Raw genomic sequence first — 54,193 nt, 5'->3', positions numbered from 1 at the left:
CAGGAGCACTACGCCGCGTCCCTGACCGGCGCGCCACCCGGGTATGTCGGCAGCAAGGAAGGCACCACGCTATTTGATCGCCAAGCCATCGAAGGCGACTACGGACGACCCGGTATTGTGCTGTTTGACGAGCTGGAGAAAGCCAACGATCAGGTCATTCGTGCGCTGATGAACGTGCTCGACAACGGCCAACTGCGCCTCAGCGCCGGCAACACCACCCTGAATTTTCGCAACAGCCTGATCTTCATGACCTCCAACCTGGGCGCTGGCCAGCAGTCGTCCGGCGCGCGCTGGTTACCGGCACACTGGCGCGCAATACAACAAAAGCGCAGGCAGGAGGCCGCCCTCAGCGCACGGCTGGATCCCGAGTTCATCAACCGCATAGATCACCGCATTCACTATCAAAGCCTACCCGGCGACCAACTGGAGCAGCTGGTCGATCTAGCGCTGGAAAAACTCAATCAGCGTCTCGGGCGACATAAGGTGCAGCTGGTATTGGATCAGGCCGCACGCCAATGGCTGGCGCGACAAGGACACGATCCACGCTATGGCGCACGCGCCATGGCCCGCGCCTTCCGACGCCACCTGGAGCCCGCAGTTGCGCACTATCTACTAAACCCGGACGAGTGCCCGACAGGCAGCCAGCTACGCGCCAGCCTGGGCAAAGGCAATACAACATTACGCATCAGCCCTATAGCCCCTGACCACTAAGGCACAACAAATAGCAGACACAAAAAACCCCGCCGTAGCGGGGTTTTTTCACATCAACCGACTCAGATGCAGTCTTCGACTGACTTGAGCGGGTAATGCGCCGGGTAAGGCAGAGTCGCCACACCGGAGTCGATAGCCGCCTGAGCAACCGCAGCAGGCACCTTCTCGATCAAACGAACGTCCATCGGCTTGGGAATGATGTACTCACGACCAAATGACAGCTCGATTCCGCCGTAGGCTTCAGAGACGTATTCAGGCACTGGCTCTTTGGCCAGTTCACGGATAGCGTGAACGGCGGCAATCTTCATTTCTTCGTTGATACGGGTCGCACGAACGTCGAGCGCACCACGGAAGATGAAGGGGAAGCCCAGTACGTTGTTGACCTGGTTCGGGTAATCGGAACGGCCAGTCGCCATGATCACGTCAGGACGTGCGGCATGCGCCAGCTCAGGATCAATTTCCGGATCAGGGTTGGAGCAAGCAAACACGATGGGGTTTTCCGCCATCAGTTTCAGCTCGGCCGGTTGCAGCAGGTTCGGACCAGACAGGCCAACGAACACATCAGCACCTTTCATGGCATCAGCCAGGGTACGTTTTTCAGTCTCGGTCGCGAAGATGGCCTTGTACTCGTTCAGGTCATCACGGCCGGAGTGAATCACACCCTTACGGTCGAGCATGTAGATGTTTTCGGTCTTGGCGCCCATGCTGACCAGCAGCTTCATACAGGCAATAGCAGCAGCACCAGCACCCAGACAAACGATCTTGGCGTCTTCGATGGTCTTGTCAGCCAGCTCCAGCGCGTTGATCATCGCGGCAGCGGTAACGATCGCGGTGCCGTGCTGGTCATCATGGAATACCGGGATGTCGCACTGTTCGATCAGCGCGCGCTCGATTTCAAAGCACTCGGGCGCCTTGATATCTTCGAGGTTGATGCCACCGAAAGTGCATGAAATGCGCTTAACAGTATCAATGAAAGCCTGTGGGCTCTCGGCTTCAACTTCGATGTCGAATACGTCGATACCAGCAAAGCGCTTGAACAGCACGCCCTTGCCTTCCATTACCGGCTTGCTGGCCAGCGGGCCAAGATTACCCAGACCCAGAATGGCGGTACCGTCGGAGATAACGGCAACCAGGTTGCCCTTACCGGTGTATTTATAGGCGTTTTCCAGATCCTTGGCGATTTCACGCACCGGTTCTGCTACACCCGGGCTGTAGGCCAGTGCCAGATCACGCGCAGTGGCGGTCGGCTTGGTCAGTTCTACGCTCAGTTTGCCTGGACGCGGATGTGCGTGGTAGGCGAGTGCATCAGTTCTCAAATCAGACATGGTCAATAGTTTCCGGTCAGGTTGCTCATGCGGACGACGGAGAATACAGAAAAGGTGTATGGCTCACAAGGTTATTCACCGCATCAATGTCAAGGACATTATCTTACAACTTTGAGTCATATTGATGGCAGGCTGGCTGCTTTGCGCGACTAACTGTGATAACGCTTATAATCGCCGAATCTGCAGCGGGTGGCGCACATTGAGCATGAAACGCCGGAATCCGGGGCGCATACCACCCCAGTTTTGTCGATCAATAATCCAGCCGCGCAGCTCCAGCTCGGCACCAATCCAGCTACGATCAGGCAAGGATCCAAAAGCCTCGCTATCAGCGGCGATAAAGCGCAGCGTCAAAGGCCCCTCGAGATCAACCCACAGCGTATTGCCCGCCCGATTGACTGCGCCAACCTTGCCGCGTACCAGATGAAAGCCACCGCTGCGCAGGTCACTCGTCGCAACGACTGGCTGCTCCTGCCATAACCCCTGGCGCGCATCACGGGCAACCTGCTCTGCCGCCGCATGACAAGCAACCATCGCCACATTAGGCGGAATCGCTACGGCATAACCCACGCCCCTGGCCAGCAGTTGTGCTTCCAGATTGCGCCCCTGCTCGTCAAACAGGTAACCCAGAGTACGGCCATAGCGATCGGTTGCCTCGCTGCCGGTAACCAAATAAAGCGTCGCATCCTCGGCCAACGCCTGCAGCGCGCGCCGGGCTGCCTGCGCATAGGGCTCGGATGGCTTGCCATTACGCCCCAGCTCGGGGGAATTGATACCAATCAAACGCACGCGGCGGCCATCACGCAGGCGAAGGGTATCGCCATCGGTAACCCGCTGAGTCTGCACCGCTTCGGCGCCTGCCGGCATGACACAGGGATCGTCGTGCGACTGCGCGTAGACCGGCAGCGCCAACAGACAGGCAACAAAAAAGGCGCCCCAATGGGACGCCTTTTTTCGATTGGACAATGCCACCAAGGCCTGTCTGGTCGTCTTACTTGCTGCTGACTGCGCCGAAACGCTGCTTGAAGCGCTCGATACGTCCGCCAGTGTCCAGAACCTTCTGCTTACCGGTGTAGAAAGGGTGACACTCGGAGCATACGTCCAGGTGGATAGGGGCACACAGGCTGGAACGGGTAGTGATCACGTTACCGCAGCTGCAGGTAGCCTTGATTTCTTCGTACTTGGGATGCAAATCAGCTTTCATGGTCTTTCCTCGGTTGGTTTGTGCCGCCACCGGATCAACCTGATCAGGCACCGCACTCACTAAACTATCTACCAGTCCCGTGGCTGAATGCAAGGCTTGCATACAGAGTGACCGGAAATTAGGCCGGCGATGATAACAGAATCCTTCCTTTACGCAAGCCCGGCGTTTTTCGATGGCGGTGGTAACATGGGCCTCTGCTAAACGGAGTCTGCTACGTGCCACCACTGATCCTGCAAGTTGCCCTGCCCTCGCCCCTGCGGCGCCTGTTCGACTATCAGGCACCTGAGGGTGTAGCGCATGAGCAGCTGCGGGTTGGTCAGCGGGTGCGAGTGCCCTTTGGTCGACGATCAATGATCGGCGTGATTGCCGGATTGAGCGAGCACACAAAGGTGCCAAGCGGCAAACTCAAGCCGGCCGAAGCGCTGATCGACACCGCGCCGCTATTGCCGGCGAGCATGTGGAAGCTGTGCCTGTGGACAGCACGCTACTATCAGCATGGCTTGGGCGATACGCTGAATGTGGCGCTGCCGGTGCTCTTACGCCAGGGTGAGCCCGCACTGGCGCGTCAGGATCGACTATGGCAACTGCTGCCGGGCGCCTATCCGGAGCACCCGGCCATCCAGCGCGCGCCCAAGCAGAAGCAGGCCGTGCAGGTATTGGCCCAACATCCGCATGGCCTATCGCACGCCCTGATTTCGCAGTGGGGGCTTAACCGCGCCGCGCTGGAGGCACTGGAAGAAAAGGGCCTGGTGCAGCGGATAGAGCAGTCACCGCACCACGTCGCCGAACCGCTTCCTTTATTACGGCAGGCTCCGCTAACGGCCAATGACGAGCAGCAAGCCGCGCTGGATGCGATTCTTGGTAAAACCGGTTTTAACGCCTGGTTGCTGGAAGGCGTGACCGGCAGCGGCAAGACCGAAGTATATCTGCAGGCTATTGAGCAGTGCCTGCGCAGCGGCCATCAGGCCCTGGTACTGATTCCCGAGATCGGCCTGACGCCACAAACCCTTGAGCGCTTCCAACAGCGTTTCAGTGCCCCGGTAGTGATTTTGCACTCGGGCCTCAACGACCGTGAACGACTCGACGCCTGGATCGCTGCCCGCGAAGGCGAGGCCGGTATCGTCATTGGGACCCGCTCGGCCATTTTCACTCCGCTCGCGCGCCCTGGGCTGATCATCGTCGATGAAGAGCACGATCTGTCGTATAAGCAGCAGGAAGGGCTGCGCTACAACGCGCGTGATCTGGCTGTGTACCGCGCTCACCTGGAAGATGTTGCCATTATTCTGGGCTCGGCCACGCCCTCGCTGGAAAGCCTGCATAACGTCGAGCAGGGCCGCTATCAGCTATTGCGCCTGAGCCAACGCGCCGGCAACGCCAAGCCGCCGAGCTTTCAGTGCCTGGATATACGCAGTCGCCCACTGGAAGGCGGCTTATCACGCCCCCTTACCCTGCTGATTGGCGACCACCTGAATAAAGGCAATCAGGTCCTGGTTTTCATCAACCGGCGCGGCTTTGCCCCCACCCTGATGTGCCATGACTGCGGCTGGATCGCCGAGTGCAAGCGCTGCGATGCACGAATGACGGTGCACCAGTCACCGGCACACCTGCATTGTCATCACTGCAACAGCCAGCGGCCGCTAGATAAGCACTGCCCCAAATGCCAGGGCACCGACCTGCGCCCGCTAGGCGCCGGTACCGAGCGAACCGAAGAGTACCTGAATGAGCGTTTCCCGGATTTTCCGGTGTTGCGTATCGACCGCGAGAGCATGAGCCGCAAAAAGGCCATGCAGCAGATGATGGAGACCATCCAGAGTGCGCAACCATGCATCCTGGTCGGCACCCAGATGCTCGCCAAAGGGCATCATTTTCCGGACGTCACTCTGGTCGCCATTCTGGATGCCGACGGCGGGTTGTTCTCAGCTGACTTCCGCGGCCCGGAACGCATGGCGCAGATGATCACCCAGGTCGCCGGTCGCGCTGGCCGCGCCGAGAAACCAGGCCAAGTCATTATTCAAACCCATATGGCCGAGCATCCACTGCTGATCGAGCTGACCGAGCAGGACTATGCCGCCATTGCCAAGCGCGAACTGGCCGAGCGCGCCGTCTCACAGCTACCGCCCTACCGTTTCATGGCGCTGCTGCGCGCTGAGGCCAATAACGCCTACGCCGCCAACCAGTTTCTGGAAGAGGCCCTGCAGCAAGCAGAGCAATTAGTAGCTCAACATCAACTCGACGAGATCGACCTGCTGGGCCCGGTGCCCTCGCCCATGGAAAGACGTGCCGGCCGCTACCGCGCGCAACTGCTGTTGCAGGCAGCCCAGCGCTCCACCTTGCACCAGGTAGTGCATCTGCTACTGCCTATCCTGGAGCAGCACCCGGAGTCACGTCGGGTGCGCTGGTCGATTGATATAGATCCGTTGGACATGTTCTGAGCTGAACATTTGGCAATGTGCCCGTTAGCACGGATAATGTCGGGTTTTCACTAGGCACCTGCCGGATACTCCATTAAATGAAGAACCTGATCAGCCAGCTTCTGGCCACCGCCGTCGAATCACTCAAGAACGAAGGCGTACTGCCAGCCGACATCAATCCCAATATTCAGGTGGAGACCGCCCGCGACAAGACGCATGGCGACTTCGCCAGCAATCTGGCAATGATGCTGGCCAAACCAGCCAAAATGAAGCCGCGCGACCTGGCAGATAAAATCGTTGCGGCACTGCCCGCGCACCAGGCTGTCTCCAGCGTAAACATCGCTGGCCCCGGCTTCATCAACTTTTTCCAGGACAGCGGCTGGCTTGCCGCACAACTGCAAGCCGCACTGGACGACGACCGACTGAGCGCGCGCGCCGCCGGCGACACGCAAACCGTGGTGGTGGATTACTCCGCGCCCAACCTGGCCAAGGAAATGCACGTTGGTCACCTGCGCTCATCCATCATCGGTGATGCCGTTGCCCATGTACTGGAGTATCTCGGCCACACCGTGATCCGCCAGAACCACGTTGGCGACTGGGGTACCCAGTTCGGTATGTTGCTGGCCTTTATGGAAGAGAACCCGGTTGAAGCCGAGGCCGAGCTGGGCGATCTTGAGAACTTCTATCGCCAGGCGAAGAAACGCTTTGATGAAAGCGCCGAGTTCGCCAACCGCGCGCGTGAGCGCGTCGTGCAACTGCAGGCTGGCGACCCCGAGTGTCTGGCTCTGTGGAACCGCTTCAACCAGATTTCCCTCGGCCACTGCCAGGCTGTCTACGACCGCCTGGGTGTGAGCCTCACTCCCGCCGACGTGCGCGGCGAAAGCGCCTATAACGACCAACTCGCCGGTATCGTCAGCGACCTGCGTGCAGCAGGCCTGATAACCGAAAGCGAAGGCGCGCAGTGCGTATTCCTCGATGAGTTCAAAAACAGTGAAGACAAGCCCCTGCCCGTGATAGTGCAGAAGGCGGGTGGCGGTTACCTGTACGCCACCACTGATCTAGCGGCCATGCGTTATCGCTACTCGCAGCTACACGCCGACCGCGTGCTCTACTTTGTCGACCAGCGTCAGGCACTGCACTTTCAGCAGGTGTTTGCCGTCGCCCGCAAGGCAGGCTTCGTGCCCGCCGACATGCAACTTGAGCACATGGGCTTTGGCACCATGAATGGCGCCGATGGCCGCCCGTTCAAAACCCGCGACGGCGGCACTATCAAACTGATCGACCTGCTTGATGAGGCCGAGCAACGCGCCCACACACTGGTCGCCGAAAAGAATCCCGAGTTACCTGCCAGTGAACTGCGCGAGATTGCTGCCGCCGTTGGTATCGGCGCGGTGAAATATGCCGACCTGTCCAAGCATCGCAGCAGCGATTACAGCTTCAATTTTGATCAGATGCTCAGCTTTGAAGGCAACACCGCGCCCTACCTGATGTATGCCTATACCCGTGTCGCCAGCGTGTTCCGTAAACTGGAGCGGCCCATGAGCCAGCTGGACGACCTGGCACCGCTGGTGCTGGAAGCGCCGAACGAGGTTGAGCTGGGCGCGCATCTGGCGCAATTCGGCAACACCCTCAACTATGTTGCCCGCGAGGGTACTCCCCACGTACTCTGCCATTACCTGTACGAGCTGGCCGGCCGCTTCTCCAGCTTTTACGAGCAGTGCCCGATTCTGGCAGCCGACAACCAGGCCCAGCGTGACAGCCGCCTGCGCCTCGCCGCATTGACCGGGCGTACGCTGCAGCAAGGCCTCACCCTACTTGGTATCAACACATTGGAGCGCATGTAAGACGCATGGCTAAAGGACGCAAAGCAGCCCCCCGTCGCGGCGCCAGCCGCGCGCAATCCGCCAGCAAGCGCAAAGGCATTCCCGGCTGGCTATGGCTGGTCAGCGGACTGGTGATCGGCTTGTTCGTGGCTTTCCTGTTCCAGCTGGAACCAGGTCACGACAACGTCAAACGCAGCCCTGCGCCACCCAAGCCAAGCAACAATGCGGCGGTCAGGCCTGAGCAGCCAGAAAAGCCGCGTTATGACTTCTATACCCTGCTGCCCGAGTCAGAGGTAATAGTCCCGGAGAATACCGGCAAGGTAGAAACACCGCCTGAACCGGAAAAAACGCCGGAAGCTAGCGCCGAGAGTACCGCGCGTTACTACCTGCAGGCTGGCTCCTTCAAGCAAAAGGCCGACGCTGATCGCGTGCGCGCACAGATCTTGTTGCTCGGCCTGGACGTACACCTGGAGAGCGCCAAACTCAACGACGGCCAGACCTGGCATCGCGTACAGGTAGGACCATTCAACAACAAGGACAGCCTCGACCAGGCGCAGAGCACCCTCAGCGGTAACGGCTTCCAGAACCTGCTGCCACAACAACGCTCGCGCTAATCACTACCAATCTCAGCCCGGATGATTTAACGCGTTCGGGCTGAGTAGACACCTCGCACCACCGCCTTGCCTTGAAATCCCCTCGCTAGCCCCCAGATAGTTTTCAGGCAGCTTGTTGCCTCCTATTTTCCACAGCCAACCAGGAGTTGCGCGTGACTACAATCGTATCCGTCCGTCGACACGGCAAGGTCGTGATCGGTGGCGACGGCCAGGTCTCCCTCGGCAATACCGTCATGAAGGGCAATGCTCGCAAGGTACGTCGCCTTTATAAAGACCAGGTTATCGCTGGTTTCGCCGGCGGCACCGCCGACGCTTTCACACTGTTCGAGCGCTTTGAAGCGCAGCTGGAAAAACACCAGGGCAACCTGGTCCGTGCCGCTGTTGAGTTGGCCAAGGACTGGCGCACCGATCGTGCGCTGCGCAAACTTGAAGCCCTGTTGGCTGTGGCCAACAAAGATGCATCCCTGATCATTACCGGTAACGGGGACGTGATCGAACCCGAGCACGGGTTGATTGCCATTGGTTCTGGCGGACCTTTCGCTCAAGCCTCGGCTACGGCACTGTTGCGCCATACCGAGATGTCCGCTCGCGACATCGTCGAATCCAGTTTGGGTATCGCCGGTGAGATATGCATCTATACCAACCACAACCAGACAATCGAGGAGCTGGACGCCAATACCTGAGGCGCCCGGAAGCACAAGCATGTCCATGACCCCACGCGAGATTGTCCATGAACTGGACCGCCATATCATTGGCCAGCAGGACGCCAAGCGCGCCGTTGCCATAGCCCTGCGCAATCGCTGGCGCCGCCAGCAGCTGCCCGATGAGCTGCGCGCCGAAGTCACGCCTAAAAACATCTTGATGATAGGCCCGACCGGTGTCGGTAAAACCGAAATTGCCCGCCGCCTGGCCAAGCTGGCCCAAGCACCTTTCATCAAAGTCGAAGCGACCAAGTTCACCGAAGTGGGCTATGTTGGCCGCGATGTTGAATCCATCATCCGCGACCTGATCGACGCTGCACTCAAGCTGCTGCGCGAGCAGGAAATGGTCAAAGTGCGCTTCCGCGCTGAAGACGCCGCAGAAGAGCGCATTCTTGATGCCCTGCTGCCACCGGCTCGCCAAGCCACCGGCGATCAGCCCGAGCGCGCAGAAAACAGCACGCGCCAGCTATTCCGCAAACGTCTGCGCGAAGGTGAGCTGGACGACAAGGACATCGAGATCGAGGTTTCCGAAGCGCCGATGGGCGTAGAAATCATGACGCCGCCCGGTATGGAAGAGATGACCAGCCAGCTGCAGAACATGTTCTCGAACCTGGGTAAGGATAAGAAGAAATCCCGCACCCTCAAGGTGAAGGAAGCGCTCAAGCTGGTACGCGACGAAGAAGCCGCCAAGATGGTCAACGAAGACGAGCTCAAGGGCCGCGCCATTGAAGCCGTCGAGCAAAACGGGATTGTCTTTATCGACGAGATCGACAAGGTCAGCAAGCGCGGTGATAGCGGCGGCGGTGCCGATGTATCACGCGAAGGCGTGCAGCGCGACCTGCTGCCGCTGATTGAAGGCTGCACGGTGAACACCAAGTTCGGCATGGTCAAAACCGACCATATCCTTTTCATCGCATCGGGTGCTTTCCACCTGACCAAGCCGTCAGATCTGATTCCCGAGCTGCAAGGTCGTTTGCCGATCCGCGTCGAGCTGCAATCACTGACACCCGGTGACTTCGAGCGCATTCTCACCGAACCGGATGCCTCTCTAACCGAGCAGTACCGTGCCTTGATGAAGACCGAGGAGCTGAACATCGAGTTCAGTAAAGATGCCATCTCCCGCTTGGCTGAAATTGCCTGGCAGGTCAATGAGAAAACCGAGAATATCGGTGCTCGTCGCCTGCATACGGTACTCGAACGCCTGCTGGAAGAAGTCTCCTTCAGCGCTGGCGACCTGGCATCCAAGCATACCGAAGAGCCCCTGATGATTGATGCGGCTTATGTCGACAAGCACCTGGGTGAGCTGGCGGTTAACGAAGATCTGTCACGCTATATTCTCTAAACCCAGCCGTAAGCGCGAAGCTGGAAGCCACGAGCGGGCCGTGCCCACATCACCGCCCGCTTCTAGCTTCTAGCTTCTAGCTTCTAGCTTCGACAGGATAGTTTTGATGCCAATTGCTCCAATACCCACCACCATCCAACTGCAAAAAACCTCTCGCAGCCTGCGGCTGGGTTACGCCGATGGCCGCGAGTTTGTCTTGCCGGCGGAATACCTGCGGGTGCTCTCGCCTTCTGCGGAAGTGCGTGGGCACGGCCAGCCCATTCTGCAAACCGGCAAGCAGGAAGTTGGCCTGACCGGCGTCGAGACCGCCGGGCGTTATGCGCTGAAATTGGTCTTTGACGATGGCCATGACAGCGGCCTTTATACCTGGGCCTACCTCTACCAGCTCGCCACCGAACAGGAGACCCGTTGGCAGCACTATCTGGATCAACTGCACACTGCCGGTGCCTCGCGCGACCCGCACACCTCAGCTATACGACTCTTACCCTAAGCTCTATATCACTGCTTTTTCCCTCGCAATGCTCTAGCACAGGGCATCCACGCAACGCCCAACTCTCGCCTCCGCCAACATCCTAATTGTTGGCATATCACATGCTTGTAAAGCTTCCCGGGATATCGTCAAACGACCAAAAAAAACGTGCGATGGTTTTTAAATAGTTTTCTTAACAGCCTCTGACCCTCGTGCTAAGTTGTCTCAAGGGTGCGACACCAGAAGCCAGATATGACTACTTGCTGATGATCCACCGCACTGGCTTCCCTGCCTCAGATTGGAGCTTTGAAAATGGGTAATAAAATAAATGACGATTTGAGTCAAAAAACGAGTGAAAGCATCCTCGGCCCCAACCCGGTTATCGGTGTTCCTACTCGCGACTTGATCAGTACCGCACGCATGGTCATGCGCCAGACCGTTAAACAGCCGGTACACAGCCTTAAGCATATCGGTCGCCTGGGTCTTGCGGTAAAGGATGTGATGATCGGCCGCTCGGAGATTGCGCCCGCGCCGGAAGATCGGCGCTTTGCTGATCCGACCTGGAATCAGAACCCGGTTTACCGGCGCTACATGCAAACCTATCTGGCCTGGCGCAAAGAGCTCAACACCTGGATAAGTACTGCCGATCTGGCTGAGCAGGATGTTAGCCGTGCGCAATTTGTCATTGCCCTGATGACAGAGGCCATGTCGCCAACCAATACCGCACTCAACCCGGCGGCACTAAAACGCTTTTTCGAGACCGGCGGCAAAAGCCTGCTAGACGGTCTGACCCATCTGGCGCAGGACATTGCCCATAACGGCGGCATGCCCAGCCAGGTCAACATGAATGCCTTTGAGGTCGGCGGGAACCTCGCCATCACCAAGGGCTCGGTGGTCTTCCGCAATGAAGTGCTGGAGCTGATCCAGTACAAACCACTGACCGAAGAAGTCTACGAGCGTCCGGTGCTGGTCGTGCCGCCGCAGATCAACAAGTTCTATGTCTTCGACTTGTCGCCGGAAAAAAGTCTGGCGCGCTACCTGTCGGTCAGCCATATGCAGACCTTTGTGGTCAGCTGGCGTAACCCGACCAAGGCACACCGAGAATGGGGCCTGAGCACCTATATCGAAGCGCTCAAGGAAGCCATCGACGTCATTCTCAAGATCACCGGCAGCAAAGACGTCAGTATGCTCGGCGCCTGTTCCGGCGGTATCACCACTGTCTCTCTATTGGGCCACTATGCCGCGCTGAAAGAGAAGAAAGTGCACTCCTTCACCCTGCTGGTCAGCGTGCTGGATACGCAAATCAAGACCCAGGTCGCGCTCTTTGCCGACGAACGCTCTATTGAGGCGGCACGGCGTATGTCCTACCAGCATGGCGTGCTGGAGGGTCGTGACATGGCCAAGATATTTGCCTGGATGCGCCCCAACGATCTGGTCTGGAACTACTGGGTCAATAACTACCTGCTGGGGAACGAGCCACCGGTATTCGATATCCTGTTCTGGAACAACGACACCACGCGCCTGCCCGCCGCACTGCATGGCGAGTTCCTGGAAATGTTCAAGTCCAACCCGCTGACCCGCCCCGGCGCACTGGAAGTCTGCGGCACACCGATTGATCTCAAACAGGTCAAGAGCGACTACTACGTGATCGCCGGTCTGAACGATCACATCACGCCATGGGAAGCCTGCTTCAAGTCAGCGCAACTACTGGGTGGTAAATGTGAGTTTGTATTGTCATCCAGCGGTCATATTCAGAGTATTCTGAATCCGCCCGGTAACCCCAAGGCTCGCTTCTTTACCAATAGCGAGATGAGCGACGATTCGAAAAAGTGGCTGGAAACGGCGACCAAGCAATCCGACTCCTGGTGGCAGCATTGGCGTGACTGGCTGCATGCGCGCGGTGGCAAGCGCAAAGCAGCACCGGCAATCCTGGGCAATGACGAGTACCCGGCGCTGGAACCAGCTCCCGGCACCTACGTTCACGAACGCTAATACGCGTCTTTACGGGAAGCGCCCATGCCGCAGAACTATATTTTTCGCACCATTGAGCTGGACGGTCAGTACCTGCGTACTGCCGTTCGGCCTGGTAACAGCAGCTTGCCTCCGCTGCTGATATTCAACGGTATCGGCGCCAACCTGGAACTGGTGTTTCCCTTCGTTGCAGCTCTGGACCCGGAGCTGGAAGTCATTGCCTTTGACGTGCCCGGCGTGGGCGGTTCATCTACGCCGGCTACCCCCTTTCGTTTTCCCGGACTGGCCAAGCTGGCCGCGCGCATGCTGGACTACCTCGACTACTCGCAGGTCAACGTCATTGGTGTCTCCTGGGGTGGCGCACTGGCTCAGCAGTTTGCCTACAGCTACCCCGAGCGCTGCAAGAAGCTGATCCTGGCAGCCACCTCTGCGGGCGCTGTCATGGTGCCGGGCAGGCCTAAAGTGCTGTTGAAGATGGCCAGCCCGCGTCGCTACATCCAGCCATCGCACGGGGTAAAAATCGCGCCGGACATCTACGGTGGTGCCTTCCGCCGCGACCCGCATCTGGCGGAGAATCATGCCAACAAGGTGCGTTCATCCGGCAAGCTGGGGTACTACTGGCAGCTGTTTGCCGGTCTCGGCTGGACCAGCATTCACTGGCTGCACAAAATTCGCCAGCCAACGCTGATTCTGGCGGGCGATGATGATCCGCTGATCCCGCTGGTCAATATGCGCCTGCTAGCGTGGCGCATCCCCAATTCCGAACTACACATCATTGATGACGGGCACCTGTTTCTGATTACCCGTGCGCAGAGCGTTGCACCGCTGATTATGACCTTCCTCTCGGAAGAGAAGCAGCCTGCGGTGATTCGCCAAACACCCAGTGCCTTGGTGAAGGGCTGAAATAGGCGCTAGCTCACAAAGGCGAACCGCTGCCTGGCGCTGGGGCTGGTACCTGCCAGCCTTTGCGGTAGACTGCAGACTAACGAGTCACCATCTGGACCGGAACCCCTGGATGCGCGCAAGACCCCAAGGACAATCACTCGCAGGATCCATGAACGCGGATCTGTCCCGGAGTCTTCTCGCCCTGTTGCGCACCACCCTCGCGCAACCGCGCCATCACCAGCAATATCTGTGTCGTGTTACCCGCTTGAGCCTCCTGGCACTGCAGGGACGACTCGATAGCGATGCGCTAGCCCACGATAAACGCTTTCAGCATGCAGGCTGGCAACGCCCGCTGCAGCGCCGCTTGCTGCAACTTTGGCAGGCATGGCAGACCCCCTTGCAGGAATGGCTCAATGGCCTTGATGTCGATGAGTCCGAGCGCGCCAACCTGCGCTGGTTACTGGCCCAGCTGAGCGCGGCCAGCGCGCCATCCAACAGCCCGTTCAACCCCGACATTCTCGACGCCACCCGACACAGCGGCGGCGGCAATTTATGTCGCGGGGTGGCGCACCTGCTGACCGACCGGCTTACCGCGCGCCCACTGGCCATGCCTGAACCTGACAGCACCTATCGCATAGGTCACGAACTGGCGCCAAGCTGCGGGACCATTATCCAACGCCAACCCAGCTACGAGCTGATTCATTACGCGCCGCTGACCGCAGAGCAGCACAGCCGCCCTTTGCTGATTATTCCACCGCCGATCAATCGCTATTACCTGCTCGACCTGACCCCTGAAACCAGCCTGGTACAACACGCCCTGAGTCAGGGTATATCGGTCTACCTGATCAGCTGGCGCAACCCCAATCCCAGCCACTGCAACTGGGGGCTCGGGCACTATGTAAAAGCGAGCCGCGCCGCGCTTGGCAGCGTATTGGCAACCAGCGCCAGCAGCCAGGCCAGCCTGATGGGCGTCTGCTCCGGCGGCCTGATTGCCAGTCTCCTCGCCAGTTGGCTGCAAACCCACGGTGAAGCTGACTGCCTTAGCGCACTCAGCCTATTGGTTACACCGCTGGACACTCGCTTGCAGACGGATATTCACCGCCTGACCGGCAGCGCCACGCAGCAACAGCTCAGACGTCAGGTGTGGCGTCAGGGCTACCTAGATGAGCGCAGTATGGGTAGCCTGTTTACCTGGATGAAACCCGAGCAGTTGCTCTGGGCGCCGGCCATTGAACGCTACGCGCTAGGCCGCGAGCTGACCACCAGCCCGGTCAGCACCTGGAGCCACGACAACACCCGCCTGCCCGCTCAGTTGGTCGAAGATCTGCTCGACCTGCTGCAACGCGACCCCCTCAGCCACCCCGGTAGCCTGCAGATAAACGGCGAGATGATTGATTGTCAGAGCTTGGCGCTACCAAGCTGGCACCTGGCTGCCGAGCACGATCACATAGTGCCCTGGCACAACGCCTTTCCCGCGCAACGGCTCGGTGGCGACCGCATCTTCACCCTCTGTCGCGGTGGTCATATCCAAGGGCTGCTGTGCCCGCCCGGACAGCCGCGCGCGGGCTATTACAGCGGGCCAGTAACAAACGATACCCAGCCGCAGAGCTGGCAGAGCAACGCGACCGACACAGAGGGCAGTTGGTGGCCAGCCTGGACCGACTGGCTGAAATCCCACAGCGGTGCGCTGCAGCCGGCCATCACCCCGATTCTGGACGCAGACCTGGGCCCTGCGCCCGGACGCTACGTTCACCAGCTCTGAGGAATACCATGAAAACCCGTGACCGTATCCTGCTCTGCGCTTTGGAGCTATTCAACGAACAGGGCGAGCCGAACGTCACCACGCTGGATATGGCTAACGAGCTGGATATCAGCCCCGGCAATCTCTACTACCACTTCAAGGGCAAAGAGGCGTTGCTGGAGGTCCTGATCGACGACTTTCTGCTCAGCACCCGCAGCCTGCTAAGCCCCGCAGACGATCCGGATGAGGTCTCACCGGAAGACCTCTGGCTACTCCTGCACTTGCTGTTTGAGGCCATTGCCACCTACCGCTTCCTGTTTCAAGACCTCTCCAACCTGATGAGCCGCTACCCCTTCATTCGCCATGCAATGCAGGCCTGGCTGCATCAGCTGCGGCAATGCCTCGCGCATATCCTGCTGATGATGCGCGCCGCCGAGCACCTTCACTGCAACGATGAAGGGATGCAGCGCTTGCTGGATGCCGTCTGCCAGACCTGTCTGTTCTGGCTGGACTATCAGCGCATTGTTGCGGTTGAGCAGCCTGATCCGGCGGCCGGGGTGCAGCAGGTGTTGGGGTTGTTGTTGCCTTATCTGGATGAGGAAACCGAGGAGTGGATGCAGGCGTTGATCGATCGATATAGTTGAGGCTCGGTTTGGCTGTCTTAGATATTACTCAACAGCAAGACGTGCAAATTTGTGATTCGTACAGGCTTCGTAAGTGTTTATTTTTTATGCTTTTCGCCTAGAGGCGAAAACTCTCATGGACAGCTTCACCGCCGCCTACGAACCCGCACTTATACAAATAGTTGCCTACCAAATATTACTCAGAGGAAACGGCCGAAACCAACTAGAGCCCAATAAAAAACCCCGAACAGCAACACTGTTCGGGGTTCTATTTACTGCTATCGCAACCTATCGAATCAAGACTCGCTAGGCTTGGTCGCCGCCGGCGTTGATGCCGGTGCGGCTGGCGCTGCCGGTTCTGCTGCTTTCACAGCAGTGGGCGTCGCCTTAGGCTTGGCGGGCGCCTTGGGCTTTGCTGCTGCCCGAGGTTTGGCCGGTGCCTTGCGTGCGGTAGCTGGCTTGGCTGCCGTGGTGCTGCTGGCGCTTGACGTTGCCTTGGCAGCGGGCTTTTTAGCCGCTGGCTTGGCTGCAGTCGTACGCTTGGCAGCAGGCTTGGCCGCTGGCTTACTGGCTGCTGTCGTCGCGGCGGCAGCGGGTTTAGTCGCTGCAGCGCGTGGCTTGGCCTTGGGCGCCGCTTTGGCAGCCGGCGCCTTGCCTGACGTCATTTGCTCAATCAGCTTGGTCAGTTCATCAACCTTGCTGTTAAGTGCTTTGACCTCAGACTGCGAGGGCACTCCGAGGCGGGCGACAGCGCTGTTGAGGCGCTTGTCGAAGGCTTCTTCCAGCTCACTCCACTTACCGGTTAAGCGACCCTTGGCTTTGTCAGCCTTGGATTTCGCCTCATCGAGTGGGCTCTTGCTGGCCTTGGCTTTGCCTTTCAGGGTATCGACCTGTTTGTCGATCTCTGCCTTGGCTTTCTTCTCGGCTACTTCGCCGTCCTTGATCAGATTTTCAAAGAGCTTAACGCCCTCTTTACCGACCTTGGCATAAGCACCCAAGCCAGCTAACCAGATCTGACGTGAGTAACTTTCGATATCGGCAACCCAACCAGGGTCCTTATCCTTCTTCTTACCCGCCATGGAGCAACTCCTTTTTGACCGTTACTTGCTTTGCAGTGACTTGAGTGCAGCACTCAGATCATCAAGCTTAGCAGACAGCTGGTCAATGTCCTTCTTACTCGGGATACCCATACGACCCAAAGTAGAAGCAACGCGCTCGTCGAACACTTCTTCTACCTTGCTGAAACGGCCGCCGGTTTTTTCCTGTACCTTTTCCTTGAAGGACTCGATACGGCTATTAGCTGCGTCAACCTGGGTGGAGACAATTTCCTTACCCTGCTTCTCTACAGCTTCGCCTTCAGTAACCAGCTTCTTGAAGTAGTCAGCGCCTTCCTTGCCAGCTTTGGCGTAAGCGCCAAGGCCTGCCAACCAGATCTGGTGAGCGTAGCTCTTCACGTCGTTGGCGAAGGTAGTGGCGTTGTCTTCGATTTTCTTAGCGGTAGTAGTCTTGGCCATGTTGGTAACTCCTGATCAATTGGTGATACTGCGATGGACCGATTACCGATCCTTGATCTGCAAGCTACGCTTCGGAATTAGAAAAGACATACTAAAAACCGGACAACGGCAAAATCAGGCCAAATATTTTTGCAGCGCCTTATCGATCTCGCCTTTCACCATGCCCGCCATCGGTGTGAGCATCAGGCCCAGTTTGACCACCACGCGCACATCCGAGTCCGACACATGGACCGTGCCGTCAGCGCCACTGCGCTTAAAGGTCAAGACGTCGCCCTGCCAGGCACATTTGGCATCCAGCTTTTGCGCCAGCTTGTCGGCCAGCAGCTGCGCCTGTTCCTTGGCTTTTTCCTTGCCCAGATTGTGCTCGCGGGTAATGTCTACGGTCGCCATCGGCTGCTCCATGGGTTTTTCAAATAAGTGATTGCCTAGCATGCCGCAAAGCCTGCGGAACGTCATCCCAACAATTGCGTCACATGCAGTAGCAGCGGCGGCAAGCCGCACCGCTAACAAGCCGTTGAAAAACGTAGGCGACGACTGCATGGATACAAGCGGTAGATTTTCAACAGCTTGCTAATTCACCGCCGGGCCGGAAAAAGTGGTTAGAATGGGGCCTGATTTTGCCAGGGCAGACTGATTTCATGAGCGATAAACAGAACTCCGATAACACCACCCACTTTGGCTTCCAAACCGTTGCCGAATCCGAGAAGGCGCAGCGCGTCGCCGAGGTATTTCATTCGGTAGCCGCCAAGTACGACATCATGAATGATCTGATGTCCGGCGGTATTCACCGGATCTGGAAACGCTTCACCATTGAGCTGTCCGGTGTGCGCCCCGGTAATCGCGTGCTGGATATCGCCGGCGGTACCGGTGATCTGACGCGCCGCTTTGCCAAGCGTGTTGGGCCTGAGGGCGAAGTCATCCTCGCTGACATCAACGCGTCCATGTTGAAAGTAGGCCGCGATCGCCTGCTGGATCTGGGTGTAGCCGGGAATGTGCGTTTTGTGCAGGCCGATGCCGAGGCGCTGCCCTTCCCCGATAATTACTTTGATTGCATTACCATCGCCTTTGGTCTGCGCAACGTAACCCACAAAGATGCAGCCATCGCATCCATGCTGCGGGTACTCAAGCCAGGCGGGCGCTTGCTGATCCTGGAGTTTTCCAAGCCCAAGAGTGAACTGCTCTCCAAAGCCTACGATCAGTACAGCTTCAAGCTGCTGCCATTTATGGGCAAACTGGTGGCCAATGATGCCGAGAGCTATCGCTATTTGGCTGAGTCGATCCGCATGCATCCGGATCAGGAAACCCTCAAGGCGATGATGGTCGAAGCCGGTTTTGCCCGCGTGACCTATCACAACATGACCGGCGGCATCGTGGCACTACATCGCGGGATCAAGCCCTGATGTTACCCGCCGCGTTGCTGACCGCCGCGCAGCGCAGCATGGAAGCCGCGCTGAAACGCGACGCGCTGACAGCCACACGGCTCGGCGCGCTGAGTGGCAAAGTGATCCTGATCACCGCGCGCGAACCGGCTTGGCAACTCTATCTGTTACCCACAGCGGGTAGCATCCAGTTGCTGGCCGAGCATACCGGCGATGCGGATTGCCAACTCAGCGCACCGAGCGCGGTACTGGCCAAGCTACTGATCAGCAGCGACCGCAAAGCGCTGATGCAAGACCCCGAGCTGGCACTCACGGGTGACAGCCAGGTGCTGATTACGCTGCAAAATATCATCAGCGATCTCAAGCTGGACGGCGAAGCCGAGCTCCAGCGCTGGCTTGGCCCGGTGCCAGCGCATGCCATTGGCAGCCTGCTACGCCGCAGTCACCAATGGGGCAAAGACAGCCGCGAGAGTTTGCGCCTGACGTTGGGCGAATACCTGACCGAAGAAAGCCGCCAGTTGGTGGGCAAGGCCGAGGCTCGTGCCAGCGCCGAGCTACTCCACGAGATGCGCCTACAGCTTGACCGGCTCGAAGCCCGCGTTGCCCTGCTAAACCCAACTGATCCGGATACACCAGACGCATGAGACTGACTGCCTTTACGCGCCTGCTGCGCATCCTGCACATCTTCGCCCGCTACCGGCTTGACCAGATCTTGCTGGAGTTGCCGCTGCCCTTGCTGGCCCGTTTGGGCCTCAAGCTCGGTCCCTGGCGTCTGCGCCCCGCACCCAAGCAACTCAGCCGCGGTGCCCGTCTACGCATGGCCTGCGAAGACCTGGGGCCGGTCTTCATCAAGTTTGGTCAGATCCTGTCCACTCGCCGCGATCTCATGCCCGACGATATCGCACTAGAGCTGGCCTTCCTGCAGGACAAAGTGCCGCCTTTCCCGGCTGACAAGGCCCGCGCGCGCATAGAAGAGCAGCTGGGGCAGAGCATCGAATCGGTGTTTGCCGAATTCAGCGATGAAGCCCTGGCCTCCGCGTCCGTCGCGCAAGTGCATGCGGCACGCCTGCATGACGGCACTGAGGTAGTAGTCAAAGTAGTGCGTCCGGCGATTGGCGAAGTGATCGATCAGGACATTCAATGGCTGTACCTAGCCGCCCGCGCGTTGGAGCGCGTCTCCGCCGAAGGCCGCCGTCTGCGCCCGGTGGAGGTAGTTGAAGACTACGAGCGCACCATTTTTGATGAACTCGATCTACACCGCGAAGCCGCCAACGCCTCGCAGCTGCGCCGCAATTTTGAAGGCTCCGAATCCCTGTATATCCCCAAGGTGTACTGGAACTGGTGCCGCCACAAAGTGCTGGTTATGGAACGCATCAGCGGCATTCCGGTGACTGACCTGGCGGCACTCGCCGATCAGCGCACCGACATGAAAAAGCTGGCCGAGCGTGGCGTCGAGATTTTCTTCACCCAGGTATTTCGCGACAGCTTCTTCCACGCCGACATGCACCCCGGCAATATCTTTATTTCGCGCGCCCATCCGTGGGAACCACAGTACATCGCCATCGACTTCGGCATTGTCGGCAGCCTCACGCCGGAAGATCAGAGCTATCTGGCGCGCAACCTGATGGCGTTCTTTAATCGCGATTACCGCCGCGTGGCCCAGCTGCATATCGACTCCGGCTGGATTCCCGCCGACACCCGCGTCAACGAATTTGAAGCCGCCATTCGCAGCGTCTGTGAGCCCATCTTTGAGCGGCCACTGAGCGAGATTTCCTTTGGTCAATTGCTCCTGCGTCTGTTCCAGACCGCCCGTCGCTTCCAGATGGAAGTGCAGCCGCAGCTGGTGCTGTTGCAAAAAACCCTGTTGAACATCGAAGGCCTGGGCCGTCAGCTGTACCCCGACCTCGACCTATGGACCACGGCTCAGCCCTATCTTGAGCGCTGGATGCGCGAGCGCATGTTGCCGCAGCATCAGGCCAAGGTTTGGCAGCAGCATCTGGAGCGGGTGCCCGCGCTGATCGAGACCACCCACAAGGCGCTGCAAAACATTGCCGAACGGCCAGTCGAGCGCCCGCCGGAACCACAGCGTAATCGCTGGGCCCTGCGGGTAGCCGGTATTGCTCTGCTGGTACTGGGCAGCAGCACGCTCGGCGGCGATCCCAACTTGTGGCTCAATGCAGCGCCGGCACAATGGGTGTTAATCGCCGTCGGGGGCTGGCTGATTCTGCGCCGCGCGTAGTCAGCAACCACCAGAACTGGCACACTTGCCCACTTGGCAGATAGACACCGATAGACGACAGACCATGACTGATACCGCCTCAAACAGCGACTGGCTCGACAACATCAAATGGGATGCTGACGGGCTGGTACCCGCGATAGCCCAGGATGTGCACACCCAGCGTGTGCTCATGGTGGCCTGGATGAACCGCGAAGCCCTGCAGCTGACGGTGCAGGAAGGCCGCGGCATTTACTGGTCGCGCTCGCGCCAGCGCCTGTGGCGCAAGGGCGAAGAATCCGGCAATGTGCAGCGACTACACGAACTGCGACTGGACTGCGACGCCGATGTCATCATCCTGCAGGTAGAGCAGATCGGCGGCATTGCCTGTCATACTGGCCGTCAGAGCTGTTTCTACCGGGTACTCAAAGATGGCGAGTGGCACACCGTGGATGCGGTGATAAAAGATCCGGCCGACTTATACAAGAATCCGAAAGAGTAACCCAGCATGTCTGATACCCTAAGCCAACTGGCCGTAGTGCTGGAACAACGCAAACAAGCCGCCGCTGACAGCTCCTACGTCGCCAGCCTGCACGCCAAGGGCCTGAACAAGATTCTCGAAAAGGTGGGTGAGGAGTGCACTGAAACACTGCTCGCCGCCAAGGACTGTCAGCATAGCGACGACAAGTCCGATTTGATCTACGAAACCGCTGACCTGTGGTTCCATTCACTGGTCATGCTCAGTCACCTAGGCCTTGGCCCGGATGACATACTCAAGGAACTTGAACGCCGCTTTGATCTGTCCGGTCTGGAAGAGAAAGCGTCGCGCTCCCAATAAGCAGGGCTAAGCCCCGGAGGTTGTAATGGGTTTTGGTGGAATCAGTCTGTGGCAACTGTTGATCGTTCTGGCGATCGTCATTTTGCTGTTCGGTACCAAGCGTCTGAAAAACATCGGCGGTGACCTGGGCGACGCCATCAAGGGCTTTCGCAAGTCCATGAATGACGATGAAAAGCCCTCGGTGGAGAGCAAGCCAGGCGAAACCCTGGATGCCAAAGCCGAAGAGCACAAACAGGACACTCAGTCCAAGCCGTAACCTCAACAGGTCCTGACCCATGTTCGACATCGGCTTTCTGGAAATGCTGGTGGTGGCGGTACTCGCCCTGCTGGTACTCGGCCCGGAACGGCTCCCCGGTGCTATTCGCACCGTAAGCCTGACCATCGGCCGAATCAAGCGCGGCTTCTCCGACGTGCGCAATCAGGTTGAGCGTGAGATTGGCGCCGATGAAATCCGTCAGCAGCTGAACAACGAGCGCATCATGGCCGAGCTGGAAAAAAGCGGCCTGAATGGCGGCAGCCCGGCCAAAAGTAACAGCAATGTGAAACCTGCCGGTCAACAAAGCGTCACGCAAACGCAGCAGACTACGCAGACGCCTGTCGACTCCGCCGCAGAAGAACCCGATGACCAGCAAGCACCCCGCCATGAGCAACCCTAACCTCCCCTCCGGCAAGACCGGTGCCGATATGCCGCTGGTCGCGCACCTGACCGAACTGCGTTCGCGCCTACTGCGTATCGTCTGCATCTGGCTGGTGATCTTTGCCGCGCTGTTTTACTTTGCCAATGACATCTACAGCTTCGTCTCTGAGCCATTGCGCGCGCTGATGCCCGCTGGCACAAGCATGATTGCCACCGACGTAGCCTCACCCTTTCTGACGCCATTCAAGCTCACGCTGATCAGCGCCCTGTTCCTGGCCATGCCCTTTGTGCTGCATCAGATCTGGAGCTTCATCGCCCCCGGTCTGTACAAGCACGAGAAGCGCCTGGCAGTGCCGCTACTGGCGTCCAGCATTATCCTGTTCTACAGCGGTATGGCCTTCGCCTACTTTGTGGTCTTTCCGCTGGTCTTCGGCTTCTTCACCAGCGCCGCGCCCGAAGGCGTCGCGGTGATGACCGATATCAACAGCTACCTCGACTTTGTGCTCACCCTGTTCATGGCCTTTGGTCTGTCCTTCGAGATCCCCGTTGCGACCGTGCTGCTGGTACTGGCTGGCGTAGTGGATGTGCAATCACTGACCAAAGCGCGCCCCTACGTCGTAGTCGGCTGCTTCGCCGTTGGCATGGTGTTGACCCCGCCGGACGTTATCTCCCAGACCCTGCTCGCGTTGCCCATGTGGCTGCTGTATGAAGTGGGCATTGTGTTCAGCCGCTTTGTTCGCGCCCGTCCTCGCGGCGAACAGGAAGAAGAGCAAGACAAGCCAGCAGCATGAACCTGCTGCTGCTGGAAGACCGCGACTTTATCGATGAGCACCAGGTGCGCCTGAACGGCCGCCGCCTGGCGCACATGCAAGCCATCCAGCAGGTCGTCGTGGGCGATAGCTTGCGCGTTGGCCGCATCAACGGGTTGATGGGCCAGGGTGAAGTCACTGCACTTGAGCAGGATCACGCCGAGCTGCGCATCCAACTCGACACACCGCCGCCAGCCAAACTACCGCTCACCCTATTGCTGGCCATGCCACGGCCAAAAATGTTCCGCCGCATCCTGCAGCACTGCGCCACCCTGGGCGTACCCGAGATAATCCTGCTGAACAGCTACCGGGTGGAAAAGAGCTTCTGGCAAACGCCCTTTCTGCAGCCCGACGTGATCCGCGAAAACCTGCTACTCGGTCTGGAACAGGCGCGCGATAGCGTGCTGCCCACAGTGCGCATCGAGAAACGCTTCAAACCCTTCGTCGAAGACAGCCTACCCGGCCTGATCAACAATCAGCTTGCCCTGGTCGCCCACCCAGGCGACTATCCCGCCTGTCCGCGCGGCATCGACCAACCGCTGACCCTGGCCATCGGCCCCGAAGGCGGCTGGATTCCCTACGAAGTAGAGAAACTGGTGGAAGCCGGCATGCAGCCGGTGCAATTGGGCGAGCGGATTCTGCGCGTAGAAACAGCCGTTACGGCGTTGCTGGCGCGGCTGTACTAACCCGTCCCCCATCCTAGAATGGCTCACTGATCTGTACTTTTCAGCGCGCGACTGCGACCAAACCGATACGCTTGGGAGTGGCAGCGTCTCCTTGCTCAGACAAACGCAATAACGAAGCCTGCAGACCAACCAAAAGCACCGGCATGTGCTGATTGGCTACGTTCGCCTTATACTTGCCCACACGACGCCCGCCAGATGACAACACACTCGCTTCACGGAACGAAACGTATGCGCGCTATCTTCAGCACCGCTCTATTACTCTTTTTTAGCCTGGGGTCCTTTGCAAACCCCGTGCAAGACGTCAGCCGCCTGGCCAGCGAAGAGATCAGCAAGCTATTCAAGGTCACTAGTGAGGCAGACATTCTATCTGCGCTCGAGTACGCGCGAGCACACGATCAGCAGGTCGTTATCGCCGGTACGCGGCACAGTCAGGGCGGGCATATTTTGTACCCGGACGCGGTCATGCTGGATATGACCGCCTACAACCAGGTGATTAATGTAGACCCAACCGATAAAACGGTCCGGGTGCAGGCCGGTGCCACCTGGGCGCAGGTGCAGCAAGCCATCAACCCCCACCGGCTTGCGGTGGCGGTCATGCAGTCGTCCAATATATTTTCGGTGGGCGGCACGCTCAGCGCCAACGCGCATGGTCGGGACACCCAGTTGGGCCCCATCATAGACACCGTTGTCGACATCAAAGTCGCGTTAGCCAGCGGCAAGATCGTCAGCGCCAGCCCACAGCAAAATGCTCGCCTGTTCTACGCCATTATTGGCGGCTACGGGGCGCTAGGCGTCATCCTGGAAGCAAAGCTGCAGCTCGTCGACAATCTCATGCTGGAAAAAACCGTCACAGCTGTCGATTATCAAAGCTACATTGCGCACCTGAAAGACAGCGCAGATACCTTAGCGCTGCATTACGGTCGCTGCTCTATTGCCCGGAACCAGGATTTTCTTGAGGAGTGTTTCTCGATCGACTACGTTCCAACCGACGCGCCAGCCAGTAACGCGGCGCTGCAAGAGGAGCAGCACATTACCCGCAACGCCATTCTATTTGATCTATCGCGCAGCAGCCCTTATGGCAAGGCGCTGCGCTGGCAACTGCAGCAGTCGCTAATGGATCGAACGGACAGAACGGTGACGTTATCGCGCAACAATGCCATGCGCCCGCCGATCCACTTCCTCGACTATTACAGCGAAACGGATACCGACATTCTGCAGGAGTATTTCGTGCCACTGGACCAGTTCCCAGCCTTCATGCACGCTATGAAAGCTATTTTACTGGAGCACCAGGTCAACCTCTTGAGCGTGACGCTGCGTTACCTGAAGCAGAACAACGACAACCTGCTGCCCTATGGGCAACACGACAGCATCGCCATCGTGCTGTACATCAACATGGGGCTGGAGCCCGCTGCGATAGAACACGCACAAAACTGGACACGCGCGCTGGTCGATAGCGCACAAGCACACAACGGCTCTTACTACCTGGCCTATCAGCGTTTCCCTAGCCTTGCACAATTTCAACGCAGCTATCCTGGCTGGACCGAATTTGCGCAGGTGAAGCAGCAGTATGACCCCACAGGCCTGTTCAACAACCTGTTCTATTCCCACTACATTGGCCAACCCTGGGCCGCCGAGTTGGCCCGCGACAGTAACACCGCAAGGCGCGCTCCATGATTGTGGTTGCCATGATCTTCCCCCGACTGATCCGCTCAACGGCGCGTGCACTTAAAAAGAGGTCTGCGTGAAGCAACGTATTCTGATGCTAGTAACTGGCATTTTGCTGAGTATTGGCGTGCTCTGGTGCCTGAACTTGAAAGACCCACACCTACTGCCAATCAGAAAAAGCGAATATGTGCTTTTCCTGGTATTCGCACTCTTCATTCTGGGCGCAGCAATGGGGATTCGCCGTCGCGCAATAAAGGCCATATTGGTGGTATGCACCATCACACTCGTCACCACGGCCAGCGTGGAAGAACTCCGCTTCCGCCAGGCGCGAGAGGCGATCCGGGCCAACCTCGGCGAGGAATATTCAACGATCAACCGCCGGCTGATTATCGGCTTTAACGACAAGGCCGAAATCAAGCAGCTGGTCGCCAACGACATCGCCGGCGTCTTCCTGACCGGCCACAATATTAAAGGCGAAACACGGCAATCCTTGACCGCGTTTGTTGCCGAGCTTCAGCAGATCAGGGCCGAGCACGGACTCGCCCCTCTGATCGTGACTACCGATCAGGAAGGCGGGCCCGTGTCGCGGCTGTCGCCGCTGTTGCCGCACCAGCCTGCGTTAGCGACAGTACAAACCGATAGCGAATCCAGTTACCTCTATGGCTACAAACAAGGACTAGGCCTGCGAGACATTGGCGTAACAGTAAATTTCAGTCCGGTGGTCGATCTAAAACCCGAGGGCCCACCCGGTGCCCTGGATTTCCACTCGCTCATTGCCACCCGCGCTATATCCGCCGCTCCAACAGAGGTGGTGCGGGTCGCCAAGCCCTATATCCAGGGGCTGGAGGCCGCTGGTATCACCGCCACGCTGAAGCACTTCCCCGGACTGGCAAGGGTGCCGAACGACACCCACCACTTTTCTGCTCGTCTGACGACCGATAAGCCAACGCTCTTAACCAGTGACTGGGTTCCCTTTATTGCACTGTCGCAGGCGTCCTCGTCCTGGCTGATGTTATCGCACGTCATATTGACGGCCATTGACCCTGACAACCCGGTATCCACTTCCAGCTTGGTCGTGGAGGGCCTGATCAGATCAGAGCTAGGCATAACCAACCCCTTGGTTACCGACGACCTGACAATGGGCGCCACCTATAACCGCGGCTTCTGCAAAAGTGTCTTTCAATCCTATTCAACGGATATCGATTACCTGCTAATCGCGTACGACTACGAGAAATACTATGCAGCGGTAGAATGCATTCAGGCGCACAGAAAGACCCAATAACGAATGCATGGATAGCGAGCGGTTTACTCGCTATCCATGCGGGTGCACAGCCTTCGCTGCGCTGCGATGTTCCGTCAGCGCCATCTCGTTCTGACTAAACTGCAAGTCGGCCAATCGCTTATATAAAGCACAGCTCTCAAGCAGTTCTGTATGAGTGCCCTGGGCGATGATTTCGCCCTGATCCAATACCAGAATCCGGTCGGCATTCAGCACTGTGGCCAACCGGTGGGCGATAACCAGCGTGGTTTTGCCTTTCATCAGCGGCTCAAGCGCTGCCTGGACCTTGTTCTCACTCTCGGCATCCAGCGCGCTGGTGGCTTCGTCCAGCAACAGAATCGGTGCGGCTTTCAGAATGGCCCGCGCGATGGCGACCCGCTGCCGTTGTCCGCCAGATAGCCGCACGCCATCTTCGCCCAGGCGCGTCTCATAGCCTTTATCCAACCGGGTAATGAACTCGTGGGCATTGGCTTGCTCGGCCGCCTGTTGAATATCGTGCTGGCTCGCGCTGCGATTGGCGTAACCCAGGTTATCGTCGACACTTTGGTCGAACAGCACTGTTTCCTGCGGGACCAGCGCAAAGCCGTGGCGCAAATCGGCCAATGCGTATTGCCTGATGTCGTGCCCAGCCACATAGATCGCGCCTTGCTGTGGATCGTAAAAGCGCAGCAATAACTCGAACAAGGTCGACTTGCCCGCACCGGAAGGCCCCACCAATGCCAGCATTTCGCCCTGCTTTATGGAGAAGGACAGGTTCTTCAAAGCAGCGTGATCGGGGCGTGTGGGATAGCGAAACTCAACGTGCTCAAAACGAATCACCTCCTCGCCCGGATCAACAGCGCCAAGCTGCCCAGCCGGGAACGCCAGCGTACCGCTGACGATATCGCTGCGCGCACTGAGCAATTCCATAATGCGTTCAGCCGCACCCGCTGCACGCTGCAACTCGCCCATCACCTCAGAGATAGCGCCAACGGCGCCGGCAACAATAATGGAATAAAACAGAAAGCTGGCCAGATCACCGGCACTCATAGCGCCGGAAATGACGTCCTTGCCGCCAAACCACAGCATCACCCCAATGCCACTCATCGACAGCAGGATAACCACCAGCGTCAGCCAGGAGCGCTGCTGAATACGTTTTACGCTGACCTCAAAGGCGCGATCTACCGTATTGGAGAAGCGCTGAATATCGTGCTGCTCATGGGTAAAGGCCTGCACCACCTTGATATGCCGCAACGCCTGGGACAGGTAGCGCCCCACACTGGCAATCTCGTCCTGACTGTCACGGGATAAACGCCGCACGCGACGCCCAAAATACACCACGGGCGCGATCACAAAAGGTACGCAGGCGAGCAAAATCAGCGTCAGCTTAAAGTGCATGACCAGCAGAAACAGAATCCCGCCGACCAACATCAGGCTGCTGCGCAAGGCAATCGAAAAAGAAGAACCGATCACGCTCTGCAGCAAGGTGGTATCTGCAGTAATGCGCGATTGAATTTCACTCGGCGAGTTATCTTCAAAAAACGACGGCGACAGGGTCAGAAGATGCGCAAACACCGCTTTGCGAATGTCCGCTACCACGCGCTCGCCAATCCAGGAAACCAGATAGAAGCGACAGAAACTACCAACGCCGAGCAGAAAGACCAGGCCGGTGAAGATCATCAGCGCCTGCGTCAGCCCCGCCTCGGAACCAGACGCCAGACCCTGATCAATTAGAAACTGCACGCCCTTGCCCAAACTCAGCATAGTGCCGGCGGTTACCACCAGGGCGATCAGCGCCAGCACCATCTGGCGACGATAAGGGCGAAAGAAAGGCAGCAGCGTGCTTATTCCACTGTTGGCATTTAACGGCGTATTCATAGGGGCTGGTCACCACGGGGGAATGAGTGCCGTTACTATACGCCACCTGAGATTCAGCCAAGGCGTTGCGACAGCGGAAACACCGGCAGCCTGCGCCACAACCTACCTCTATGGTGAGCATGGGGCCTTACCCGTGTCTTTTTCTGCTGGTCGCCAACAACACGGTAACCGACGGCGATACGCGCAGGATGAATGCAAGCAATACAGCTTTCTGCAGTATCAAACTGTATTCGGGCTTCATCGAGATGGCGAACCACTCGGATGCTCCGCACTGATAAGCGACATTTAGGCACCCGAGATCAAGAGTAAGCAGCAGCCGACTCACCTGTAAAAGGATACGAGCGGCCGCCGAAAAACACTTTTAATGAAAACCGGCCTGCACTATTCTTTGCTCAGGCAAGGGATCTGCCAGCTGCAACACCCACCGAGTACTACGCTGCCCTCCCCCCACAACATCCAGCCCATCCGCCCTCATCTGCGGCCGGCCAGATACCGCCTGCAGGCACTGATAGCAAACCTACATATGCCGTGGTGGCGGAAACCACCGAGGAGAACGCAACCAGGATTACAGCCTTAAAGCGGTATTTCGGCGGGCCATTGCCAGCCACTCTTAACCCATTAGTAAGCACAAACAAAAAGAAGAGACACACAATGAAAATGCTGGGAATGCTTGTTATCACATCAATCCTGATGACCTCAGGATGCGCCGCCTTTAAAGCCAACGACCTACCCACCCTCGATAGCGCAAGCTATAGCGTGGAAAACCAGGAGCGCATCAAGGTCTTCAGCACCTGGCGCGGCGTCGAACGAAATCCCTTGCACAAGGGCCAGTTTGACACGGCTATTCGCTCATCCGGCTGCTGCGATATTGTCGATACAGCAGAGCAGGCAGATGTGGTCATCGAAGGCGTAGCCGTGAATCACAGCACTCCCGGTGCCGGCATCCCGGCAATGATCACCGGCTTCACCTTTGGCGTCATTCCTTCGTGGGCAACATTGCGCGTTCACCTCAAGGCCACCGCCAAAGATGGCGAGCAGGAGTACACATATGATGTGTCCGACTCTGCGACCATGGTCATGTGGCTACCTATGCTGCTGGCCATGCCCTTCTCGGACAACCCGATGAAAGTCGAAAGAGACATCTACCAGAACACCTACCGTACTCTGGTGGCGCGCATGAAGAATGACGGCCTGCTGACTAACTGACGCACTTAGCCATCAACGGCCAGAGAAAGCCCGTTGATGGCGCCAACAGATGGTCACGAAAGGGAGATAACAATGAAAATAAGAATGTTCTTGGCTGCCACCACCATGACGCCGGCCCTAGCGATAGCTCAGCAACACGAACCCTTCAGAGGTGCTACGACCGGACTAATGCCATTCATTCTGGTTGCGCTGATCGTATACAGCACGAGGAAAATGGCGATAGGCGGGTGGCTCTTCTATTTCTATATCGGCCTGATACTCGGCCCCATTATCACCGCAATATTGATCTACCCGGTCATTGGAGAGTATTTCCAACCGTCGCTATGGTACGACTTGCAAACCTACTGGCTGGCATTCTTTAGTGCTATGCCCGCGCTGTTCGCTTCGCTTGTGGTTTCCATCTTTGCCGTACGTCTGCTCTTTGCCAGTCAACGCAACAGACGCAACACCATGTTGCTGCGGTATGCGCTACTCGGGCAGGTTACGCTAGGCATTATAGGTGCGGTAATTGACCTTCTCTACTTCCCTGAAGACATCATATTGAGCGTGATTGCCCTGATACCGACAAGCATAACCTGCCTGTATTTCTTCTTGTCACAGCGCGTGAAATACGTGTTGGAGAATTGGAACGGACACTGGAATTACAACGATTTCGTGAACCGCAATTCGACTTTAGCGAATACCGGCGCAAGCTGGACTGAGTCTAAGCCGGAAGGCTGAAGGGGTTGCTGATCTGCTCCCGTGAGCATTAATGCTGACATCCACTGGGACACTATTTTAATCAGAGAGCAGCAGGAAATGCCTGCCGCCAGGTTAGGCGGCAGACAGGCAACACTTAGATCTTGGTGACAAAGGTGCGAGCCTGGTACAGCGCCAGGCTACTGAGCACGATGATCACCACGACGGCGAGAATATCCGCGCCGGGAAAACCCCAGAAATCAGACATGATATCTCCTCAATAAAAGGTATGGGCGCACCGGTTATTAAACCAGTGCGGTATCCAGCATGCGTTGTCGACCAAAGTCGTTCAGCCGAAACTTGAACAACACACGGCCAGCGCCAAAGTAGGCCTGGTCATCCAGGGTTTCTTCAACGCTCTCGATGATGCCGCTGGAGAACAGGTCGGTCAGGGTGACGCGCGTATTGCCGCGCCAGTAGGCGCCGCTAAGTCCGTACTCGGCCATCAGCGCGTCGGTCACTTGCCAGTCCCAGATGCCGTGATGCTGCTGATCGTGGATCAGCTGCAGAATACGGCCCTTCATGTGCAATCTATTCATGGTTTGCTCCAATGCTCACAGGTTGCCCGCATTCGCGGTGGCGTTGGCTTTTTCGCTGTCGGTCGATACGGCCCGTACCACTTCCAGCACGTCGTCACTCTCGGTAAACATCACAAAGCCACCGGACACAAACAGCACCAGGCCAGCGAGGAAGTTCCATTCCGGGAATTTGAGCGTAAAGGCGGCGAGGAAGATCACCGCAAAGAGACCGTACAAGGCCGCAATCGCCTGCCCACGCCCCACGCCAATCAGCGGGAACGACTTGTACCAGGAGACGTAGCAGAAGGCGAAGGTGACGCCCGCCAGACTCAGCCAGCCAATAGCAGCCCAGTTAAACGTGGCCACCACCAGCTCGACTACCGGTTGATCGGTAAAGAGCCAGATGGCTGGCAGGATCAGCAGCACCCAGTAGAGCACTTCGGCGGTAAAGCGCACCGTAATGCCCACATCCGGGTCAGCCACATCCAGCCCACGACCGGCAATGGCGCCTTCAACGCCCCAGCCAATCGCCGCCATGGCACCGCCAAGATAACCCAACCAGCCGGCGTCACCGGTACCGTTGAATTCAGCGATGATGCCGGGCGCATATACGGTTATGCCACCGGCCAGGATGATAAAGATGCCCACGGCTGCGCGCCGGGTAATCTTCTCCTGATACCAGAGCCGCGCCAGGGTAGCGCCAACAATGGGATACATCAGCGCCGAGATGGCCGCAAAGGCCCCGCCGATGTAACCAATCGCCAGATAGGAGCCAAAGATCGCCATCGGGCCGCCAAAAATGGCGCCGATGAAGAACCACTTGGAGATGTAGCGCATTTGCCTGAGCGTGCGCACGTACTCGCCCAACTTGCCTAACACGCCGTTCCAGACAAACAGAAAGAACAACACGCCGATGGCATTGAAGGTCGTGAGCACGGCGGCCGCCAGCAAGAACTCCGCGTTGGTATCGAAGGTCAGGTCAACATAGGGCGCTTCAAACCAGACCGCTGAACCCGGTATATACCAGGCGCCCCACAGGACCGCGCACCACAGCGCCCACATAAAGCCCCACCGAATGCTACTGGCGGTGAAACGTGACCGCGCCTGACTCAGGCTCGGCTGACTCATGCGGGTTCCTTGGCTGGCTTGGCCGTCTCTTTGGCCAGAAAGGCCTCCAGAGAATCGTCCATCGCATCCATCCAGGGCGTGTGGTGCACCGGCGCCAGGGTGCCGGTCAGGGTCGAGCGGTAGCTCTTGTTACGGTAGCCGAGGATGTCCGCTTCCTTATGGTGCTCCCACTCCTTGAAGATGTCCGCTACGCCGGTCACATCAAAGGCCGGGTAATCGGTAGGCTCCAGCAGATCGATTATGTAAGCAGCCTGAAAGTCGATCGCCTCAAAGGGATCAGCCACCTGCTCTTCACGGGCGACCCATTGCTCGGTGTCGGCCTTCATCACATCGGCAGCGGGCAGCGTGATGCGGCCCAGCATGATGTCGCGGGCATACCATGCCTGCGCATCAAACATATTGAAGGTGTAGTACTGATCCTGCATACCCAGGAAGAACAGCTTGGGATTGGCCAGCGAAACAATGCCTTTGTACAAACCTTCTGGATAAAGACGGTTGTGCGTGGTCAGCGTCAGCTCGTTGGGCAGGAAGGGAAAGTGATGCTGATACCCGGTACAGAGGATGATCGCGTCAACGTCTTTGCTGGTGCCATCCTTGAAATGCGCGGTCTTGCCGGTCACACCGGTCAGCAGCGGGACCTCGGCAAAGGACTCCGGCCAATCAAACCCCATCGCCTTGGAGCGATAGCTGAAGGTAACCGACTTGGCACCGTACTTGTGGCACTGGGTGCCGATGTCTTCTGCCGAGTAGCTGCTACCGATCAACAGCAGGTCCTTACCTTTGAACTCGCAGGCATCGCGGAAATCATGTGCGTGCAGCACACGGCCCGGGAACTGCTCCAGCCCTTCAAAGTAAGGCGCATTGGGCGTCGAGAAATGACCGGTTGCGACGATCACATGATCGAACTCCTCGGTGCTCATCTCATCCTGCTTGAGATCACGCACGGTCACCGCAAACTTACCGGTGCTCTCGTCATGCGCTACCCAATGCACCGCCGTATTGAAGCGGATGTACTGACGCATGTTGCTCTTGGCCACGCGGCCCATGATGTAATCGCGTAGCACCGCGCGCGGCGGGTAAGACGGGATTGGGCGGCCAAAATGCTCTTCAAAGCTGTAATCAGCAAACTCCAGGCATTCCTTGGGGCCGTTGGACCAGAGATAGCGATACATGCTGCCGTGCACCGGCTCACCGTAAGCATCCAGACCGGTGCGCCAGGTGTAGTTCCACATGCCGCCCCAATCACTCTGTTTTTCATAACAAACGATCTCGGGGATTTCAGCACCGTCGCGGCGGGCTGCTTCAAAGGCACGTAGTTGGGCCAGGCCGCTAGGGCCGGCACCGAGAATGGCAACTCTAAAAGTCATAATGACTCCTATTTTCAGGCGATGTATCGTTCGCTGGGCCAGCGTTGACCAAACGAAGATGAAACGCGGAAAAGAGCGCGGCTCGACCGGCAGCGGTCAAACCCTCAAGCTCTATGGTGATGCGCACTAATGTCGGTATACCGAAGGCGCAGTGATGAAGGCTGCATCTGTGGGTGAAACAGAAGGCCAAAGGCGGGCAGGCCGCCGGTAAAACGCGAGATCTCGAGAAACGCCAGAAGAAGACGCTCGAACTGGTCAAGCTGGAGAAGACTGCTTGGTAACTCGTATGCCAGGGCGGGCACCTTACCACATATCAGGTAACAGAGTTTTCAGCGCCACCCGGCAAAACAGCCAGAATCAGCTTGCAGGCCGCTCAAAACCCAAGTTGCCACACGGAGTAAATAAAGATGCAGCCAATCCAGACTGAGCTTTGCCCGCTCTGCGGCAACGCCAACCAGTGCAATCTCGCAGACGGCGCGGAGACCACCGCACCTTGCTGGTGTTTTAATGTAGCCGTCAGCAAAGAAGCCCTGGCACAAATCCCGCCCGAGCAAATCAACAAAGCCTGCCTCTGCCCCCGCTGCGCTGCCGGCATAGCGACCAACGCCATAGCGAAAGACGCCAAGTAACAAGACGCGGCAACTGACTCTATCGCGCTAAAGTGCAAACTCTATTGCACATACAGACCACTCCTCTGTCCGCCTAGACCCAATGATGGCAAAAAAGCACTAGAACTGGCCGAAGGCCTGCACTATGCTCAGACCAGAGCAAAGGAACTGCCGGACCATCACCACACCTCCAGCACCACTCCCTTCTCAAAAAACTATGCCTTAGCGCCCTCCAACAGGACGCTACCCAAATGGGATGAGGTAGTAATGCCTGCGTGAAATATCGACGTCGCGCGAATACACAAGACACCAAAGCGGAGCCTGCAAACCAATGAATTTAAAAGCAAAAAACAGCACGCCTGAATACTCCGATGCGGAGTTATATCGAACGCGCGGTTATGCATTAACACCGCGTGCGATCTAATCACTGTTAAGTGAAGCCACTATGAGAGTAATCGATCATCAAGAACAGGAGTGGTTCCTCTTCGAACATGAAGGAAAGCTCTACTTGGATGCAAACTGCAATCACAGCTTCGTTGGCTATAGCTACATGATTGAACTCGACGACAGCGAACGAATGCTCTACGAATCCGGCGGCCACGATTACCTTAGCAAACTGGCGTACGACATACATTATTCAGCACCGATAGTTATTGGAAGCCAGTCCAATTATATAGGCCGAGATGAGACCAAAAGCTTGGGGGATTTAGCCACGGAAGCAGTTCGGAGTTGGAGGAATGGTCATGAGCAGGGAATCACTTAACAAGTCGCTCTTGTCGGACAATTTCTCCACCGCTTCGCGGCTACAAAATCGCCGCAAAGCTCTACGCTATATTTTACACACTAAGTGAAGTAGGGAGAAGGTATGAATAAGTTGGCAGCAGCCCTGTTTTTGGTTGCTTCGGTGGCAGGTTGCACCACCGCAGGTCCGTATGTGACTAACATATCAAGCGATGGCAATAATGGACTGAACATCGAAAAGTGCGGGGTAAAGCTAAATGCTTTCATGGGAACTGTTTCTACAGTTGATTGCACTTCTCAGCATGTGAGGCTCAGCCGTAACTGAACATAAAAAGGCCATGCACCGGGCGCCAAAACCTGTGCTTCGCGCCCGCCATCACCCGTGATGGCGGGCGTTAGACCAAAACCAAAGTCCTACACAACGGAACCCATAAACACCAATAAGGAGAAACAAATGGTGGTAATAGAACTAATAGTTGTACTCGCAATGTGGCTAGCCAGCGGGTATGCAATCTCAAAAATATACGATAAGGCTGGCTTTAAAGACACGCCGAAATTTGTATTCTGGCTTCCAGCTTTGAATCTTGCATTTTTACTGTACTTGGCATTTTCCGAGTGGCCAGAATTTAAGGAGAAAGTTTAATGGCATATCTAATTCTCATTGCAATCTGGGCTTTAATCGGCTTTGCGGGCTGGCGGGTATTTTCACGCGCAGGCTTTAAGGGTTTTATTGGCTTGCTTTTCTTAGTGCCGGTAGCAAATTTTTTTGCACTGCTATATTTGGCTCACAAAGAATGGCCGATAGCGCAACAGAAAAAATCCACCTGAAATATGAGTAAAGCCTAACAAGTGGTTCAAACCGTTCGCTTCGCTCACTGGGACGGGCTAAAGCCCGCCCCTTAACCAAACGTTAGGCCAAAAAGGAAGTGTCGTGCCAACACCATCAAAAGTTCTCGCGTCATTACTTTTTCTAACTTTAAGCTTCTACGCTAATGCAGAAGACAGTTTAATTGACCATTACGCTATCTATTCTACTTGCGTAGATGAGCAAGCACCTATAAATAATAATGTCGTTCACGGCTGTGCAGAACTTGCATCTGACAGTGCAAAAAAAGAAATAACATTGCTTTACAGAACAATTTATAAGTATATTTCCGCCTCTTCTACTGATGACGCTCTGAAATTTGAGAAGACACAGCAGGCTTGGATAGCCTATCGAGATAGCCACTGTGAGCTTTCTGGTTCTTATATAGGCTCTCCGATGTACTCATATTGCCCAATGATGCTAAACATCTCCAGAGCAATAGAGCTTCGCGAGCTTGCAGGTTATCAATGATTACATAGGCCTAATAACGGGTGCAAACCGTTCACTACGTTCACTTGGGACCGGCAGAAGTCCGCTCCTTAACCAAACGGTATGCTTATAGAAACACCTGCCTGGAGTTCAGTAAGAGCAGATGATTTTGAATTCGAGATGAGGGCATCGATTAGTTAATCGGCAATTGCGCATAAGCCTGAGTTAAGAAGCACCTAGTCAGTCGCTACACGGGACAAGCTCTCCCCCGCTCCGCGAATGCAAACCAGCCCGTAAGATCGGGCGTTAAATAAACCATACGGAAAAAAGCAAAGATGAATCGCGTAGAAGAAATAGAGCCTCAAACGCTACCTTGGTTTTATGAAGTCAATGGAGTGAGAAAGGGAGGCGTTTCTGAAAGTGAAATAATTGAATTGATAACCAATGGAACCGTTTCTCAAGGGTCATTTATTTGGCAAAAAGGGTTTCCTGATTGGATGAAGGTCGAAAATACGGCACTGAAGATTCACCTCGACGATACCTCACCACCACCGCTTACCGGGGAAGGCGTTAATAACACAATTGTCTGGTTTCTTGCCTTTGCGCCGCTTATTGGTCTATTTCTTGAAGGGTTTTTGGCTGGAATTATTTACGGTGACAACGAGTACCGAGTCGAAGAAGCCATATACGATGCTGAATTCTGGTATGTCACAGTGGCCCTGAATATTGCACTCTCACTATTCGACAGCAAACGATTAACCAATGCCGGGCACAATATTGATAAGTTCAAGGGGTGGGTTTGGCTGGTTCCGGTGTATCTCTTTCAGCGAGCCAAAGCGCTAAAGCATAATTACGCCTATTTTGCAGTGTGGATCGTCTGCTTTGTCATTATGCTTAGCGTATAAATTTTAACCAACTTACGTCTAGCCTGCACTTATTGTGCGCTGCACAGGGCGGGTGTCGATGTTGGGGGATGATCGAGGTCAGATGAGCAAGTCAAAGCCAGACTTTTTTATCTGACCCTCGTTACCGATATGATTGCGCGCACATTAACAAATGCCTCAACGACGACAGTGATTAGCTGCCCTGGTTTTGGCAAAAAAAGGAAAAGCCATGCCAACACATCGTGTGCCAGGCAGGCGCTAGCAACATAAAAAAGGAAACGATAATGAACAATAAAAAATAACCCCTTTCCTGGCAAAGGTTTTTTACTTTACGTATCCACTCAGCATGCTGTGCACTATTCCAATTATGTTAATACCCGCTTTCTCTGACCCGGGCACTGAACCAGGCGGCCTGGCTCTAGCTATCGCCGTAGTATCATTACTTTTAATGCTGGTAGCCGGGTGGGCCTGGCTTATCTCGCTAGGTATCATCGCGAGTAGGCTGGGTAAAAGTTGGCTCTCGTGGTGTGGGCTTAGCGTTATATTCTCCCCAATAAGCCCCATCATCATCTATTTCCTGATGATAGGTAATATTAAAACCGCTTTAGATCAATCACCCACTTCACATACTGAAACAGCCTGACGTAATACCAAGATCGCCGAGCAACTGGGTGCGGATGAGCAGGTCAAAGCCAGCATTGATTGTCATCCGCCCCCCCCAGTCCCTCATCATGAACCTTCCCATCCAACCATTAGCATTGCCACATGCATATCCAACAGAACGACGGCTTTTGCTTTCATCTGGCCTCGGTTGGGCGCTGCTCTGGATGATCTGGTTGAACCGATAGTAGAGTACGACTGAGTGACCATGCCCAGGCGAGCGGCTACTATGGCCAGCGACATTCGTCTGCCGGGCATTAGCCTTAGCGGCCTTTATGCCGCCGATCCCCATATCCAATATCCGAGGAAAGCATCATGGTGAATGATGGAGAGCTAAAGTACCTGCATCGCTGCATAGAACTTGCAACGCAGGCGCTAGAGCTGGGTGACGAGCCATTCGGCTCGGTACTGGTAGCAGCGGACGGGGAGGTTCTATTTGAAGACCACAACCACGTTGCCTCCGGTGATCTAACCCGCCACCCAGAGTTCGAGATTGCACGGTGGGCGGCGGCGAATATGACCGCGCAAGCCAGAGCCGAAGCAACTGTCTATACTTCTGGAGAGCATTGCCCAATGTGTTCTGCAGCACACGGCTGGGTCGGACTGGGGCGTATCGTGTACGTAAGTTCCTCCGAGCAATTGACCGAATGGCTTACCGATCTCGGCGTTCCAGCACCTGCCGTACGAGCGCTACCTATAGGTGAAGTAGTGCCAAACCTGGTAGTTGATGGTCCCGTTCCGGGGCTTTTCGAACAGGTGCACGCGCTACACCGTCGCTTCCATGGCTCATCATAGTCATCACTCGCGTGCCAATAACCTGAAAAGCCTCATGCTGCCCAATATGCGGCTATCTGACGCCAAAAGCCTGCGGCTGCCAGGGGTGGACGGGGGCACTGCCGGGCGTTTCCATTCACCAGAACACTGCTGAGGCCAACCATGAAATACCTGCTCACCCTGTTTCTGTGTCTCTTCAGCGTTGTTGCGCAAAGCCAGGAGCGAGTCATGCTCAATGATATAACCAGCCTCAAATGGCAAAACCGTATCATCATCGTCAGCGAGCCGCAGGCTGGCGCCAACGCGGCCGCGTTACTTGAGCAAAACGTTGCTGAGATAAATGAGCGCGATGTCATCTGGTTTGTTATCAACGGCCAGACGATCAAGACCAACTATCAGGGCTATCTGACAGCCGATTTGCGAGAGACCCTGATGGCGAAATACACCTTGAACGCGGGTGAAACCATCCTGATTGGCAAGGATGGCGGCACCAAGCGTCGGTTAGATACGCTGGATCTCGATACCTTGTTCTCGGCCATCGACGCTATGCCCATGCGGCAGAGCGAAATGCGTGAGTGACGTATCATGCACGCTGTCGACAATCGCCGCTGGAACCGCCTGAACTCAAAGACGCATTGCGGGCACACGCGCAGCAGTTGCTTAACCTGTACCGATAACACGAAATAAAGCCGAACAGGACGCATGTTGAGATGTTTGTGAAGAAGCTTTATGGCGCATCACCGCTGGCTTTATTCTGTCTTTTTTATGGTGCTTATTGGCTGGTTAGTTTGCTGGCAAGCGACAGCGCGAACAGTACCGCAGTAGTCAATATTCTGGCCACCCTGGTAACCACTATTGAGCTGCTCTGGCTCTATCAGCTTAATGTCGACCTGGGACGGCTTTGTGGTTATCGACCAGTACGGGCCGAAAGCCTGTTTTGTGCGCTGCTGGTCGTGATGCTTGTGGTCCCGTTAGTTGTGGCTCCGGAACTGTCTGCGCAGACCTCAATCGCGCCGTCGGTCTTCGTGTGGTCGATGCTTGTCCTGATGGTTGGCGCCTGGTACCTGACCAGCACCCACGTAGCGCAAAAACTCGTTGCCTGCGAATTAGCCAGATCGCGGGTTGAGAGCTCGCAGGCGAGGACCACGCTGGCATTCTTGTTTTTACCGGTGGGGATCTGGTTCATCCAACCCAGAATCAAACGTTTGTTGGCAGTTAAAGACCGTCTGTAATCCAAAACGCTCGATGCTTAGCCGCCGCACTGAATAGTGTTGTAAGGCACGCAGCAGCGGTATTTTCTGCCGCGCGCGTGCCAGGTAACCGCTCAGACTAAAGCCCTTTTTTGCTGAAACCGCTACTGCGTAATAGAAGGCTGGCAGGGAAACAGGCAAGATCCGCATCAGATTACTTGAACAAGGAACGACAGCCGGTGGGAGCAACCCTGAAAGTACTGATTCTTGGTGGCCATGGTTTTATCGGGCGGCATGCCGCCAAGCATTTAGCGATAGCAGGGGCGGACGTCACTGTTGGCACCCGCAACCCGAGAGCAGATAGCCAGTTCAGGCAAGCGCGATATCGGCTTGAGGAGCGGCAGTCCAGCGCAGACTGGGCGCAGGACGTTGAACAATACGACGTGATCCTGAATTGCGTGGGGATTCTTCGGCAGCGTCGCGGCGAAAGCTATGAGGCGATTCACCATCTGGCCCCGCAAGCCCTTGCGCAGGCCTGCCATGCGGCGCAGAAACGCTTTGTGCATGTGTCTGCGCTGGGGCTTTCCGCTGACTGCAAAAGCCGGTTTTTGACCTCTAAATACCATGGCGAACGCGCGATCATGGCGTCGCAAGGTGACTGGATCATTGCGCGCCCTTCCCTGCTGGAAGGTGATGGCGGCTTTGGTGCCGAGTGGCTGCGTGCGATTGCCAAGCTGCCGGTCTTTGTGGTGCCGGCATCCGCCAGGGGCAATATTGCCGCATTGACTGTCGATGATGCAGGCTTGGCGCTAGCCCGGTTATGTATGGGCAACGCCAGCGAGATTGGTCTTGATCACTCCCGCATCTATGAGCTTGGCGGAGCAAAGGCACTCAGTTTCGAGCACTATATCCGCGCGCTGCGTAGCCGCTACTCGGACAAGAACGCGGTCTGCCTGTCGGTACCGGGCTGGATTGCCCGTGCCGCTGCTCACCTGTTCGATGTGATCCATTTCAGCCCCTTTTCTTTTGGTCACTGGGAGCTGCTGTGCAAAGACAATGTGCCCGACGAAAACCGCCTGCCCAGTCTGTTACAACATCAGGCAGAAGATCCGGTGTTGGCCTACGCCGCTGACAAATCCGCTTAAGGATGGAGCCTACTATGGGAAAACGTATTGCCGCACTGCTCGCCCTGTTTGTTCTAGCCATACTGCTTTCTATCACCGCTATCCCGGCGCTCATAGCGCTGGTCGTCATCGGCGTTGCGGCCTGCATCTACGCGGCGTTCAAGCCCAGTCCCATGTCCAGCTTTGCGATGCAGGCGGGGCTGGTGGTCGGCGTAACGCCCCTGGTTCTGACGGCTATCGGCTGGTTGTTGCTGCAAGGTATGGGCGGCAGCATTCACTAAGCGGAGCAAGTCCACTATGAACGAGCGACTAACCTCTTCCTGGAGCCGTTGCTGGGCCGCGCTGGGCGTTGCCGGTAGCGGCGATGAGCTGATGCAGCGCTTGATCGCAGCCTACGCAGAACCGCAGCGCTATTATCATACGCAGCAGCACCTGGCCGAGTGCCTGAGCCTGTTTGACCGCTATCGCTCGCACGCGCAAGAGCCCGGCGAGGTGGAAATGGCGCTGTGGTTTCATGATGCCATTTACGATGTGTTTGCCACAGACAACGAAGCACGCAGTGCAGACTGGGCGGTAGCCGCACTGCGGCAAGCGGGTGTGGATGCGGAACGGGTGGCAACCATCCAGCGCCTGATCCTGATTACCCGTCACGATGCCCGGCCCAAGACGGCAGATGAAGCCTTGCTGGTGGATATTGATCTGGCGATTCTCGGCGCCGAGCGCGCCCGCTTTGCGGAGTATGAAACGCAGGTGCGGCAGGAGTATGCCCATGTGCCCGAGGCTGCCTTTCGCGCTGGCCGAGCCCACATCCTGCAAGGGTTTCTGGCGCGCCAGCCACTCTACCAAACGCCCGCCCTGCAACAGCGGCTGGAGCCGAAAGCGCAACAAAATCTCAGCCACTCGCTGCAGCAACTGGCTCAGGGCTGAGGTTTCGTACCGCCTCGCTGGAGCCAGACGACGGCATTGAGGCTTAAGCAGATTTTTCGGTATCTGCCGTGGCCTCAGCTAACATTTCACTCGGTTCGCCCACCGCCAGCTCTTTCGGAAAGCGCCGAATCAGCAGCGCCAGACCAAAGCCAATCGACAGTACCACCACGGTAAAGGTGAAGGCCGCGATAAAGCTCTCTGTGGTTTCAATCAGCCAGCCAGCAATCGCCGGACCCAGGAACTGCCCGACAGCAAAAAACAGCGTGGCAAAGCTAAAGGCGATGGGAATGTAGCGCGGGGCGACCTGATCCGTAGCACTGGTCTGAATCATCGAGAACACGCCGTTGAGCGACATGCCAACCAGCAGGTAGTGACAGAAGAAGAAAGACTGCGTCTGGCCGATCAGCGGCAAGCCCACGGCCACAATGACCAGAAAAAGGGCTATAGCCAGCGCGTTACCACGGCCCCAGAAATCCGACACCCAGCCCCACAGCGGCCCAGCGAAGATCGAGAGCAGGCCCATCATGGCGACATAGCGCCCGGCCAGGGCCTCGGTGAAGCCGCTCTCGACCATAAAACTGACCATGAATACCGTTTGCACTATATAGCCCAGGCCGATAATGCCGTAGGTAGCGGCGACAATAAGCACCCGTGGGTTGCGGTAGATCAGCCACTTTTCATCAGCGGGTATCGGGCCGCGCTCGCTCGCCGCGCTCTGCGGCGGGTTCTTCACAAACACAAAGATGATGGCGCTGACGGCAAAGGCAGTAGCGGCGAACACACCCCAGCTGACTCGCCAGCCCTGCTCGCCAAACATGGCAAACAGCTGCGGCACCAGCAGCCCAGTCACCAGCACACTGATACCCACACCGCTGCTCATGCAGCCGATCACCAGGCCGCGGTGGTCCGGGAACCAGGCGGCCAGCAGCGCGATCATGGGGGCAAAGGCAAAGGCCGCGCCAATGCCCAGCAGGGCCATCAGCACAGCGATCAGCCAAAAGTTGGCTGCCAGTGTCAGCCCGGCAAAGCCCACCGCCACCAATAGCATGCCAAACAGAATAGAGGCCTTGGCACCCCAGCGCGCAGCAGCCAAACCACCGGCCAGTACAAAGCACACATAAGACAAAGCGGCTACCGTGCTGAGCAAGCCAGCTTGCTGGTACGAAAGCCCAAGGTCGCTGCGCATCGATGGCAGGATTACTCCATAGGCCAGGCGGGCAAAACCAATCACCACCAGGGACGTAAGGGTGCCGCACAACACGGTCAGTACCATGTTGGGACGGTTCGTACTCTGGGACATCGTGACTCTCTTGTTATCTTGCTGATTGTTTTATGTTCGCAGCCGCAAGGCGGACGGTTTGCCTGCTTGCCAGGCCGCGCAGATGTGACGCTAGTCTACCCGCACCAATTTGATGCTCATTAGCCCGCCGCCCTGCATCAGGGTGTTTTTATCCACTATCTTCCAGACTTCTTCGGTCTCACCGGTCTTGAATACCAGGTAGTGCTCACCTGCCGACTCACGCTCAAAGATCTCATCAAACAGGGTGCGCTTGCCCTGTGACTCGATATAGTCCGAGCCAATCACCAGCTTCTCGCCACCGGCCATCTCGACGAAGGAGTTGAGCAATTCGTTGTTGGAGCCGGCGCGGGTTTCATAGACGCCTTCATAATCGTGGCCGCCGCAGGCACTGAGCACGGCGGCGAACGCCAATATGGCACTGAACTTGATGAATTTCATGCTGGTTTCCTGTCGATGAGGTAGCCGCCCAGCGGCTGTTAACGGGCCATCATATCGCGCAACGCCTGTATTGTCGGCAGTTGGCGCGCCGCCGCCGGACTTGATAGATAGCAAAACGACTCCGCTTCATAACCGGCATGAATAACGCGCAACCGAGTATTTGCCCCGCTTAACCCGCCCCGCCTAAACTCAACGGGTTAACTTACCCATATTCCTGCACCTACTCCGTAAGTGCACAGGCGAGGCTTGCGCATCATGAAAACCCGTATCACAGAACTCTTTGGCATCGAGCATCCGATCATTCAGGGCGGCATGCATCACGTTGGTTACGCCGAGCTGGCCGCTGCGGTTGCCAATGCCGGCGGCCTGGGCATGATCACCGCACTGACGCAGCCCAACCCCGAGGCGCTGGCCGAAGAGATCCGCCGCTGCCGCGAGATGACCGACAAGCCATTCGGCGTGAACCTGACCTTTTTGCCCTCGGTTAAACAGCCCGACTACCCTGGCTATATCGAAGCGCTGATCAAGGGCGGCGTGAAAGCGGTCGAGACCGCTGGTAACAACCCGGCCAAGTGGTTGCCGATCCTCAAGGAAAACGGCATTAAAGTAATCCACAAGTGCACCGCCGTGCGCCACGCGCTCAAGGCCGAGGCGATTGGTTGTGATGCGGTCAGCGTGGATGGCTTTGAATGTGGCGGTCACCCCGGTGAAGACGACATCCCCAACTTCATTCTGCTGCCCCGCGCGGCAGAAGAGCTGAAAATCCCCTTTGTTGCTTCCGGTGGCATGGCCGATGGTCGCTCGCTGGTTGCCGCGCTGGCACTGGGCGCCGAGGGCATGAACATGGGCACGCGCTTTATCGCTACTCAGGAAGCCCCCGTACACGAGAACGTGAAGGCGGCCATTGTCGCGGCCAGCGAGCTGGATACCCGCCTGGTCATGCGCCCACTGCGCAATACCGAGCGGGTGATGGTCAACGATGCCGTTGAGCGCCTGCTGGAGAAAGAGCGCCGCCTGGGTGCCGATCTCAAGTTTGAAGATATCGTCGATGAAGTCGCTGGCGTGTACCCGAAGATCATGAAAACCGGTGACATGGATGCCGGTGCCTGGTCTTGCGGCATGGTCGCAGGCCTGATCAACGACATCCCCACCGCCAAAGTGCTGATCGACCGCATCATGGCCGAAGCCGACGGCATTATTCGTCAGCGTCTGGCTGGCATGCTGGGCTAAGCGCCGCACAGCACCAGGTCCCCTCTGAGAAGCCAGGCAGACCAGCCTTTTTTCCAGAGGGCCGCACCGATTGATTACAGGAGTTGCACATGAGCTTTGATACCCCGCTTTACCTTTGCGGCCCGTTGCGCGAGCCGAAACAAATGCTGGCCGATCAGGAATACAGCGGCCACACCTCGATTCACGACGACAGCATGGCCGAGAAGCTGGGCTTTCGTGCGGGCCCGATTGAAGGGCCTACGCATTTCAGCATGTTCACCCCGATGCTGGTCGAGATCTGGGGCCAGGAATGGTTTGAGCGCGGCTGTTTCTCAGCGCACTTCCAGAACATGGTGGTCGAGGGCGAACAGGTTCGTGCCTTCGTTGAGCGCCCTGCGCCGGGCGCTACCCGCGTGCGCTGCTGGGCTGAGAAAGCCGACGGCACAGCAGTACTGGAAGCCAGCGCCAGCATCGGCGCAGCGCCAGGTGAAAGCCTGTTGTATGAGCGTATGGCCAAGCTGCGTGCACCAGAGAAGTTAGTGATTCTGTCTGATCTGCACGTGGGCATGAAGGGCGCGGTAGACGAGAAAGTGCGCATGGATGCTGACCAGCATATGGGCGAGCTCTACCCTTTCTCGTTGAACCAGAAGCTCGAAGGCATCACCGAGAACTCCAATTGGTATTCCGATGCCAGCGCGACGCCGTGGGGCCGCGCCGTCATCCCGACCGAGATGGTTAGCGTACTGGCGGAATACACCAGTAAGGCCGCCGAGTTTCCGGTCAAGCAGCCGGTGATCGGGCTGTTTGCCGATCAGGAAATCCGTATGGTCGATGGCCCGCTGCTGGTGGGTGAAGACTACCTGATCCGCCGTGAAGTGGTCGCGCTCTCGGAGAGCAAGCGCACCGAGTCTTACTGGGTGCTGTCGCGCATTTATGATGCCAGCGGCGAGGTGCTCAAGGCCGAGATGCTGCTCAACCACGCTACCCTGAAGCACTCCTACGCCAACTACGAGGCAGAAGCTTCAGCGTAAGTCTGTGCCTGCGGCAGCCGCCCGGTTGCCGCCCTGCAGTAGACGGGTCGCCTTGATTGCACCGCCGCGCGGTGGGACTATCAAGGCACGACCTACTGCCACAGGAGGCGCAAGCCATGCTGCCACGTCGCCGTTTTCAGATATCCTTTCTGGTTTTGCTGGGCTCGCTGCTGTGCAGCATGAACGCCTACGCATTACGTTGCGGTACCAACCTGGTGCGTGAAGGCGATCTCAAATTCAAGGTACTGCAATCCTGCGGCGAGCCTATCTCCCGCGAGACCATCGGCTACATTGACCGCCAGCACATAGGCAACCGGGTGCGCGTGATGAACATCGAAGAATGGATCTACAAGGTCTCGGGCAATTATCAGAGCCTGGAGTTTGAGGGCAATGAGCTGGTGAAGATAACCCTGATCCGCTGATGCTGGACCCAACTCTGTTCGCCGCCAGGCTTGGCTAGCTGTCGGAAAATACAAAACCGTGTGGGCTTTGCAAGGCGCAATTTAATGCCGTCTGACCAGCCCGTCACTGGGTAAACGCGCGAACTCCAGTCGCCGGTGATGGTCTAGAGTGACAGTACAGACCCATGATGCAGTCTGCTCCCGTTTTCCACACTCAAGGTAGGCACGCCATGTTCAAACCCGCTTCATTCGTTGTGCTGCTCAGCCTCGTTGCCACGCCCATATTTGCCGCCACCGACTGCGCGGCCATGCAGGGCTGCGAACGCAAATTCTGTGAAATTCAGCATGAGCTGGCCCAGGCAAAGGCCGACGGTAACAACTACAAGGCGGCTGGCCTGTCCCGCGCGCTTGAGAACGCCAAAACGCACTGCTCGAACGAGCAACTCAAGACCGATCTGCAGCAAGAACTGAGCGAGGCCGAGCAAGATCTGGCGGAGTACCAGGCGGACCTCAAGCAAGCCCAACAGGATGCGGATGCAGACAAGATCACCAAGTATGAAGGCAAGATGGCCGAAGAACGCCGCAAGATAGCCGAGCTGCAACAGCAGCTGACCGAACTGGAGTGAGCTATCGCTATCAGCTGCGGCTGCAACGCGCAGACAACAGCACAAGCCTGCTGAGCGAACTCATCGACGATATCGTACTCAACATGCATACAATGCATTAACGCAAGGACCTAGGGTATGAGCAAGACACTGGTTATTGGCAGCACGGGCAACATAGGTTTGTTAACGCTGCCCATGCTGAAAGACGCAGGCATCGAGCTTGCTGCACTGGCCCGCAGCCCCGACAAGCTGGCTGGCATCTCGGGTATCGATGTAATTGAGGGCGACCTGGAGAGCGACTTTGAATATGCCTTCAAAGACTGTGATCGCGTGGTCTTTACCGCCGGCTCAGGCGCCAGCACCGGGCCCGATAAGACGCTGCTGATTGACCTGTGGGCAGCCTGCAAGGCGGTGGATTACGCCCGCAAACACCACGTAAAACACTTTGTGATAGTCAGCTCACGTGGCGCAGACAACCCCGACGCTATCGACTCGCCCATCAAGCCGTACCTGGTCGCCAAGCACATGGCGGATGAGTACCTGATCCGCTCCGGCGTGCCCTATACCATTCTGCGTCCCGGCAAGCTGACCGATGACGGCGGCACCGGCCAGATCACAACACGTCGCCCGGAAAATCCTGATGCGCAGAGCATTTCCCGCACTGACGTCGCCAAGGTGATCACCCGTGTATTGCAGACGGGACAAAGCAAGAACGTGACCTACGAGCTGTACAAAGGCGAAACGGCAATAGCAGATCTGATTGCCTGAACGCACCAGCAAGCAAAACGTGAACCGGGTTTGGACCCACAGGCGGGCCGCGGGTTAAGCTACGCGGCCCTGTTTGACGGGGTCGGGACCGCCCGTCTTCGTTTTGTTATCTGGAGCCTACTTTGTCTACCCAAGCTGTTTACTCCCCCAACCAGGCCGCGGCCGCGGCCTTCCTCGGTGGCCCTCTGGCCGGGCTGTATTTTCTGAAGCACAACTTTCGAGTACTCCAGCGCACCGAGCAGGAACAACTGACGGTGCGCTATGGCGGCATCTTCATGGTTGCCATGATGGCTATTCTACCGTTCATCCCAGAAAGCGTACCTGGGCTGCCATTTGCCGTCGCCTTTGTCGTTGTTTCGCGCATGCTGGTCGAGAAGTATCAGTTCAGCAAGCAGGACATCATTGATGCGCCCGAGCTGGAGTTTCAATCCAACTGGCTGGTATTGGGTGTGTCCTTGTTGTGCATGGTGATTTTTCTCGCGGTTAGCTTTGCGGTAATTTTTGCGTTGATCTCAGCCGGTATCATCCCAGCCGAGTATTAAGCCGTGCCGCTGCGCTAGCGGGCTGCAAGGACAGTAACTGACGGCGTATCCGAGGTAACAGCTGTAATCAAAGGAGTGACCATGCACTGTTTTAACCATCCCGATAACGTTGCCGTTGGTCTGTGCAAATGCTGCAGCCGCGGGCTGTGCGTCGATTGCGCCGCTGATCTTGGTCACGGCCTGGCGTGCCGTGACCGCCACGAACAGCAGGTTGAAGCCATGAACATGATCATTGAGCAAAGCGCACGCATTTACTCGTCCGCGCCGAAGAACATCCTTATTGGCCCGATCTTCTTTCTGTTCATGGGATTGTTGTTTGCCGGCTTTGGACTCTTTTCGCCTAACGGCATCAGTGCTTTCCCGCTGCTGCTGGGGGTCGGCTTCATACTCTTTGCCGTGGTCGCCTTTGTGCGTAGCCGGGCACTGTTTCGTGGTCAGCCATGAGCGTGCGCCGCATACTGATACTGGGCGGCTACGGTAACTTCGGGAAGCGCATCGTCAGCTCACTGTGCGACTGCGCGGAAGTCACGCTGATCATTGCCGGTCGCAACATAGCCAAGGCCAATGCGCTGCGCGATTCGCTTAGCGCGCAGGCATCGGCGAGGGTAACCAGCGCCGCACTGGATCTACAATCACCGAACTTGGCAGCGCAACTAAAGGCGCTGCAGCCGGACCTGCTGATCCACACCGGCGGCCCGTTTCAGGGGCAGGACTACCGCGTGCCAGAAGCTTGTATTGCGGTGGGCTGCCACTACATAGACCTGGCCGACGATCGCCGCTTTGTCTGTGATATTAGCCAACTGGATGCCGCCGCTCAGGCAGCCAAGGTGTTGCTGGTGTCGGGCGCCAGCTCGGTCCCGGGCATGTCGTCGTGTGTCATTGCGCATTTTGCCGAGCGCTTTTCGCGCCTGGATGATATCGATTTCTCTATTGCACCAGGTAATCAGGCTGAGCGCGGCGAAGCGACGGTCGGCGGCATCTTGTCTTACACCGGACACCCCATTCGTGTCTGGCGCGACGGCAACTGGGCGCAGGTGTATGGCTGGATGTCACCGCGCACAATGCTATTTGACGACACTATCGGCACTCGACCACTGGCCAACATCGACATACCCGACCTGGAGCTACTGCCACTCGCCTACCCCACGTTGCGCAATGTGGCCTTTCAAGCTGGCCTTGAGTTGCCGCTGCTGCACTATGGCATGTACCTGATGGCATGGATGGCAAGGCTGGGCCTCGTGCGTGACTGGTCGCGCTGGACCAGACCGATTGTCAGCGCCAGCGAGTGGTTCATACGCTGGGGCACCGACACGGGTGGCATGCAAATCAACCTGCGCGGCCTTGATCAGCAACAGCAGCCGCTGCATATCAAGTGGGTATTGGGCGCCACCGATGGTATTGGTCCTTACATACCCACGCTGTCAGCCCTGATTCTGGCGCGTAAGCTGATTTCTGGCGAGCTGACCTCGGTTGGCGCTACGCCCTGCATGAACCTCTATTCGATGGCCGACTTTGCACGCGAAGTGGAACCACTCGCCATCTACCAGCACAGTGAAGAAACCCGTGGATAAGCGGCATGGATAATTATCTGCTGCTGAAACTGCTGCATATCCTGAGTGCTGCGGTGCTCGCTGGCACCGGCACGGGTATCGCCTTTTTCATGTATATGGCGCACCGTTCAGGCAACCTGCAGGCACTGGCCATCACCACGCGTCACGTGGTGCTCGCCGACTGGCTATTTACCGCACCGGCGGTGGTGGTGCAGTTCACTACCGGCCTAATGCTCATGCAGCGTATTGGCCTGAGTTTTACCTCGCCCTGGTTCTTCACCGCGCTTGGGCTGTTTCTGTTTATTGGCCTGTGCTGGCTGCCGGTCGTCGTGATTCAGTATCGGCTGTGCGCGTTGGCGGCCAGCGCGTTACACAGCGGTCAGCTGGACCCGGCCTTTGCGCCGCTGATGCGCTGCTGGACGGCACTTGGCATCCCGGCCTTTGCCGCCATTGTGGTGCTTTTCTGGCTGATGGTATTCAAGCCGCTGCCGCTGATCTGAGCAATGACCATGACATCACAACAGCAACGCGTTACCCGCTGGAGCCTCAGCTTTCTGTGGATCGTTACTGCTGTGGTTTCCGTCACCCTGGGCCGTGATATCGGCTTTGACGTTCTGGCGCGCATCAATCTGCACGCCGATGCCGCCGCGCTGACGATACTCGCTGGCAGCCTGCTCGACCTGATCATTGGTCTCTGGCTGCTCAGCGGCCGTGCGCTGCGCGCCTGCTGTCTGCTGCAGCTGGCGGTTATCGTCAACTACTCGATCCTGCTGACGCTGATTGCACCCGCCTTTTGGCTACACCCCTTTGGTCCGCTCACCAAAAATGTGCCGATTCTGGTGCTGATCTGGCTGCTTTACAGCAGCCAGCAACAACCCACACGCGCCACAGACGGCACCTGACAACAGCACCGGCAAACTGCTGGAGCATCATCAGGCAAATGGATTCCCCCATCAGAAGGATTGACGGAACACGCATTTAGTTGAAGGCTAGGCGAGTGGTTAAAGAATAAAATCCAACAACGAAAGGATCCAATATGTTCAGTCATGTCATGCTTGGCGCTAACGATATCGAAGCCTCCAAGACCTTCTACGACGCTATTCTGGGCGTAGTCGGCTGCAAGCCGGGCGTTATCGATCCCAAGGGCCGCTGCTTCTACTTCACCAAGACCGGCACCTTTGCTCTGAGCAAGCCAATCAATGGCGAGTCAGCCAGCCACGGTAACGGCAGCACCATCGGCTTCGCTGTTGAAAACCCAGAGCAAGCTGATGCTTGGCATGCGGCTGGTCTCGCCAACGGTGGGGTTACCTGTGAAGACCCGCCGGGTGTGCGTGAAGGCGGCGGCATGAAGCTGTACCTGGCCTACCTGCGTGACCCGTCCGGTAACAAGATCTGCGCTATGTACCGCATGCCCTAAGCGTCAAAGCGTTAGCGCCGTGACCGGTCTGCACACTGCCGGCCTGTCATGGCGACACACAACTCAAACACTACACGGAAAGCCGTAATGGAATACAAGGTCGTGATTTACCAGGAAGGCATGCTGGGCTCGTTGCTACTGGGCAACTCTAAGGTCAACCCGGTCAAGTTTACCGATTTTTTGAATATGAACGCCGCTGACGGCTGGCGCGTACAGACCATGGAAAAAGATATCCGCCGCATGCTGCTGTTATGGAAGCGCGAGGCTTACGTGGTCATCCTCGGGCGCGAAAGATGAAATGGGGCGCCGGTATTTGCCTGCTATTATTTGTCGCTGGCGGCCTGCTGGCGATTGCGCAGATCTGGTTCGCGCTGTTAAGCCCTGATGCCTTCTTCAAGGTTCTCATCACCTTGGGCATTTTGTTTGTCATCAGCCTCGGCGTCACCCTGGTAACGCGCGAGTACCTGCAGGACAAGGAACTGCGCACCAAGGGCTTTATCGACTAAATTGCGCGGTAGCGCGTTAAACCGGCCCAGCGGCCATAGACACAACCGGGATGCAGTGCATGAACCACTGGTTTTACCTGGCTACTGCCATCGTGACGGAAGTCATTGCCACCTCGGCACTGAAAGCCAGCGAGGGCTTCAGCAAACCGCTGCCGTCAGTGGTTGTGGTTATTGGCTATCTGGTGTCGTTCTACTTTCTGTCGCTGACGCTCAAAACCATCCCTGTCGGCATCGCCTACGCGATTTGGTCGGGCGTGGGTATTGTGCTGATATCGCTGGTGGCCTGGATGCTCTATGGGCAAAAGCTGGACCTACCGGCACTGATTGGTATGGGCATGATCATGGCCGGGGTGATGGTGATTAATCTGTTCTCCAGCACGACCGGACACTGAGGGTTTCAGCCATGCACAAGGGCAGCTGTCTGTGCGGAGCTATCCGCTATCGCGTCAACGGCCCCATCGGTGACATCGTTCATTGTCACTGCGCAACCTGCCGCAAAGCCCATGCCGCAGCCTTCTCCAGTGTTGCCGCCGTAGCCGACAGCGACTTTGAATTGCAGGGCAACGAAATGCTCAGCCACTACCGCTCGTCGCCAGACAAGGCACGCTACTTCTGCTCTGGCTGCGGCAGTCAAATCTATGCCAAACGTGATGGCACCGCCCATCTGGTTCTGCGCCTGGGAACGCTGGACGATGATCCGCAGAGCACCGAACGCAGCCATATCTGGCTAAGCGAAAAAGCGCCCTGGTATCAGTTAGACCAGCAACTGACAGAATACGACTGCGCCGAGCCGGGTTGAATCGCTTTGGCAGTCTGGCGCTCAGGTTGCCAGCAGCTGGGTGACCTCGTCACCAAAGGCCGCGCCAACCGCTACCTGAATATCTCGCGCTCCCACCGGCTCTGAACACTCTGAACAGACCATCACCGGCTTCATGCGTTTACCGCAAGCCTTATGGGTATGCTCGATGGGCGCGCCACGCTCATCGGCCATATAGGTATCGCCCCAACTAACCAGCGACATGATCACCGGGTGCAGCGCCAGACCTTTGTCCGTCAAACGATACTCCTCTCGCAGCGGCCGCTGTTGATAAGGCACTTTCTGCAGCACCTCGTGCTCTACCAGTTTTTTCAAACGATCGGCCAACAAGTGGCGAGTGACGCCAAGTCGTTTTTCAAAGCCATCAAAGCGGCGCACGCCGAGAAAGCAGTCGCGCAGCACCAGTAGCGTCCAGCGGTCGCCGATGACGGACAGAGTGCGTGACAGGGAGCAGGGCTGTTGATCGAGTTCTTCCCAGCGCATGATTGGTCCTCGGTTGTGAAGGCTCCAGCCTAGCTTGACAAGTTCCAAAAAGAAACCGACTATTTGGTTAGTTCTTTAAAGGAACCAACTGACAACAAGAGGAACTGCGTATGAATGCTCCCTGCCCCGTCGCCGTAGTAATCGGTGCCGGCGACGCCACCGGTGGCGCCATTGCCCGCCGCTTTGCGCGCGAAGGTTTTACCCTGTGTGTTACCCGTCGCAATGTCGACAGCCTCAGCGAGCTGGTCAGCCAGATCGAGCACGAAGGTGGCAAGGCACATGCTTTTGGCTGCGACGCGCGCAGCGAAGAAGAAATGACTGCGCTGTTTGAGCAGATCGAGCGCGACATCGGCCCGGTAGAGGTGGTGATCTTCAACATCGGCGCCAACGTGCATTTCAGCATCACCGAAACCACCGCGCGGGTGTATCGCAAGGTATGGGAAATGGCGGCGTTCTCTGGCTTTCTGACTGGACGTGAGGCTGCCAAGGTAATGCTGCCGCGCGGCAAGGGCACCATTATCTTTACCGGCGCGACCGCATCACTGCGCGGTGGCTCGGGCTTCTCGGCCTTTGCCAGCGCCAAGTTCGCACTGCGCGCACTGGCCCAGAGCATGGCCCGCGAGCTGGGCCCCAAAGGCATTCATGTGGCCCATCCAATAATCGACGGTGCCATTGATACCGCCTTTATCCGCGACACCTTTCCTGAACGCTATGCCCTGAAAGAGCAGGATGGCATCCTCAATCCAGAACACATTGCCGATCAATACTGGGCCATTCACGCCCAGCCACGCGACAGCTGGACCCACGAGCTGGATCTGCGCCCCTGGATGGAAACGTTCTGACAACGCACAAAGAATTCCTTTAGCGCTAACAACCTATTTTCTCTGGGAGTACCCACATCATGAGCAAAACAATCGAGTTCTACTTCGACGTTGGCAGCCCCGCCAGCTATCTGGCCTGGACCCAACTTGATGCCCTGGCGCAGCGCACCGGTGCCCGCGTCGAGCTGAAGCCCATGTTGCTCGGCGGCGTGTTTATGGCTACCGGCAACAGCTCTCCCGCCACCGTACCCGCCAAGGGCAATTACAGCCGCATCGACATGCAGCGCTACGCCAATCGTTACGGCGTGACCCTGAACCAGAACCCCTTCTTTCCTATCAACACCCTGCACCTGATGCGCGGCGCAATGGCTTATCAAGGCACCGCTGATTTCGAGCGTTACCTGACCACGGTTTTCAACGCCATGTGGATCGATGAGCTGGATATGGGGC

General features: G+C 57.2%; 66 protein-coding genes (2 of these 66 only partly in view). 52 read left to right on the top strand and 14 right to left on the bottom strand.

The window, feature by feature from the left end:
- Positions 1–711: the 3' portion of an AAA family ATPase gene (locus H4J77_RS05540; protein ID WP_182247417.1), read on the top strand. The gene continues 327 nt to the left of window position 1, outside the view; the window shows 711 of its 1,038 coding nt (coding positions 328–1,038); its start codon lies off the left edge, out of view; the stop codon is at positions 709–711.
- Positions 712–773: 62 nt separating this feature from the next.
- Here H4J77_RS05540 and H4J77_RS05535 read toward each other — a convergent pair whose 3' ends face one another.
- From H4J77_RS05535 to rpmE, 3 genes are all read right to left on the bottom strand, one after another.
- Complete coding sequence (locus H4J77_RS05535) at positions 774–2,036, bottom strand: malic enzyme-like NAD(P)-binding protein (protein WP_123890066.1); 1,263 nt, start codon at positions 2,034–2,036, stop codon at positions 774–776.
- Positions 2,037–2,201: 165 nt separating this feature from the next.
- Positions 2,202–2,999 carry a thermonuclease family protein gene (locus tag H4J77_RS05530; protein ID WP_182247415.1) on the bottom strand — a complete coding sequence of 266 codons (798 nt, stop codon included), beginning with the start codon at positions 2,997–2,999 and terminating at the stop codon, positions 2,202–2,204.
- A 25-nt stretch (positions 3,000–3,024) separates the two neighbouring features.
- Positions 3,025–3,237 (bottom strand): 50S ribosomal protein L31, encoded by a 213-nt coding sequence (rpmE, locus tag H4J77_RS05525; protein WP_092287436.1) that lies wholly within the window; start codon positions 3,235–3,237, stop codon positions 3,025–3,027.
- 215 nt (positions 3,238–3,452) lie between these two features.
- Between rpmE and H4J77_RS05520 the strand changes: the two genes are divergently transcribed.
- From H4J77_RS05520 to H4J77_RS05475, 10 genes are all read left to right on the top strand, one after another.
- Entirely contained in the window at positions 3,453–5,669 is a 2,217-nt protein-coding gene (locus tag H4J77_RS05520) for a primosomal protein N' (protein ID WP_182247413.1), read from the top strand.
- A gap of 77 nt (positions 5,670–5,746) precedes the next feature.
- Entirely contained in the window at positions 5,747–7,492 is a 1,746-nt protein-coding gene (gene argS, locus H4J77_RS05515; protein ID WP_123890060.1) for an arginine--tRNA ligase, read from the top strand.
- 5 nt (positions 7,493–7,497) lie between these two features.
- Positions 7,498–8,085, top strand: a complete 588-nt coding sequence (locus tag H4J77_RS05510) for an SPOR domain-containing protein (protein WP_182247411.1) — start codon at positions 7,498–7,500, stop codon at positions 8,083–8,085.
- Positions 8,086–8,237: 152 nt separating this feature from the next.
- A complete protein-coding gene (hslV, locus tag H4J77_RS05505) occupies positions 8,238–8,768 on the top strand; it encodes an ATP-dependent protease subunit HslV (RefSeq protein ID WP_123890056.1) in 531 nt (176 codons plus the stop codon).
- Between the two features lie 19 nt (positions 8,769–8,787).
- Positions 8,788–10,128, top strand: coding sequence for an HslU--HslV peptidase ATPase subunit (hslU, locus tag H4J77_RS05500; protein WP_123890054.1), 1,341 nt, complete (start codon positions 8,788–8,790; stop codon positions 10,126–10,128).
- Positions 10,129–10,234: 106 nt separating this feature from the next.
- Positions 10,235–10,618, top strand: coding sequence for a gamma-butyrobetaine hydroxylase-like domain-containing protein (locus H4J77_RS05495; RefSeq protein WP_182247409.1), 384 nt, complete (start codon positions 10,235–10,237; stop codon positions 10,616–10,618).
- Between the two features lie 291 nt (positions 10,619–10,909).
- Positions 10,910–12,589 (top strand): class II poly(R)-hydroxyalkanoic acid synthase, encoded by a 1,680-nt coding sequence (gene phaC, locus H4J77_RS05490; RefSeq protein ID WP_123890050.1) that lies wholly within the window; start codon positions 10,910–10,912, stop codon positions 12,587–12,589.
- A 24-nt stretch (positions 12,590–12,613) separates the two neighbouring features.
- Positions 12,614–13,471, top strand: coding sequence for a poly(3-hydroxyalkanoate) depolymerase (gene phaZ / locus H4J77_RS05485; RefSeq protein WP_123890048.1), 858 nt, complete (start codon positions 12,614–12,616; stop codon positions 13,469–13,471).
- Positions 13,472–13,622: 151 nt separating this feature from the next.
- Positions 13,623–15,215, top strand: a complete 1,593-nt coding sequence (locus tag H4J77_RS05480; protein WP_182247407.1) for an alpha/beta hydrolase — start codon at positions 13,623–13,625, stop codon at positions 15,213–15,215.
- 8 nt (positions 15,216–15,223) lie between these two features.
- Positions 15,224–15,838 carry a TetR/AcrR family transcriptional regulator gene (locus tag H4J77_RS05475; protein ID WP_123890044.1) on the top strand — a complete coding sequence of 205 codons (615 nt, stop codon included), beginning with the start codon at positions 15,224–15,226 and terminating at the stop codon, positions 15,836–15,838.
- A 275-nt stretch (positions 15,839–16,113) separates the two neighbouring features.
- Here the strand turns inward: H4J77_RS05475 and H4J77_RS05470 are convergent, their stop codons facing one another.
- The 3 genes from H4J77_RS05470 to H4J77_RS05460 all read right to left on the bottom strand — a co-directional run bounded on the left by H4J77_RS05470 (position 16,114) and on the right by H4J77_RS05460 (position 17,721).
- Positions 16,114–16,896: a phasin family protein gene (locus H4J77_RS05470; protein ID WP_182247405.1), complete on the bottom strand. Its 783-nt coding sequence runs from the start codon at positions 16,894–16,896 to the stop codon at positions 16,114–16,116.
- Between the two features lie 21 nt (positions 16,897–16,917).
- The gene (locus tag H4J77_RS05465) at positions 16,918–17,331 is read right to left on the bottom strand and encodes a phasin family protein (RefSeq protein WP_182247403.1); all 414 of its coding nucleotides are present in this window, start codon (positions 17,329–17,331) and stop codon (positions 16,918–16,920) included.
- Between the two features lie 114 nt (positions 17,332–17,445).
- On the bottom strand, positions 17,446–17,721 hold the full coding sequence (locus H4J77_RS05460) for a polyhydroxyalkanoic acid system family protein (protein ID WP_123890038.1): 276 nt from the start codon (positions 17,719–17,721) through the stop codon (positions 17,446–17,448).
- A 248-nt stretch (positions 17,722–17,969) separates the two neighbouring features.
- Here H4J77_RS05460 and ubiE point away from each other — a divergent pair, with 248 nt between their 5' ends.
- From ubiE to H4J77_RS05415, 9 genes are all read left to right on the top strand, one after another.
- On the top strand, positions 17,970–18,731 hold the full coding sequence (gene ubiE, locus H4J77_RS05455; RefSeq protein WP_123890036.1) for a bifunctional demethylmenaquinone methyltransferase/2-methoxy-6-polyprenyl-1,4-benzoquinol methylase UbiE: 762 nt from the start codon (positions 17,970–17,972) through the stop codon (positions 18,729–18,731).
- Positions 18,731–19,354, top strand: coding sequence for an SCP2 domain-containing protein (locus H4J77_RS05450; RefSeq protein WP_182247401.1), 624 nt, complete (start codon positions 18,731–18,733; stop codon positions 19,352–19,354). The genes ubiE and H4J77_RS05450 overlap by 1 nt, the downstream gene beginning before the upstream one ends.
- Positions 19,351–20,949: a ubiquinone biosynthesis regulatory protein kinase UbiB gene (gene ubiB, locus H4J77_RS05445; RefSeq protein WP_182247399.1), complete on the top strand. Its 1,599-nt coding sequence runs from the start codon at positions 19,351–19,353 to the stop codon at positions 20,947–20,949. The genes H4J77_RS05450 and ubiB overlap by 4 nt, the downstream gene beginning before the upstream one ends.
- A 64-nt stretch (positions 20,950–21,013) precedes the next feature.
- Positions 21,014–21,427: a phosphoribosyl-AMP cyclohydrolase gene (hisI, locus tag H4J77_RS05440; protein ID WP_182247397.1), complete on the top strand. Its 414-nt coding sequence runs from the start codon at positions 21,014–21,016 to the stop codon at positions 21,425–21,427.
- Positions 21,428–21,433: 6 nt separating this feature from the next.
- Positions 21,434–21,763 (top strand): phosphoribosyl-ATP diphosphatase, encoded by a 330-nt coding sequence (locus H4J77_RS05435; RefSeq protein ID WP_123890029.1) that lies wholly within the window; start codon positions 21,434–21,436, stop codon positions 21,761–21,763.
- A 25-nt stretch (positions 21,764–21,788) separates the two neighbouring features.
- Positions 21,789–22,019 (top strand): twin-arginine translocase TatA/TatE family subunit, encoded by a 231-nt coding sequence (gene tatA / locus H4J77_RS05430; RefSeq protein ID WP_123890027.1) that lies wholly within the window; start codon positions 21,789–21,791, stop codon positions 22,017–22,019.
- Positions 22,020–22,038: 19 nt separating this feature from the next.
- Entirely contained in the window at positions 22,039–22,419 is a 381-nt protein-coding gene (gene tatB / locus H4J77_RS05425; RefSeq protein WP_123890025.1) for a Sec-independent protein translocase protein TatB, read from the top strand.
- On the top strand, positions 22,406–23,191 hold the full coding sequence (gene tatC, locus H4J77_RS05420; RefSeq protein WP_220469261.1) for a twin-arginine translocase subunit TatC: 786 nt from the start codon (positions 22,406–22,408) through the stop codon (positions 23,189–23,191). The genes tatB and tatC overlap by 14 nt, the downstream gene beginning before the upstream one ends.
- Positions 23,188–23,895 (top strand): 16S rRNA (uracil(1498)-N(3))-methyltransferase, encoded by a 708-nt coding sequence (locus tag H4J77_RS05415; RefSeq protein WP_182247395.1) that lies wholly within the window; start codon positions 23,188–23,190, stop codon positions 23,893–23,895. The genes tatC and H4J77_RS05415 overlap by 4 nt, the downstream gene beginning before the upstream one ends.
- A 40-nt stretch (positions 23,896–23,935) precedes the next feature.
- Here the strand turns inward: H4J77_RS05415 and H4J77_RS05410 are convergent, their stop codons facing one another.
- Positions 23,936–24,076 (bottom strand): hypothetical protein, encoded by a 141-nt coding sequence (locus H4J77_RS05410; protein WP_182247394.1) that lies wholly within the window; start codon positions 24,074–24,076, stop codon positions 23,936–23,938.
- A 47-nt stretch (positions 24,077–24,123) separates the two neighbouring features.
- Here H4J77_RS05410 and H4J77_RS05405 point away from each other — a divergent pair, with 47 nt between their 5' ends.
- Both H4J77_RS05405 and H4J77_RS05400 read left to right on the top strand, forming a co-directional pair.
- On the top strand, positions 24,124–25,569 hold the full coding sequence (locus H4J77_RS05405; protein ID WP_182247393.1) for an FAD-binding oxidoreductase: 1,446 nt from the start codon (positions 24,124–24,126) through the stop codon (positions 25,567–25,569).
- 67 nt (positions 25,570–25,636) lie between these two features.
- Complete coding sequence (locus tag H4J77_RS05400; protein WP_182247392.1) at positions 25,637–26,842, top strand: glycoside hydrolase family 3 protein; 1,206 nt, start codon at positions 25,637–25,639, stop codon at positions 26,840–26,842.
- Positions 26,843–26,872: 30 nt separating this feature from the next.
- On the opposite strand, the gene H4J77_RS05395 is transcribed toward H4J77_RS05400, so the two are convergent.
- A complete protein-coding gene (locus tag H4J77_RS05395; protein ID WP_182247391.1) occupies positions 26,873–28,696 on the bottom strand; it encodes an ABC transporter transmembrane domain-containing protein in 1,824 nt (607 codons plus the stop codon).
- Between the two features lie 651 nt (positions 28,697–29,347).
- Here H4J77_RS05395 and H4J77_RS05390 point away from each other — a divergent pair.
- Together H4J77_RS05390 and H4J77_RS05385 are read left to right on the top strand one after the other, a co-directional pair.
- Positions 29,348–29,902, top strand: a complete 555-nt coding sequence (locus tag H4J77_RS05390; RefSeq protein ID WP_123890020.1) for a hypothetical protein — start codon at positions 29,348–29,350, stop codon at positions 29,900–29,902.
- Positions 29,903–29,974: 72 nt separating this feature from the next.
- Positions 29,975–30,622, top strand: coding sequence for a DUF2569 family protein (locus H4J77_RS05385; protein ID WP_182247390.1), 648 nt, complete (start codon positions 29,975–29,977; stop codon positions 30,620–30,622).
- A 263-nt stretch (positions 30,623–30,885) separates the two neighbouring features.
- On the opposite strand, the gene H4J77_RS05380 is transcribed toward H4J77_RS05385, so the two are convergent.
- Genes H4J77_RS05380 through H4J77_RS05370 form a run of 3 tightly spaced genes read right to left on the bottom strand, consistent with a single transcriptional unit; the run spans position 30,886 to position 33,653 of the window.
- Complete coding sequence (locus tag H4J77_RS05380; protein ID WP_123890016.1) at positions 30,886–31,179, bottom strand: hypothetical protein; 294 nt, start codon at positions 31,177–31,179, stop codon at positions 30,886–30,888.
- A 15-nt stretch (positions 31,180–31,194) separates the two neighbouring features.
- Complete coding sequence (locus tag H4J77_RS05375; RefSeq protein ID WP_123890014.1) at positions 31,195–32,286, bottom strand: DMT family transporter; 1,092 nt, start codon at positions 32,284–32,286, stop codon at positions 31,195–31,197.
- Positions 32,283–33,653 (bottom strand): NAD(P)/FAD-dependent oxidoreductase, encoded by a 1,371-nt coding sequence (locus H4J77_RS05370; protein WP_182247388.1) that lies wholly within the window; start codon positions 33,651–33,653, stop codon positions 32,283–32,285. The genes H4J77_RS05375 and H4J77_RS05370 overlap by 4 nt, the downstream gene beginning before the upstream one ends.
- Before the next feature lie 407 nt (positions 33,654–34,060).
- On the opposite strand from H4J77_RS05370, the gene H4J77_RS05365 reads away from it, so the two are divergent.
- From H4J77_RS05365 to H4J77_RS05315, 11 genes are all read left to right on the top strand, one after another.
- Entirely contained in the window at positions 34,061–34,282 is a 222-nt protein-coding gene (locus H4J77_RS05365) for a cysteine-rich CWC family protein (protein ID WP_182247387.1), read from the top strand.
- A gap of 844 nt (positions 34,283–35,126) precedes the next feature.
- Positions 35,127–35,327, top strand: coding sequence for a hypothetical protein (locus H4J77_RS05360; RefSeq protein WP_182247386.1), 201 nt, complete (start codon positions 35,127–35,129; stop codon positions 35,325–35,327).
- Between the two features lie 317 nt (positions 35,328–35,644).
- Positions 35,645–35,830, top strand: a complete 186-nt coding sequence (locus tag H4J77_RS05355) for a hypothetical protein (RefSeq protein ID WP_182247385.1) — start codon at positions 35,645–35,647, stop codon at positions 35,828–35,830.
- Between the two features lie 103 nt (positions 35,831–35,933).
- Positions 35,934–36,338, top strand: a complete 405-nt coding sequence (locus H4J77_RS05350) for a lysozyme inhibitor LprI family protein (RefSeq protein WP_123891331.1) — start codon at positions 35,934–35,936, stop codon at positions 36,336–36,338.
- A 293-nt stretch (positions 36,339–36,631) separates the two neighbouring features.
- A complete protein-coding gene (locus H4J77_RS05345; RefSeq protein WP_182247384.1) occupies positions 36,632–37,201 on the top strand; it encodes a DUF4339 domain-containing protein in 570 nt (189 codons plus the stop codon).
- Between the two features lie 954 nt (positions 37,202–38,155).
- A complete protein-coding gene (locus H4J77_RS05340) occupies positions 38,156–38,635 on the top strand; it encodes a nucleoside deaminase (RefSeq protein WP_182247383.1) in 480 nt (159 codons plus the stop codon).
- A 141-nt stretch (positions 38,636–38,776) separates the two neighbouring features.
- Positions 38,777–39,193, top strand: coding sequence for a DUF4174 domain-containing protein (locus tag H4J77_RS05335; protein WP_182247382.1), 417 nt, complete (start codon positions 38,777–38,779; stop codon positions 39,191–39,193).
- Positions 39,194–39,324: 131 nt separating this feature from the next.
- A complete protein-coding gene (locus tag H4J77_RS05330; RefSeq protein ID WP_182247380.1) occupies positions 39,325–39,846 on the top strand; it encodes a hypothetical protein in 522 nt (173 codons plus the stop codon).
- Between the two features lie 197 nt (positions 39,847–40,043).
- A complete protein-coding gene (locus tag H4J77_RS05325; protein ID WP_182247378.1) occupies positions 40,044–40,949 on the top strand; it encodes an NAD(P)H-binding protein in 906 nt (301 codons plus the stop codon).
- Positions 40,950–40,963: 14 nt separating this feature from the next.
- A complete protein-coding gene (locus H4J77_RS05320) occupies positions 40,964–41,209 on the top strand; it encodes a hypothetical protein (protein ID WP_182247376.1) in 246 nt (81 codons plus the stop codon).
- Positions 41,210–41,225: 16 nt separating this feature from the next.
- Positions 41,226–41,855 carry an N-methyl-D-aspartate receptor NMDAR2C subunit gene (locus H4J77_RS05315; protein WP_182247374.1) on the top strand — a complete coding sequence of 210 codons (630 nt, stop codon included), beginning with the start codon at positions 41,226–41,228 and terminating at the stop codon, positions 41,853–41,855.
- Positions 41,856–41,898: 43 nt separating this feature from the next.
- Here the strand turns inward: H4J77_RS05315 and H4J77_RS05310 are convergent, their stop codons facing one another.
- Positions 41,899–43,155, bottom strand: coding sequence for an MFS transporter (locus H4J77_RS05310; protein ID WP_182247372.1), 1,257 nt, complete (start codon positions 43,153–43,155; stop codon positions 41,899–41,901).
- Between the two features lie 90 nt (positions 43,156–43,245).
- Positions 43,246–43,593 (bottom strand): hypothetical protein, encoded by a 348-nt coding sequence (locus tag H4J77_RS05305; protein WP_123891340.1) that lies wholly within the window; start codon positions 43,591–43,593, stop codon positions 43,246–43,248.
- Between the two features lie 255 nt (positions 43,594–43,848).
- On the opposite strand from H4J77_RS05305, the gene H4J77_RS05300 reads away from it, so the two are divergent.
- The 15 genes from H4J77_RS05300 to H4J77_RS05230 all read left to right on the top strand — a co-directional run bounded on the left by H4J77_RS05300 (position 43,849) and on the right by H4J77_RS05230 (position 52,421).
- Positions 43,849–44,823: a nitronate monooxygenase family protein gene (locus H4J77_RS05300; RefSeq protein WP_123891341.1), complete on the top strand. Its 975-nt coding sequence runs from the start codon at positions 43,849–43,851 to the stop codon at positions 44,821–44,823.
- A gap of 89 nt (positions 44,824–44,912) precedes the next feature.
- Positions 44,913–45,833, top strand: a complete 921-nt coding sequence (locus H4J77_RS05295; RefSeq protein WP_182247371.1) for a hypothetical protein — start codon at positions 44,913–44,915, stop codon at positions 45,831–45,833.
- 116 nt (positions 45,834–45,949) lie between these two features.
- Positions 45,950–46,255 carry a DUF2845 domain-containing protein gene (locus H4J77_RS05290; protein WP_182247370.1) on the top strand — a complete coding sequence of 102 codons (306 nt, stop codon included), beginning with the start codon at positions 45,950–45,952 and terminating at the stop codon, positions 46,253–46,255.
- A gap of 209 nt (positions 46,256–46,464) precedes the next feature.
- On the top strand, positions 46,465–46,860 hold the full coding sequence (locus tag H4J77_RS05285; RefSeq protein WP_182247369.1) for a DUF1090 domain-containing protein: 396 nt from the start codon (positions 46,465–46,467) through the stop codon (positions 46,858–46,860).
- A gap of 117 nt (positions 46,861–46,977) precedes the next feature.
- A complete protein-coding gene (locus tag H4J77_RS05280; RefSeq protein WP_123891345.1) occupies positions 46,978–47,607 on the top strand; it encodes an SDR family oxidoreductase in 630 nt (209 codons plus the stop codon).
- Between the two features lie 122 nt (positions 47,608–47,729).
- Entirely contained in the window at positions 47,730–48,149 is a 420-nt protein-coding gene (locus H4J77_RS05275) for a hypothetical protein (RefSeq protein ID WP_182247368.1), read from the top strand.
- An 81-nt stretch (positions 48,150–48,230) separates the two neighbouring features.
- Positions 48,231–48,593 carry a hypothetical protein gene (locus H4J77_RS05270; RefSeq protein ID WP_182247367.1) on the top strand — a complete coding sequence of 121 codons (363 nt, stop codon included), beginning with the start codon at positions 48,231–48,233 and terminating at the stop codon, positions 48,591–48,593.
- Positions 48,590–49,720, top strand: coding sequence for a saccharopine dehydrogenase family protein (locus tag H4J77_RS05265; RefSeq protein ID WP_220469259.1), 1,131 nt, complete (start codon positions 48,590–48,592; stop codon positions 49,718–49,720). Before H4J77_RS05270 ends, H4J77_RS05265 begins: the two co-directional genes overlap by 4 nt.
- Before the next feature lie 5 nt (positions 49,721–49,725).
- Positions 49,726–50,199 (top strand): DUF2269 domain-containing protein, encoded by a 474-nt coding sequence (locus tag H4J77_RS05260; RefSeq protein WP_182247366.1) that lies wholly within the window; start codon positions 49,726–49,728, stop codon positions 50,197–50,199.
- Between the two features lie 9 nt (positions 50,200–50,208).
- Complete coding sequence (locus H4J77_RS05255) at positions 50,209–50,601, top strand: DoxX-like family protein (RefSeq protein WP_182247364.1); 393 nt, start codon at positions 50,209–50,211, stop codon at positions 50,599–50,601.
- Between the two features lie 134 nt (positions 50,602–50,735).
- Positions 50,736–51,116: a VOC family protein gene (locus H4J77_RS05250; RefSeq protein ID WP_123891350.1), complete on the top strand. Its 381-nt coding sequence runs from the start codon at positions 50,736–50,738 to the stop codon at positions 51,114–51,116.
- A gap of 87 nt (positions 51,117–51,203) precedes the next feature.
- Positions 51,204–51,413, top strand: coding sequence for a DUF4177 domain-containing protein (locus tag H4J77_RS05245; RefSeq protein ID WP_218565813.1), 210 nt, complete (start codon positions 51,204–51,206; stop codon positions 51,411–51,413).
- Complete coding sequence (locus tag H4J77_RS05240; protein ID WP_123891352.1) at positions 51,410–51,622, top strand: hypothetical protein; 213 nt, start codon at positions 51,410–51,412, stop codon at positions 51,620–51,622. The genes H4J77_RS05245 and H4J77_RS05240 overlap by 4 nt, the downstream gene beginning before the upstream one ends.
- A gap of 59 nt (positions 51,623–51,681) precedes the next feature.
- A complete protein-coding gene (locus tag H4J77_RS05235) occupies positions 51,682–52,014 on the top strand; it encodes a multidrug efflux SMR transporter (RefSeq protein WP_182247362.1) in 333 nt (110 codons plus the stop codon).
- An 11-nt stretch (positions 52,015–52,025) separates the two neighbouring features.
- Positions 52,026–52,421 carry a GFA family protein gene (locus H4J77_RS05230; RefSeq protein WP_182247360.1) on the top strand — a complete coding sequence of 132 codons (396 nt, stop codon included), beginning with the start codon at positions 52,026–52,028 and terminating at the stop codon, positions 52,419–52,421.
- A 21-nt stretch (positions 52,422–52,442) separates the two neighbouring features.
- Here H4J77_RS05230 and H4J77_RS05225 read toward each other — a convergent pair whose 3' ends face one another.
- Positions 52,443–52,922 (bottom strand): helix-turn-helix domain-containing protein, encoded by a 480-nt coding sequence (locus H4J77_RS05225; protein WP_182247358.1) that lies wholly within the window; start codon positions 52,920–52,922, stop codon positions 52,443–52,445.
- Positions 52,923–53,032: 110 nt separating this feature from the next.
- Here H4J77_RS05225 and H4J77_RS05220 point away from each other — a divergent pair, with 110 nt between their 5' ends.
- Entirely contained in the window at positions 53,033–53,764 is a 732-nt protein-coding gene (locus H4J77_RS05220; RefSeq protein ID WP_123891356.1) for an SDR family oxidoreductase, read from the top strand.
- Between the two features lie 59 nt (positions 53,765–53,823).
- Positions 53,824–54,193: the 5' portion of a 2-hydroxychromene-2-carboxylate isomerase gene (locus H4J77_RS05215; protein ID WP_182247356.1), read on the top strand. It continues 218 nt past the right edge of the window; only the first 370 of its 588 coding nucleotides appear in the window; it begins with the start codon at positions 53,824–53,826; the stop codon falls past the right edge of the window.

This window comes from Pseudomonas sp. 5Ae-yellow (assembly GCF_014077575.1).
In the GTDB taxonomy this organism is placed as follows: Bacteria; Pseudomonadota; Gammaproteobacteria; order Pseudomonadales; family Pseudomonadaceae; genus Halopseudomonas; species Halopseudomonas neustonica.
This window is presented reverse-complemented; position numbering and strand designations above follow the sequence as displayed.

What these genes read in the sequence shown, in the direction of transcription:
- tatB (WP_123890025.1), top strand. Translation starts at nt 22,039, where the DNA reads ATGTTCGACATCGGCTTTCTGGAAATGCTGGTGGTGGCGGTACTCGCC.
- H4J77_RS05395 (WP_182247391.1), bottom strand. Translation starts at nt 28,696, where the DNA reads ATGAATACGCCGTTAAATGCCAACAGTGGAATAAGCACGCTGCTGCCT.
- H4J77_RS05465 (WP_182247403.1), bottom strand. Translation starts at nt 17,331, where the DNA reads ATGGCCAAGACTACTACCGCTAAGAAAATCGAAGACAACGCCACTACC.
- H4J77_RS05475 (WP_123890044.1), top strand. Translation starts at nt 15,224, where the DNA reads ATGAAAACCCGTGACCGTATCCTGCTCTGCGCTTTGGAGCTATTCAAC.
- H4J77_RS05265 (WP_220469259.1), top strand. Translation starts at nt 48,590, where the DNA reads ATGAGCGTGCGCCGCATACTGATACTGGGCGGCTACGGTAACTTCGGG.
- H4J77_RS05245 (WP_218565813.1), top strand. Translation starts at nt 51,204, where the DNA reads ATGGAATACAAGGTCGTGATTTACCAGGAAGGCATGCTGGGCTCGTTG.
- H4J77_RS05380 (WP_123890016.1), bottom strand. Translation starts at nt 31,179, where the DNA reads ATGAATAGATTGCACATGAAGGGCCGTATTCTGCAGCTGATCCACGAT.
- ubiE (WP_123890036.1), top strand. Translation starts at nt 17,970, where the DNA reads ATGAGCGATAAACAGAACTCCGATAACACCACCCACTTTGGCTTCCAA.
- H4J77_RS05535 (WP_123890066.1), bottom strand. Translation starts at nt 2,036, where the DNA reads ATGTCTGATTTGAGAACTGATGCACTCGCCTACCACGCACATCCGCGT.
- H4J77_RS05250 (WP_123891350.1), top strand. Translation starts at nt 50,736, where the DNA reads ATGTTCAGTCATGTCATGCTTGGCGCTAACGATATCGAAGCCTCCAAG.
- phaC (WP_123890050.1), top strand. Translation starts at nt 10,910, where the DNA reads ATGGGTAATAAAATAAATGACGATTTGAGTCAAAAAACGAGTGAAAGC.
- H4J77_RS05290 (WP_182247370.1), top strand. Translation starts at nt 45,950, where the DNA reads ATGCTGCCACGTCGCCGTTTTCAGATATCCTTTCTGGTTTTGCTGGGC.
- H4J77_RS05390 (WP_123890020.1), top strand. Translation starts at nt 29,348, where the DNA reads ATGAAAATGCTGGGAATGCTTGTTATCACATCAATCCTGATGACCTCA.
- H4J77_RS05385 (WP_182247390.1), top strand. Translation starts at nt 29,975, where the DNA reads ATGAAAATAAGAATGTTCTTGGCTGCCACCACCATGACGCCGGCCCTA.
- H4J77_RS05495 (WP_182247409.1), top strand. Translation starts at nt 10,235, where the DNA reads ATGCCAATTGCTCCAATACCCACCACCATCCAACTGCAAAAAACCTCT.
- H4J77_RS05330 (WP_182247380.1), top strand. Translation starts at nt 39,325, where the DNA reads ATGTTTGTGAAGAAGCTTTATGGCGCATCACCGCTGGCTTTATTCTGT.
- H4J77_RS05435 (WP_123890029.1), top strand. Translation starts at nt 21,434, where the DNA reads ATGTCTGATACCCTAAGCCAACTGGCCGTAGTGCTGGAACAACGCAAA.
- H4J77_RS05230 (WP_182247360.1), top strand. Translation starts at nt 52,026, where the DNA reads ATGCACAAGGGCAGCTGTCTGTGCGGAGCTATCCGCTATCGCGTCAAC.
- hslU (WP_123890054.1), top strand. Translation starts at nt 8,788, where the DNA reads ATGTCCATGACCCCACGCGAGATTGTCCATGAACTGGACCGCCATATC.
- H4J77_RS05320 (WP_182247376.1), top strand. Translation starts at nt 40,964, where the DNA reads ATGGGAAAACGTATTGCCGCACTGCTCGCCCTGTTTGTTCTAGCCATA.
- H4J77_RS05280 (WP_123891345.1), top strand. Translation starts at nt 46,978, where the DNA reads ATGAGCAAGACACTGGTTATTGGCAGCACGGGCAACATAGGTTTGTTA.
- H4J77_RS05310 (WP_182247372.1), bottom strand. Translation starts at nt 43,155, where the DNA reads ATGTCCCAGAGTACGAACCGTCCCAACATGGTACTGACCGTGTTGTGC.
- H4J77_RS05345 (WP_182247384.1), top strand. Translation starts at nt 36,632, where the DNA reads ATGAATCGCGTAGAAGAAATAGAGCCTCAAACGCTACCTTGGTTTTAT.
- ubiB (WP_182247399.1), top strand. Translation starts at nt 19,351, where the DNA reads ATGAGACTGACTGCCTTTACGCGCCTGCTGCGCATCCTGCACATCTTC.
- H4J77_RS05235 (WP_182247362.1), top strand. Translation starts at nt 51,682, where the DNA reads ATGAACCACTGGTTTTACCTGGCTACTGCCATCGTGACGGAAGTCATT.
- H4J77_RS05335 (WP_182247382.1), top strand. Translation starts at nt 38,777, where the DNA reads ATGAAATACCTGCTCACCCTGTTTCTGTGTCTCTTCAGCGTTGTTGCG.
- H4J77_RS05415 (WP_182247395.1), top strand. Translation starts at nt 23,188, where the DNA reads ATGAACCTGCTGCTGCTGGAAGACCGCGACTTTATCGATGAGCACCAG.
- hisI (WP_182247397.1), top strand. Translation starts at nt 21,014, where the DNA reads ATGACTGATACCGCCTCAAACAGCGACTGGCTCGACAACATCAAATGG.
- phaZ (WP_123890048.1), top strand. Translation starts at nt 12,614, where the DNA reads ATGCCGCAGAACTATATTTTTCGCACCATTGAGCTGGACGGTCAGTAC.
- H4J77_RS05360 (WP_182247386.1), top strand. Translation starts at nt 35,127, where the DNA reads ATGAATAAGTTGGCAGCAGCCCTGTTTTTGGTTGCTTCGGTGGCAGGT.
- H4J77_RS05510 (WP_182247411.1), top strand. Translation starts at nt 7,498, where the DNA reads ATGGCTAAAGGACGCAAAGCAGCCCCCCGTCGCGGCGCCAGCCGCGCG.
- H4J77_RS05470 (WP_182247405.1), bottom strand. Translation starts at nt 16,896, where the DNA reads ATGGCGGGTAAGAAGAAGGATAAGGACCCTGGTTGGGTTGCCGATATC.
- H4J77_RS05240 (WP_123891352.1), top strand. Translation starts at nt 51,410, where the DNA reads ATGAAATGGGGCGCCGGTATTTGCCTGCTATTATTTGTCGCTGGCGGC.
- H4J77_RS05305 (WP_123891340.1), bottom strand. Translation starts at nt 43,593, where the DNA reads ATGAAATTCATCAAGTTCAGTGCCATATTGGCGTTCGCCGCCGTGCTC.
- H4J77_RS05285 (WP_182247369.1), top strand. Translation starts at nt 46,465, where the DNA reads ATGTTCAAACCCGCTTCATTCGTTGTGCTGCTCAGCCTCGTTGCCACG.
- H4J77_RS05405 (WP_182247393.1), top strand. Translation starts at nt 24,124, where the DNA reads ATGCGCGCTATCTTCAGCACCGCTCTATTACTCTTTTTTAGCCTGGGG.
- H4J77_RS05255 (WP_182247364.1), top strand. Translation starts at nt 50,209, where the DNA reads ATGACATCACAACAGCAACGCGTTACCCGCTGGAGCCTCAGCTTTCTG.
- H4J77_RS05450 (WP_182247401.1), top strand. Translation starts at nt 18,731, where the DNA reads ATGTTACCCGCCGCGTTGCTGACCGCCGCGCAGCGCAGCATGGAAGCC.
- H4J77_RS05340 (WP_182247383.1), top strand. Translation starts at nt 38,156, where the DNA reads ATGGTGAATGATGGAGAGCTAAAGTACCTGCATCGCTGCATAGAACTT.
- H4J77_RS05260 (WP_182247366.1), top strand. Translation starts at nt 49,726, where the DNA reads ATGGATAATTATCTGCTGCTGAAACTGCTGCATATCCTGAGTGCTGCG.
- H4J77_RS05355 (WP_182247385.1), top strand. Translation starts at nt 35,645, where the DNA reads ATGGCATATCTAATTCTCATTGCAATCTGGGCTTTAATCGGCTTTGCG.
- H4J77_RS05370 (WP_182247388.1), bottom strand. Translation starts at nt 33,653, where the DNA reads ATGACTTTTAGAGTTGCCATTCTCGGTGCCGGCCCTAGCGGCCTGGCC.
- H4J77_RS05300 (WP_123891341.1), top strand. Translation starts at nt 43,849, where the DNA reads ATGAAAACCCGTATCACAGAACTCTTTGGCATCGAGCATCCGATCATT.
- argS (WP_123890060.1), top strand. Translation starts at nt 5,747, where the DNA reads ATGAAGAACCTGATCAGCCAGCTTCTGGCCACCGCCGTCGAATCACTC.
- H4J77_RS05480 (WP_182247407.1), top strand. Translation starts at nt 13,623, where the DNA reads ATGAACGCGGATCTGTCCCGGAGTCTTCTCGCCCTGTTGCGCACCACC.
- H4J77_RS05315 (WP_182247374.1), top strand. Translation starts at nt 41,226, where the DNA reads ATGAACGAGCGACTAACCTCTTCCTGGAGCCGTTGCTGGGCCGCGCTG.
- tatC (WP_220469261.1), top strand. Translation starts at nt 22,406, where the DNA reads ATGAGCAACCCTAACCTCCCCTCCGGCAAGACCGGTGCCGATATGCCG.
- tatA (WP_123890027.1), top strand. Translation starts at nt 21,789, where the DNA reads ATGGGTTTTGGTGGAATCAGTCTGTGGCAACTGTTGATCGTTCTGGCG.
- H4J77_RS05295 (WP_182247371.1), top strand. Translation starts at nt 44,913, where the DNA reads ATGAGCTTTGATACCCCGCTTTACCTTTGCGGCCCGTTGCGCGAGCCG.
- H4J77_RS05270 (WP_182247367.1), top strand. Translation starts at nt 48,231, where the DNA reads ATGCACTGTTTTAACCATCCCGATAACGTTGCCGTTGGTCTGTGCAAA.
- H4J77_RS05375 (WP_123890014.1), bottom strand. Translation starts at nt 32,286, where the DNA reads ATGAGTCAGCCGAGCCTGAGTCAGGCGCGGTCACGTTTCACCGCCAGT.
- H4J77_RS05365 (WP_182247387.1), top strand. Translation starts at nt 34,061, where the DNA reads ATGCAGCCAATCCAGACTGAGCTTTGCCCGCTCTGCGGCAACGCCAAC.
- H4J77_RS05220 (WP_123891356.1), top strand. Translation starts at nt 53,033, where the DNA reads ATGAATGCTCCCTGCCCCGTCGCCGTAGTAATCGGTGCCGGCGACGCC.
- H4J77_RS05225 (WP_182247358.1), bottom strand. Translation starts at nt 52,922, where the DNA reads ATGCGCTGGGAAGAACTCGATCAACAGCCCTGCTCCCTGTCACGCACT.
- H4J77_RS05460 (WP_123890038.1), bottom strand. Translation starts at nt 17,721, where the DNA reads ATGGCGACCGTAGACATTACCCGCGAGCACAATCTGGGCAAGGAAAAA.
- rpmE (WP_092287436.1), bottom strand. Translation starts at nt 3,237, where the DNA reads ATGAAAGCTGATTTGCATCCCAAGTACGAAGAAATCAAGGCTACCTGC.